The 57,105-nt window shown below is 60.0% G+C and carries 52 protein-coding genes and 1 pseudogene (1 of these 53 cut by a window edge); 27 read left to right on the top strand and 26 right to left on the bottom strand.

Annotation, left to right across the window (positions count from 1 at the left end):
• Nucleotides 1-40: 40 nt before the first annotated feature.
• The 8 genes from BLL42_RS08950 to BLL42_RS08915 form a co-directional block, all read right to left on the bottom strand.
• On the bottom strand, nucleotides 41-661 hold the full coding sequence (locus BLL42_RS08950; RefSeq protein WP_071551733.1) for a DUF1120 domain-containing protein: 621 nt from the start codon (nucleotides 659-661) through the stop codon (nucleotides 41-43).
• A 95-nt stretch (nucleotides 662-756) separates the two neighbouring features.
• The gene (locus BLL42_RS08945) at nucleotides 757-1,374 is read right to left on the bottom strand and encodes a DUF1120 domain-containing protein (RefSeq protein WP_071551732.1); all 618 of its coding nucleotides are present in this window, start codon (nucleotides 1,372-1,374) and stop codon (nucleotides 757-759) included.
• Nucleotides 1,375-1,457: 83 nt separating this feature from the next.
• Complete coding sequence (locus tag BLL42_RS08940) at nucleotides 1,458-2,600, bottom strand: DUF1120 domain-containing protein (RefSeq protein ID WP_071551731.1); 1,143 nt, start codon at nucleotides 2,598-2,600, stop codon at nucleotides 1,458-1,460.
• Nucleotides 2,601-2,610: 10 nt separating this feature from the next.
• Complete coding sequence (locus BLL42_RS08935) at nucleotides 2,611-5,076, bottom strand: fimbria/pilus outer membrane usher protein (RefSeq protein ID WP_071551730.1); 2,466 nt, start codon at nucleotides 5,074-5,076, stop codon at nucleotides 2,611-2,613.
• A gap of 132 nt (nucleotides 5,077-5,208) precedes the next feature.
• Nucleotides 5,209-5,919, bottom strand: coding sequence for a fimbria/pilus chaperone family protein (locus tag BLL42_RS08930; protein ID WP_071551729.1), 711 nt, complete (start codon nucleotides 5,917-5,919; stop codon nucleotides 5,209-5,211).
• Nucleotides 5,920-5,966: 47 nt separating this feature from the next.
• Entirely contained in the window at nucleotides 5,967-6,596 is a 630-nt protein-coding gene (locus BLL42_RS08925; protein ID WP_071551728.1) for a DUF1120 domain-containing protein, read from the bottom strand.
• Nucleotides 6,597-6,693: 97 nt separating this feature from the next.
• A complete protein-coding gene (locus BLL42_RS08920) occupies nucleotides 6,694-7,317 on the bottom strand; it encodes a DUF1120 domain-containing protein (protein WP_071551727.1) in 624 nt (207 codons plus the stop codon).
• Nucleotides 7,318-7,355: 38 nt separating this feature from the next.
• The gene (locus BLL42_RS08915) at nucleotides 7,356-7,979 is read right to left on the bottom strand and encodes a DUF1120 domain-containing protein (protein ID WP_071551726.1); all 624 of its coding nucleotides are present in this window, start codon (nucleotides 7,977-7,979) and stop codon (nucleotides 7,356-7,358) included.
• 383 nt (nucleotides 7,980-8,362) lie between these two features.
• On the opposite strand from BLL42_RS08915, the gene BLL42_RS08910 reads away from it, so the two are divergent.
• The 4 genes from BLL42_RS08910 (at nucleotide 8,363) to BLL42_RS08895 (ending at nucleotide 10,977) form a co-directional block, all read left to right on the top strand.
• Complete coding sequence (locus BLL42_RS08910; RefSeq protein WP_071551725.1) at nucleotides 8,363-8,995, top strand: response regulator; 633 nt, start codon at nucleotides 8,363-8,365, stop codon at nucleotides 8,993-8,995.
• 127 nt (nucleotides 8,996-9,122) lie between these two features.
• Nucleotides 9,123-9,593, top strand: a complete 471-nt coding sequence (locus BLL42_RS08905) for a nuclear transport factor 2 family protein (protein ID WP_071551724.1) — start codon at nucleotides 9,123-9,125, stop codon at nucleotides 9,591-9,593.
• Between the two features lie 39 nt (nucleotides 9,594-9,632).
• Nucleotides 9,633-9,953: a GIY-YIG nuclease family protein gene (locus tag BLL42_RS08900; protein WP_071551723.1), complete on the top strand. Its 321-nt coding sequence runs from the start codon at nucleotides 9,633-9,635 to the stop codon at nucleotides 9,951-9,953.
• Between the two features lie 88 nt (nucleotides 9,954-10,041).
• Entirely contained in the window at nucleotides 10,042-10,977 is a 936-nt protein-coding gene (locus BLL42_RS08895; protein WP_071551722.1) for a glutathione S-transferase family protein, read from the top strand.
• Nucleotides 10,978-11,099: 122 nt separating this feature from the next.
• On the opposite strand, the gene BLL42_RS08890 is transcribed toward BLL42_RS08895, so the two are convergent.
• Both BLL42_RS08890 and yejK read right to left on the bottom strand, forming a co-directional pair.
• A complete protein-coding gene (locus tag BLL42_RS08890) occupies nucleotides 11,100-11,450 on the bottom strand; it encodes a glutaredoxin family protein (RefSeq protein ID WP_071551721.1) in 351 nt (116 codons plus the stop codon).
• Nucleotides 11,450-12,454, bottom strand: a complete 1,005-nt coding sequence (gene yejK, locus BLL42_RS08885; protein WP_071551720.1) for a nucleoid-associated protein YejK — start codon at nucleotides 12,452-12,454, stop codon at nucleotides 11,450-11,452. Before yejK ends, BLL42_RS08890 begins: the two co-directional genes overlap by 1 nt.
• Before the next feature lie 395 nt (nucleotides 12,455-12,849).
• Between yejK and BLL42_RS08880 the strand changes: the two genes are divergently transcribed.
• Entirely contained in the window at nucleotides 12,850-13,131 is a 282-nt protein-coding gene (locus BLL42_RS08880) for an HU family DNA-binding protein (protein WP_007905514.1), read from the top strand.
• A 101-nt stretch (nucleotides 13,132-13,232) separates the two neighbouring features.
• Here the strand turns inward: BLL42_RS08880 and rlmF are convergent, their stop codons facing one another.
• From rlmF to BLL42_RS08855, 5 genes are all read right to left on the bottom strand, one after another.
• Nucleotides 13,233-14,255 (bottom strand): 23S rRNA (adenine(1618)-N(6))-methyltransferase RlmF, encoded by a 1,023-nt coding sequence (gene rlmF, locus BLL42_RS08875; protein WP_071551719.1) that lies wholly within the window; start codon nucleotides 14,253-14,255, stop codon nucleotides 13,233-13,235.
• A gap of 266 nt (nucleotides 14,256-14,521) precedes the next feature.
• A complete protein-coding gene (locus tag BLL42_RS08870; protein WP_071551718.1) occupies nucleotides 14,522-17,368 on the bottom strand; it encodes a valine--tRNA ligase in 2,847 nt (948 codons plus the stop codon).
• A gap of 220 nt (nucleotides 17,369-17,588) precedes the next feature.
• Nucleotides 17,589-18,008: a DNA polymerase III subunit chi gene (locus tag BLL42_RS08865; protein ID WP_071551717.1), complete on the bottom strand. Its 420-nt coding sequence runs from the start codon at nucleotides 18,006-18,008 to the stop codon at nucleotides 17,589-17,591.
• A gap of 7 nt (nucleotides 18,009-18,015) precedes the next feature.
• Nucleotides 18,016-18,444, bottom strand: coding sequence for a DNA polymerase III subunit chi (locus tag BLL42_RS08860; protein WP_071551716.1), 429 nt, complete (start codon nucleotides 18,442-18,444; stop codon nucleotides 18,016-18,018).
• A gap of 60 nt (nucleotides 18,445-18,504) precedes the next feature.
• Nucleotides 18,505-19,995, bottom strand: coding sequence for a leucyl aminopeptidase (locus BLL42_RS08855; protein WP_071551715.1), 1,491 nt, complete (start codon nucleotides 19,993-19,995; stop codon nucleotides 18,505-18,507).
• Between the two features lie 307 nt (nucleotides 19,996-20,302).
• Here BLL42_RS08855 and lptF point away from each other — a divergent pair, with 307 nt between their 5' ends.
• The 8 genes from lptF to pdxJ all read left to right on the top strand — a co-directional run bounded on the left by lptF (nucleotide 20,303) and on the right by pdxJ (nucleotide 28,676).
• Nucleotides 20,303-21,421 (top strand): LPS export ABC transporter permease LptF, encoded by a 1,119-nt coding sequence (gene lptF / locus BLL42_RS08850; protein WP_071551714.1) that lies wholly within the window; start codon nucleotides 20,303-20,305, stop codon nucleotides 21,419-21,421.
• A complete protein-coding gene (lptG, locus tag BLL42_RS08845) occupies nucleotides 21,414-22,475 on the top strand; it encodes an LPS export ABC transporter permease LptG (RefSeq protein ID WP_071551713.1) in 1,062 nt (353 codons plus the stop codon). The genes lptF and lptG overlap by 8 nt, the downstream gene beginning before the upstream one ends.
• A 171-nt stretch (nucleotides 22,476-22,646) precedes the next feature.
• Nucleotides 22,647-24,446, top strand: coding sequence for a translation elongation factor 4 (gene lepA, locus BLL42_RS08840; RefSeq protein WP_071551712.1), 1,800 nt, complete (start codon nucleotides 22,647-22,649; stop codon nucleotides 24,444-24,446).
• Nucleotides 24,447-24,451: 5 nt separating this feature from the next.
• Nucleotides 24,452-25,306 (top strand): signal peptidase I, encoded by an 855-nt coding sequence (gene lepB / locus BLL42_RS08835; protein WP_071551711.1) that lies wholly within the window; start codon nucleotides 24,452-24,454, stop codon nucleotides 25,304-25,306.
• Between the two features lie 179 nt (nucleotides 25,307-25,485).
• A complete protein-coding gene (gene rnc / locus BLL42_RS08830) occupies nucleotides 25,486-26,175 on the top strand; it encodes a ribonuclease III (protein ID WP_019691997.1) in 690 nt (229 codons plus the stop codon).
• On the top strand, nucleotides 26,168-27,070 hold the full coding sequence (gene era, locus BLL42_RS08825) for a GTPase Era (RefSeq protein WP_071551710.1): 903 nt from the start codon (nucleotides 26,168-26,170) through the stop codon (nucleotides 27,068-27,070). The genes rnc and era overlap by 8 nt, the downstream gene beginning before the upstream one ends.
• Before the next feature lie 120 nt (nucleotides 27,071-27,190).
• Nucleotides 27,191-27,880, top strand: a complete 690-nt coding sequence (gene recO, locus BLL42_RS08820; RefSeq protein ID WP_019691999.1) for a DNA repair protein RecO — start codon at nucleotides 27,191-27,193, stop codon at nucleotides 27,878-27,880.
• A gap of 49 nt (nucleotides 27,881-27,929) precedes the next feature.
• Nucleotides 27,930-28,676, top strand: a complete 747-nt coding sequence (gene pdxJ / locus BLL42_RS08815) for a pyridoxine 5'-phosphate synthase (protein ID WP_071551709.1) — start codon at nucleotides 27,930-27,932, stop codon at nucleotides 28,674-28,676.
• A 95-nt stretch (nucleotides 28,677-28,771) separates the two neighbouring features.
• Here pdxJ and mltF read toward each other — a convergent pair whose 3' ends face one another.
• Complete coding sequence (gene mltF / locus BLL42_RS08810) at nucleotides 28,772-30,232, bottom strand: membrane-bound lytic murein transglycosylase MltF (RefSeq protein ID WP_071551708.1); 1,461 nt, start codon at nucleotides 30,230-30,232, stop codon at nucleotides 28,772-28,774.
• A gap of 287 nt (nucleotides 30,233-30,519) precedes the next feature.
• Between mltF and purL the strand changes: the two genes are divergently transcribed.
• Both purL and BLL42_RS08800 read left to right on the top strand, forming a co-directional pair.
• A complete protein-coding gene (gene purL / locus BLL42_RS08805; protein WP_071551707.1) occupies nucleotides 30,520-34,416 on the top strand; it encodes a phosphoribosylformylglycinamidine synthase in 3,897 nt (1,298 codons plus the stop codon).
• 5 nt (nucleotides 34,417-34,421) lie between these two features.
• Nucleotides 34,422-34,733: a YqfO family protein gene (locus tag BLL42_RS08800; protein WP_071551706.1), complete on the top strand. Its 312-nt coding sequence runs from the start codon at nucleotides 34,422-34,424 to the stop codon at nucleotides 34,731-34,733.
• Between the two features lie 699 nt (nucleotides 34,734-35,432).
• Here BLL42_RS08800 and nagE read toward each other — a convergent pair.
• From nagE to BLL42_RS08765, 7 genes are all read right to left on the bottom strand, one after another.
• On the bottom strand, nucleotides 35,433-37,148 hold the full coding sequence (gene nagE, locus BLL42_RS08795; RefSeq protein ID WP_071551705.1) for an N-acetylglucosamine-specific PTS transporter subunit IIBC: 1,716 nt from the start codon (nucleotides 37,146-37,148) through the stop codon (nucleotides 35,433-35,435).
• 44 nt (nucleotides 37,149-37,192) lie between these two features.
• A complete protein-coding gene (gene ptsP / locus BLL42_RS08790; RefSeq protein WP_071551704.1) occupies nucleotides 37,193-39,709 on the bottom strand; it encodes a phosphoenolpyruvate--protein phosphotransferase in 2,517 nt (838 codons plus the stop codon).
• Between the two features lie 201 nt (nucleotides 39,710-39,910).
• A complete protein-coding gene (locus BLL42_RS08785; protein WP_071551703.1) occupies nucleotides 39,911-40,921 on the bottom strand; it encodes an SIS domain-containing protein in 1,011 nt (336 codons plus the stop codon).
• Nucleotides 40,914-42,020: an N-acetylglucosamine-6-phosphate deacetylase gene (gene nagA / locus BLL42_RS08780; RefSeq protein ID WP_071551702.1), complete on the bottom strand. Its 1,107-nt coding sequence runs from the start codon at nucleotides 42,018-42,020 to the stop codon at nucleotides 40,914-40,916. Before nagA ends, BLL42_RS08785 begins: the two co-directional genes overlap by 8 nt.
• A gap of 45 nt (nucleotides 42,021-42,065) precedes the next feature.
• Entirely contained in the window at nucleotides 42,066-42,797 is a 732-nt protein-coding gene (locus tag BLL42_RS08775) for a GntR family transcriptional regulator (protein ID WP_071551701.1), read from the bottom strand.
• 283 nt (nucleotides 42,798-43,080) lie between these two features.
• Nucleotides 43,081-43,584 (bottom strand): L,D-transpeptidase family protein, encoded by a 504-nt coding sequence (locus tag BLL42_RS08770; protein WP_071551700.1) that lies wholly within the window; start codon nucleotides 43,582-43,584, stop codon nucleotides 43,081-43,083.
• Between the two features lie 39 nt (nucleotides 43,585-43,623).
• Entirely contained in the window at nucleotides 43,624-44,175 is a 552-nt protein-coding gene (locus BLL42_RS08765) for an NUDIX hydrolase (protein WP_071551699.1), read from the bottom strand.
• 148 nt (nucleotides 44,176-44,323) lie between these two features.
• Between BLL42_RS08765 and BLL42_RS08760 the strand changes: the two genes are divergently transcribed.
• The 5 genes and pseudogenes from BLL42_RS08760 (at nucleotide 44,324) to purT (ending at nucleotide 47,634) form a co-directional block, all read left to right on the top strand.
• The gene (locus BLL42_RS08760) at nucleotides 44,324-44,923 is read left to right on the top strand and encodes a CoA pyrophosphatase (RefSeq protein ID WP_071551698.1); all 600 of its coding nucleotides are present in this window, start codon (nucleotides 44,324-44,326) and stop codon (nucleotides 44,921-44,923) included.
• A 69-nt stretch (nucleotides 44,924-44,992) separates the two neighbouring features.
• A complete protein-coding gene (locus BLL42_RS08755; protein WP_071555722.1) occupies nucleotides 44,993-45,517 on the top strand; it encodes a gamma carbonic anhydrase family protein in 525 nt (174 codons plus the stop codon).
• A complete protein-coding gene (locus BLL42_RS08750; protein ID WP_071551697.1) occupies nucleotides 45,514-45,729 on the top strand; it encodes a DUF1289 domain-containing protein in 216 nt (71 codons plus the stop codon). Before BLL42_RS08755 ends, BLL42_RS08750 begins: the two co-directional genes overlap by 4 nt.
• Nucleotides 45,730-45,868: 139 nt before the next feature.
• Nucleotides 45,869-46,335, top strand: a pseudogene (locus BLL42_RS08745) (preQ0 transporter).
• A gap of 117 nt (nucleotides 46,336-46,452) precedes the next feature.
• A complete protein-coding gene (gene purT, locus BLL42_RS08740; RefSeq protein WP_071551696.1) occupies nucleotides 46,453-47,634 on the top strand; it encodes a formate-dependent phosphoribosylglycinamide formyltransferase in 1,182 nt (393 codons plus the stop codon).
• Nucleotides 47,635-47,677: 43 nt separating this feature from the next.
• On the opposite strand, the gene BLL42_RS08735 is transcribed toward purT, so the two are convergent.
• From BLL42_RS08735 to BLL42_RS08725, 3 genes are all read right to left on the bottom strand, one after another.
• Nucleotides 47,678-48,991 carry an MFS transporter gene (locus BLL42_RS08735; protein ID WP_071551695.1) on the bottom strand — a complete coding sequence of 438 codons (1,314 nt, stop codon included), beginning with the start codon at nucleotides 48,989-48,991 and terminating at the stop codon, nucleotides 47,678-47,680.
• Nucleotides 48,992-49,062: 71 nt separating this feature from the next.
• A complete protein-coding gene (locus BLL42_RS08730; RefSeq protein WP_071551694.1) occupies nucleotides 49,063-50,328 on the bottom strand; it encodes a transporter associated domain-containing protein in 1,266 nt (421 codons plus the stop codon).
• Between the two features lie 12 nt (nucleotides 50,329-50,340).
• Nucleotides 50,341-51,153, bottom strand: a complete 813-nt coding sequence (locus BLL42_RS08725; RefSeq protein WP_071551693.1) for a cytochrome C assembly family protein — start codon at nucleotides 51,151-51,153, stop codon at nucleotides 50,341-50,343.
• A gap of 208 nt (nucleotides 51,154-51,361) precedes the next feature.
• Between BLL42_RS08725 and ffh the strand changes: the two genes are divergently transcribed.
• The 7 genes from ffh to BLL42_RS08690 all read left to right on the top strand — a co-directional run.
• Nucleotides 51,362-52,738, top strand: a complete 1,377-nt coding sequence (gene ffh / locus BLL42_RS08720; RefSeq protein WP_019692014.1) for a signal recognition particle protein — start codon at nucleotides 51,362-51,364, stop codon at nucleotides 52,736-52,738.
• A gap of 249 nt (nucleotides 52,739-52,987) precedes the next feature.
• On the top strand, nucleotides 52,988-53,239 hold the full coding sequence (rpsP, locus tag BLL42_RS08715; RefSeq protein ID WP_003209587.1) for a 30S ribosomal protein S16: 252 nt from the start codon (nucleotides 52,988-52,990) through the stop codon (nucleotides 53,237-53,239).
• A 5-nt stretch (nucleotides 53,240-53,244) separates the two neighbouring features.
• Nucleotides 53,245-53,781, top strand: a complete 537-nt coding sequence (gene rimM, locus BLL42_RS08710; protein WP_071551692.1) for a ribosome maturation factor RimM — start codon at nucleotides 53,245-53,247, stop codon at nucleotides 53,779-53,781.
• Nucleotides 53,763-54,536: a tRNA (guanosine(37)-N1)-methyltransferase TrmD gene (gene trmD / locus BLL42_RS08705; RefSeq protein WP_174553328.1), complete on the top strand. Its 774-nt coding sequence runs from the start codon at nucleotides 53,763-53,765 to the stop codon at nucleotides 54,534-54,536. Before rimM ends, trmD begins: the two co-directional genes overlap by 19 nt.
• A gap of 45 nt (nucleotides 54,537-54,581) precedes the next feature.
• Complete coding sequence (gene rplS, locus BLL42_RS08700; protein ID WP_003175895.1) at nucleotides 54,582-54,932, top strand: 50S ribosomal protein L19; 351 nt, start codon at nucleotides 54,582-54,584, stop codon at nucleotides 54,930-54,932.
• Between the two features lie 296 nt (nucleotides 54,933-55,228).
• Complete coding sequence (gene xerD / locus BLL42_RS08695) at nucleotides 55,229-56,125, top strand: site-specific tyrosine recombinase XerD (protein WP_071551690.1); 897 nt, start codon at nucleotides 55,229-55,231, stop codon at nucleotides 56,123-56,125.
• Between the two features lie 323 nt (nucleotides 56,126-56,448).
• Nucleotides 56,449-57,105, top strand: the 5' portion of a protein-coding gene (locus BLL42_RS08690; protein ID WP_071551689.1) for a DsbC family protein. Its footprint extends 75 nt past the window's final position; only the first 657 of its 732 coding nucleotides appear in the window; the start codon lies at nucleotides 56,449-56,451; the stop codon falls past the right edge of the window.

Genomic DNA, 57,105 nt, shown 5'->3' with positions numbered 1-57,105 from the left:
CTCGCGCGAGTGGAGTGGCGAGCAGTTCAGCGGCATGGCTTTACATGTACTTCACTTCAATCGTTGCGGAGCCGTCGAGGGTGGCTTCGTCGGTCAAGGTCAGGCTGTCGGCACGGGCTATAAACGTTGAAACCTCCAGATCCATAACAAGCTCTTTTACGGGGATCGGGGTGTTGTGATCAGCGGTAGCGCCAACCGACGAAAGCTTGTTTTTGTCTATAACGTTTTGCCTGTCCCACGTTACGCCTCCATCAGACGAACCAATGGCCTGTGCTACCTGTGCATCTGCCAAGGTTTGTTTGACCTGTAAATGAACAAAGCCGATTTTTTCGTCAGCGTTGGTCAATCCCAAACCAAAGTGCCCGTTTGTTGACTCTGTTCCCGATTTGTTATCAATGGGTTTCAACGCGAATAACGTCGCTGCATCACAGGACACGGTTAATTGCATCGGATGCTGGCCTACAACCGTGCTTTGGGTCGGATTCAGGTCTTTTGCCGAGACTTTGCCGTGGTCGACTATCCCGCCGCTGGACAAGCTCGGCGTACACGCACTCGGTGTGATGGTGCCGGTGACAGTCAGGTCGGTGCTTGAAGCCGCCAGGGCAAAAGGTGCGATGCTGATCAGGGCGGTGGCGGAAAGTGCTGCAACGTACTTTTTCATTGTTAATTGCTCATTTATTTGATGTCAGGAGGTTCTTGCGGGCGACACTAAACCGCTCGCGCGAGTGGAGTGGCGAGCAGTTCAACGTCATGGCGTTACAGGTACTTCATTTCAAAAGTCGCGGAGCCATTGAAATTGACTTCGTCGGTCAAGGTCAGGCCGTCGGCGCGGGCGATCCACGCATAAACATCAACGTTCATCAGGACGTTTTCTGCGGCAATCGGGACAAGCCCGCCAACTGTGCCCACTGATGTGAGCCTGTCAGGAAAAATCCAGGTAGCGGCTGCCCAAGTCGTCCCATTGTCGATCGAGTCAATGGCTCTTGCTTGCACGCCGTCAGCTTCAACGGTCAGGACCTTTGGCGTGAACGCGCCCAACCTCTCGTTGGCATCGGTCATCCCCAAGCCGAAACCTCTGTCGTTGAACGATGTGCCAGGCTGGTTATCGAGGGCGTTCAGCGCAAATGAAACCGGCGCGTCACAAACTACGGTTAACTCCATACGCGTCGTTGCTAGTGTCGTGTGTGTGGTCAGCTTGAGGTCCTTCGCTTGTATTTTTCCAAGGTCGATCACGCCTCCATTGGAAAAGCTCGGCATGCAAGCCGCCGGCGTGATGGTGCCGGTGACGGTCAGGTCAGTGCTTGAAGCCGCCAGGGCATAAGGCGCAATGCTGATCAGGGCGGTGGCGGAAATTGCTGCAAAGTACTTCTTCATTTTTTACTCACTTCTATGGTTGTTTTCCCGACTGGCCCAGGGCGCTTGAGTGCGCCCCGGGTTCGGCAGGGTTGGTTCAGGTGTTACAGATAAATAATCTCGATCGTCCCCGCGCCATCGAGGTCGATGGCCGTGCTCAGGTCGAGGCTGTTGGTGGGCGCGATAACGGCGTCGACGGTGACGCGAGTGCTGAGGTTCTGGATCATCACCGGGCCCGCGTTGCTGCCGGCGCTGTCGGTAAAGGCCAGGTAACTGTTTTGACCGATGGGAATCGGGCTGGCGCTGGCCGTGCTCCAGGCCACGCCACCGGTGGTGGAATCGGTTCGGTAGAGGCGCGCGAAGCTGTCGGCGCTGGCATTCGCCGGGTCGACGTTCAGCGAATACAGGCCGATCTTGTTGTTGCGGCTGTCGGTGCCGAGGCCGTAGTAAATCTCGCTGTTGACCGTCGCCGAGCCCGAGCGGTTGTCGTGCATGATCAAGGCGAAAGCCGTGGGTGCGTCGCAGCCCACCCTTAATGTCAAGGATCGGGGCGGTAGGCGCGTGCTCTTGTCAGGGTTCAGATCGTTTTTGGACAGCTTGCCGAAGTCGACCACGCCGCCGTTGGACAGCACCGGTTCGCAGGCCGCCGGGGCGAAACGGGCGCGCAGTGTCGCCTCGCGGGTACGCCCGGCAGCGACGGCGTCGAACACGCCGCTGGCCTCCCAGCTCACCGCGTCACGCACCTGCATGCCGTGCTCCTGGACCCACGCCGTCACCTCAAGCTGCGCCGAGAAACTGCGGCCTTGCAGCGGCACGCCGGCCTTTATGGGAACCACCCCGTGGTCCGGTCGCCAGATCAGGTTCGAGCCCGTTTCCGCGGGCGGCTGACCGACACCAGCAATCAATCCAATCTCTACCGCCTGACCATCGAGCACCGCATCGCGAATCCGCATCTGATAGCTGCCGAGTTCGGCAAAGTGGAAGCGCTTGGCCGTCGCGGCCATGGCTCGATAAAACACACTCAGGTCGACGGGTGTTGAGCAACTCAGGTTCAGACTCAGCTGACGCTCGCCGAGGTTTCGTTCCGGTGCTGAATCGGAGCGTATCGCCCGGTTCATCAGTCCGTAATCGAGTACGGGCTGGCTCAGGTTGAACTGACAGTCGTCGGCAGACGCCCAGGCGAACGGCGTGAATCCGCTCAGTGCCAAAGGCGCGAGGGTCACCAGCAAGCAGCGGTACAGGTTCATGAAATCATCCTCAAAGGGCTCGGCACTTGGCGGGGGCGGTTTCGTAGTACGCGTTGGGGTCGGCGTCCGCCGGCAGCTCGAAACGCAATTCGCAACGTTCCAGTCCTGGCGCTTTGATAAACAGCGCACGGGTGTCGAGGACGTTGGGCAAAAACACCAGTCCGCCTTCCTGAACCAGGGTGACGAACTCGCCATCCTCGGTATTCACGGCGGCGCCGCGGGGCAGCGGCGCGCCGTTGGCGGTGGTGACTTTGAGCAAGGCACGGCGGGTCATGGAGACACCGAACTCGACCTTGTCGACGGCACCGCGTCCGGCGGAAATCACGGCCAGGCCGTTGCTGATATCGGCGTTACGCGGCAGGGTTTTGGTGTCGACTTCCACCGGGCTGCGACCGTAAGCCGCCACCTGCGGGATGACCGCCTGACCTTGCCAGTCGGTCCAGACCGGGCCGCTCGGGGTCGTGACCTTGATGGCGCCCATGTCGCCCACCGAGAGCAGGGCAAAGGTGTCGGCCACGGGATAAGGCGACAGTGTCAAGCCACCGCCATGCAGCACGGCGCCGCCACGGGCACTGGCCTGATAGCTGGAGCGATCGGCATCGGCGCGGGTGTAGTTCAGGTCCAGTTGGGTGTAGCGCGGCAGCAGTGAAACGCCGGCCGTGGATTGCACCTGCCTGTCGCGGGTGTCGTGTTCAACGCCGACCCGGTAAGCCAGTTGATCGTTGATCTGCTCACTCAAGCCCACGCCGCTGCGGTATTCGCCATCGGAACTGCGCACCCACGTACGCGCCCGACGGTTCTCACCCAAAGGAATGCTGAGATTTACATAGACGCTGTCATCGTTGCGGTTCGCTCCGCTGACTTGCCATTCGGCGGTCGCCGAGACCGACACACCACCGATGTTGGTGCCCCAGGAGGCGAGGGCGCGGCTGCTGTTTTGGCCATCGAATGAGTTTGACTGACTGATGCCGCCGCTGAAGGCACCGAGCCACGGATGGGACCACGACAGCGCGGCGCTTTGTTGGTCGCGATAACGGGACTTGTTGTCGTCGGTGGTGTTGTCGAACACCGCGTCTTCCAGTTCGCGGTAACCCAGGGTCCGGTAGGAACTGCCGGCATTGAGCGCCCATTGATCGCTTAAACGGTGCGAGATGCTCAGGTCAGCCTGATACCCTTGACTGGATTGCCTGCCACTGGCGTCGGCGCCCGTCAGTGTGGTTTGCACCTGGGTAACGGGCGACGGCAACAGACCCACGCCCGCACCTATCGCACGATAGTCGGCGGCACCGGTCACGCCGGCACTCAACAACACCTGCGGGTGGATCGCACCGCTCCAGCCGCCGCTGATCACCCACGGATCGCTGCCCTGTTCATCGCCAATACTGCGCACCCGACCGGCCGCCAGCGAATAGCCGGGCGCCGGCAAACCGATGCCGAGCATCGCCGCCGGCACGGTAAAGCGGCGTTCGCTGCCATCGGCTTCCTTGACGGTGACTTCCACGTCGGAGCGGGTGTTGAGGCGCCGCACATTGGTCAGCGCAAACGGACCGGCGGGCACCACCGTGGAGTGGATCAACGAACCGTTCTGCCGGACTTCGACCTGTGCCTGACTGTTGGCGATGCCTTCGATGACCGCGCTTTGTCCTTCGACTTGCAGTGCCTGCTCATTCAGCACTTGCACGCCGGTGATCTGCGCGCCGGCCAGCACCGGGTTGTAGAGGTTGATCTGACCCGCCTGCAGCACCGCTTCGTGACTGGCGAAGGTACGTTGGGCATAGGCCGCGATATGCGTTGTGCGGGAGACGTCGTCCTGCCAGGTTTGCACCTGACGACTGCGCACGATCCAGTCGCCGGCATTGAACCCAACCTCGGTGTTGGCCGAGGCGTATTGACTGGACTGATCGCCATAACGGCTGTGCGAGCCGGTGACATCGTAATTGAGCATGCCGGCGAAGCCACCGGTTTGATAGCCGGTAAAATCACGGGCAGTCGGGCGTATCGCGTCAGTGGGTACGATCAGCGACAGGGCCAGGTTGGCCGGGTCCGATTCGATGACGGTCTGCGGCGAGCTGGCAAGAAAGTCGTTACACGGGCCATCGTCCAGCAGGCGATCGGGCACATTCAGGTTGGCCGCATCGAGCAGGGGACGATCGAAGCACAACGCTCCTTCGCGATTGAACGTGACGTCCACGCGACCCTGGCGCTGACCGTTGACGGACAGCGTCACCGGGTGCCGTCCAGCGGTGAAGCGCGGCGCTTGCATCAGCGAAGTCGCCAGCGCCGGATCGATGCCTCGCTGCAACAGCGTGTGGGTGTCGAACGCCGCCAGCAACAAAGGATCGCCCTGGGCGTCGAGCACTATCAGTGCATTGGTCAGCAGCAAAGCCATTGTGGCGCGCCGCCGTAGCAAATGAGGGCGAGCGGGCCGAATGACGGGCACGGCTTCGCCATCACGGTAAATCGATACTGTGTTCATTAGGTTCACTTGGTTATGCCGGCGTGCTGGCCGATTCGCTAGGGCTCAGTCACGCCTGGGGCAACGGCCGAAGGGGCGTCACCTGGAAACATCGGCGCTCTCCGTTCCTTCATGGCGCTGTCGTGGGTGGTTTCAGGATTCGATCGGCGCCTCGAAATGCGGTACCGCAAAGCCATAGACCGTGGCCGGTTGCATTCGCACGGTGGTTGCAGTGGAACCGGTGGCGGTCACCGTCAGCGTCTCCCCCGGCAGCACGTAAGTGCGCGGCAACAGCGCCGAGCCGGTACCGGGCAGCAGTTGCAGTTCCTGGGCCAGGCGCACGACATAAGGCGTCGGGTTGTGCACATTCAGCTGATCGTTTTTCAGGCTCCAGGTCAGCCCCGTCCAGGGCGTGCGGTTGGGCGCCAGGCCTTTGGGATGCACAATCACCGGCAGGTTCTGGCGCACGGTCACACCGACCCGCGCATGCCCGGCCTCGGCGGCCACGCGGTCCTGGGGCATGCCTTCGAAAATCACCCGTTTCAGGCGCTGTGTGGTCAAGGGCGTGGACGACTGCAGGATGAACCGCACCAGTTGGCTCTTACCCGACTCAACACGGGCCAGCGGCGGCGTGACGAACAGCAGCGGCTCCTTGTCCTCGGGAATGTCTTCGAGGGTGACGTGCAGCAAGGCCAGACTCGCGTCGGTGTTGGTCACGGACACCGAGGCTTCGCCGTCGGCTTCGTTGACAATCACCACCGAGGTGTCTGGCACCATGCCGTCGGCCAGAACGCGGCCGCAAAGCAGAAAGGCCAGCGTGCCCAGGCAGAGACTCAGGCATCGAGCGCGATTGGAAGGGTTCATGGTCAGAGCCTGTATGAAAGAAGGAACACAAGGGAAAGTCGGCATGGCTACAGGTATCTCAGGTCGAGCACGATGGCGCCGTCCAGAGGCACCTCCTGATTCAGGGTCAGGAAGGTCGCGGCGTTGATCGAGGTGTTGATTTGCAGCGTGGCAATCAACAGGCGATGGGGTTCCGGCACCAGAGTGCCGGGCTTTGCAAAGCCCATGTAGTTGTTCGGATAGGCATTGGATTCAGGGAACCAGGTCAGGCCCTCGTTGCTTGAGGCCAGAACCAGCGCGGGCTGACCGTCGGCCACCGCATTGCGGTAGGCCAGGCTCACCGTACCCAGGCGCTCAGCGGGGGCATGGACGTTCCAGCCCAGACCGTAATAAAACCCCGGCCCGAGCGACGAATCCGCCCGACTGTCCACGCCCACGAGAACAAACAGCAGCGGTTCGTTGCAACTCACGCTCAGTTCCAGTTGCCGGCCGGGCAAGGGGCTCAGCTCGTATTGATTGAGGCTGCGAGCCGGCACCTTGCCGTGGTCGACCATGCCGTTGTCTGACAAAAGAACATCGCAGGCGTGGGGGGTAATCCGGCCCAGGACATTCAGCTCCACGTGGGAAGCCGCCAACGCCACTGGTCTGACGCTGAGCAGGCAGAGGAGTGCGAGCAAGTGTGGGGTCGCATTTTTCATTTCGGTCTGAAGTCCTTGTCAGCACGGTTTAATTGGGGGGCAGCAAGGGGGCACGGTTGTTGCCGGACACCCTGCCGCTCCCCGGTTTATTGGTGAATTAGAGGTAGCGCATGGTCAGGGTCACGGACCCGTCGATGGACACTTCGTTGTTCAGAGTCAACTGGTTGGTTGGTGCGATACGCGGACTGATACGTAGATCGGAGGTAAACGACTGAACCGGTATCGGTGCCACAGTGCTGGTATCGGCTACCGAGATGATGTTGCTGCGCATCAGTTGACGCTCGGTGTACCAGGTCGAACCGCCGTCTTCGGAACCGATGGTTCTGACCGGTACGCCGTCGGCCACCGGTGATGACAGTCTCAATTCCATGGCGCCGAGTTTCTCGGTGCCGTTGATCAGCCCCAGGCCAAACTCCAGCATGTCGTTTTCGAAGTCCGAGCCTTCACGATTGTCCTTGGCTTCAAGGGCCATCAGGGTTGCTGCGTCGCAATTGACGTTCAGTTGCACCTCTTGTGTTGGGAGGGAGGTCGGCTGGTCGGGCTTCAGATCCCTGACAGATATCTTGCCGTAGTCCACCGTCCCGCCATTGGACAGGGTAGGGCTACAGGCGCTCGGGGTGATCAGCCCGGTGACGGTCAGGTCGACGCTGGAAGCGGCGAAAGCGCTGGCACTGCTGGCCAGCAACATCGCGCCGAGCAGGGTGTTGAGTGTCTTGTTCATGGTGTAGCTCCTGAGTAGGGAATTGGAAAAGGATTGGCTTACAAGTACTTGAGCTGCAGCGTGACGTGACCGTCGATGGGCAGTTCGTCGAGCAGGGTCAGATCGCTGGCCGGAGCAATGATGGTGAAGGCGCGCAGACGAGCGCTCAGGTCTTGAATGGCGATAGGGCTGCGCGGATTGCCGGGGGCGGCAAACGACGTCAATCCGGCGTGACCCAGGTAGGAAGAAGCTCCCCAAGTGGTGCCGCCGTCGTGGGACATGATGGTTTGCACCGGCTGGCTGTCGGCCTGCGGCTCGAACACCCCGAACGCCACACTGCCCAGTTTCTGGTCGCCGTTGACCATCCCCAGACCGTGGAAAGCCGGATTGATGGCCGAGGTGCCGGCGCGGTTATCCACCGTGGTCAGGGTGAAATAGGTGGCGCCTTCGCAGTGAACCTCCAGTTGCATGTCGCCGGCCGGCAGCCGGGTGGGCAGCAGCGGATCGAGATCCTTGGCCGTCAACTTGCCGTGATCGACAATGCCGCCGTTCGACAGCGTCGGGGCGCAGGCGCTGGGGGTAATGGTTCCGGTGACGCTCAAGTCGGTGCTGCTGGCGGCAAAGGCCACGGGGGCGCAGGCAATCAACAGGGGGGCCAATAGAGCAACGGAGTATCTGTCCATGATGGGTCGTCCTTTGAGTCAGTGGGCAACACCGTGTGTTGGCGTTGATAACGCAGGGTTACAGGTAGTCCTGAGCGGGCAGGGCGCAATCTATCCATCGAGGTCGCCCAGTGAAATGCAACTAATACGAAAACGGTCGGCTGGGTATATGAAAGAGTGTTGTGGGCTACAAATCGACTGCTTTCGTAGCGATGTCTGTAGTCCTTCTGTGTGGTCTGTGTAGCTTCAAAACGTCGGGCGATTCTTTTTGTTTTATAGGAGAAAGAACAGCACCCCGAATGCACTGGTCGGAGCGGTTTTGTGTTCGAGATTGGTCATTGTGATGAGATCGGGACGGCGCTATTTTTCGCGTATTTCAGTCACCAAACAGGATAAATCCGACAATGCGCGTAATCATCGCTGACGACCATCCTGTCGTTCGTATCGGCTTGCGGATGCTCATCGATCTGAACCGAACCTGTGTGGTCGTGGGGGAAGCCGACGGCCCGGACAGCCTGTTGAGCCTGCTTTCCACCACGCCTTGCGATCTGTTGATCACGGACTTTTCCATGCCAGGCAATCTGCAGTCCGATGGATTGCAGATGCTGAACAGGGTGCGACGTGGCTACCCGGCGATGCCGATTATTCTGGTCACGATGTTCGCCAACGTCACGACACTGAGGGCGGTGTTCGCTCAAGGCGTGATGGCGATCATCGCCAAAGGCGCGTCGGCGACGGAGTTGCCCATGGCGATCAAGTCGGTGGGCGAAGGGCGGCGTTTCATCAGCGAGTCCTTGCGTGCGGCGCTGGTACAGGCAGACGCCGAGGTTCAGACGACGTCCCCTTCGCTGTCGGCCAAGGAGCTTGAAGTGGTGAGAATGCTCGCCAGCGGCATGACCGTCAGTGAAATCGCCGGCTACTTCAAACGTAGCGTATCGACAATCAGTAAACAGAAAGGCATGGCCATGCAAAGGCTGGGCATTTCCACGGACGTGGAGCTCTTTGCCTATGCCCGTGAGAGCGGCATGGTGCATTAGGCTTCGGCACACCTGAAGGTATTCCCGCCACGAATGCCGGTAGTGTTCCGTGCGTTTGTTGACTATCGTGCAGTCAATCTGACGAAATCATTCTTTTGAAAAAAGTGTGCAAACCCAGGGAGCTTGTATGAGCGATACCCACACCGCATTGATCACCCGGTTCTACGAGGCCTTCCAGCGGCTGGATGCCGAAGCCATGAGCGCCTGCTACACCGAGGACGTGGTGTTCAGTGATCCGGCGTTCGGCGAACTGCGTGGGCGCGATGCCGGCGACATGTGGCGGATGCTCACCACGAAGGCCAAAAACTTTTCCCTCACGTTCGACAACGTCCGTGCCGACGAGCGCACGGGCGGCGCCCATTGGGTGGCGACCTACCTGTTCAGCCAGACGGGTAATACGGTGGTCAACGATATCCAGGCGCGTTTTGTTTTCCGTGATGGCAAGATCTGCGAGCACCACGATCATTTCGATCTGTGGCGCTGGTCGCGTCAGGCGTTGGGTTTCAAAGGTCTGTTGCTGGGTTGGACACCGTTGGTCAGCAATGCCGTTCGCGCACAGGCCTTGAAGGGGCTGAAGGCATTCCAGGCCAGTCGCTGATAAGATCGCGGCTTGTTCCTTTCAAGCCTTGATCGTCACGTGAACACCCTGAGTGAATCCTCTGTCAGCAGCGCCGAACCAACCAGTCCGGTCACTAAGCCGTGGTTCGTCTATCTGGTTCGCGCGGCCAACGGTTCGTTGTACTGCGGGATCAGCGATGACCCCGTCCGCCGTTTTGCCACCCATCAAAGCGGCAAAGGTGCGCGTTTCTTCCTCTCCAGCCCGGCTGTTGCATTGGTGTATACCGAAGCCTGCCGCGACAAAAGCGAAGCGTTGCGTCAGGAGCGCCTGATCAAAAAACTCAAGAAAAGCGCCAAGGAATGCCTGGTGGCGAGCGCCGTTGCGGGCTTATCAATCTGACTGATAAGTGCCCATCAGGTGGATGGGTAGGCCGCTATCCGATTGCGCGCTAAGCTGCTGACTCCTAACACCAGCAGCGGGTTACAGCATGTCAGAGTTGATTCTTCACCATTACTCGACTTCCCCTTTCGCGGAAAAAGTCCGGCTGTTGCTCGGTTTCAAAGGCTTGTCCTGGCGTTCCGTGACAATCCCGCGAGTGATGCCAAAACCTGACCTGACCGCGCTGACCGGTGGCTACCGCAAGACCCCGGTGTTGCAGATCGGCGCCGATATCTACTGCGACACGGCGTTGATTGCTCGGCGTCTGGAACAGGAAAAGGCTTCGCCAGCATTGTTCCCCGAAGGCCAGGAGATGATCGCTGCAAGCTTGGCCGCCTGGGCTGATTCGGTGGTGTTTCAGCACGCGGTCAGCCTGGTGTTCCAGCCCGAATCGGTGGCGGCGCGCTTTGCCAGGTTGTCTCCAGAGGCGATCAACGCGTTTGTTGCTGACCGCGCCGGGCTGTTCGGCGGTGGGAGCACCACGCGATTGTCGGCCGAGCAAGCCAGGCATCAATGGCCGACGATCATGGCGCGACTTGAGCAGCAATTAGAGCGCGAGGACGGTGACTATTTATTCGGCGAGCCTTCGATTGCCGACTTCGCCATGGCCCACCCGTTGTGGTTTCTCAAGGGCACACCGGTGACTGCGCCGTTGGTCGATGTTTATCCGGCGGTGTCGGCCTGGCTGGCTCGGGTCATGGGCTTCGGGCATGGCGCGTTTAGCGAGATGACCGCTGAAGAGGCGCTGGAGGTTGCGCGTCATTCAACACCTGCGGCCTTGCCGGACGAACAATTCGATGAGCCCAACGGCTTCAAGGTTGGTCAGCAAGTGGTCATTGCGGCAATTGACTATGGCGTTGATCCGGTCGCGGGCGAGTTGCTGTTTGCAGGAAGCGAAGAGCTGATCCTGCGCCGCAAAGATGAACGTGGCGGGCGGGTGCATGTGCACTTCCCGCGGTTTGGCTTTCGGATTGAAGCTCGCTGAGCGTCAGACAGATTTTTGGTGAGAGGAAAATTGCCAAGATTGCAGCCTGCGGCAGTTCCTACGGGTATACACCGTCCCAATGTAGGAGCTGCCGCAGGCTGCGATCTTTTGATCTTCGGGGGTTACTTAAGCGCTGTAAGGATCGCTTCAGGCTCATAACCACGAATCAATGTGCCGTTCACGTCCAGCATCGGAATTCCGCGTCCGCCGAGCGCTTCATAAGTCTTGCGCGCTTCGGCATCTTTTTCGATGTTGAACTCGCGGTAAGGAATGCCTTTCTGGTCGAGAAAGCGCCGGGTCAGTTTGCAGTAGCCACACCAGTCGGTGGCGTAGAGCACGACCTTGGCGTTGGCCTGGGTCTGCTCGGACACCCCTTGCGATGGATTGAATACCCGCTCGATCTTGCCCCAGTTCTGGTAGACCACGACCACCAGCAGGATCAGCAGGAATTTCTTCAGTACGCCGTTAAGCATCAGTTGCGGCGCTTCAGTTGATCGGTCAACTGGGTCGGCAGGCCCTTGATGATCAGCGTGCCGGCTTCTTCGTCGTATTCGATCTTCGAGCCCAGCAAGTGCGCTTCGAAGCTGATGGACAGGCCTTCGGCGCGGCCGGTGAAGCGGCGGAACTGGTTCAGGGTGCGTTTGTCCGCCGGGATCTCTGGCGACAGGCCGTAGTCCTTGTTGCGGATGTGATCGTAGAAGGCTTTCGGGCGTTCTTCGTCGATCAGCTCCGACAACTCTTCGAGGCCCATCGGTTCGCCGAGCTTGGCCTGGCTGCTGGCGTAGTCGACCAGGGTCTTGGTCTTCTCGCGGGCGGACTCTTCCGGCAGGTCTTCGCTTTCGACGAAATCACTGAACGCCTTGAGCAGGGTGCGGGTTTCGCCCGGGCCGTCGACGCCTTCCTGGCAGCCGATGAAGTCGCGGAAATATTCCGAAACCTTCTTGCCGTTCTTGCCCTTGATGAAGGAAATGTACTGCTTGGACTGCTTGTTGTTCTGCCACTCGGAAACGTTGATCCGCGCTGCCAGGTGCAACTGGCCCAGATCCAGGTGCCGCGATGGGGTCACGTCGAGCTGATCGGTCACCGCCACGCCCTCGCTGTGGTGCAGCAGGGCGATGGCCAGGTAGTCGGTCATGCCTTGCTGGTAGTGCGCGAACAGCACGTGGCCGCCGGTCGACAGGTTGGACTCTTCCATCAGCTTTTGCAGGTGTTCCACGGCAATGCGGCTGAACGCCGTGAAGTCCTTGCCGCCGTCGAGGTATTCCTTCAGCCAGCCGCTGAACGGATGCGCGCCGGACTCGGCATGGAATAAACCCCAGGCCTTGCCTTGCTTGGCGTTATAGCTCTCGTTGAGGTCGGCGAGCATGTTCTCGATGGCCGTGGACTCTGCCAGTTCCGAGTCGCGGGCGTGGAGAACTGCGGGTGTGCCGTCGGGTTTTTTGTCGATCAGGTGGACGATGCAATGACGGATCGGCATGGGCTTCTCGGCTGATTGAATGGGGGAGGGCGTGCTCCCCGAAAAAGTGCCCAGTGTACCGCACCTGCTGGTTTTGGCGGTGCTTGAAGGGTGTTCGAGGCGTGTCTGACCGGGCTTATGCGCTTTTTTCCGGATTTAGAGCAATAAAGCTGACCAAATGGGTAGGTAGAGGCGGATATTTCCCCGTCTCTGTGCTAGTTTTGCCCCGTCTTACGCGAAGTCACTGCGTTAAGCGTGCATTCAGCATTTGTCAGGTCGAACCAAACCCTGATTTCGGCATCTATAACCCCGACCCGTCGGTGTTGTAGCCGAGGGTGCCAGATCCAGAAGATCGGGCTCGATGGCTGACACTGCACTCTGCAAACCATATGAATTTGATAGGGAAGGAACACCACATGGCTCTTACTAAAGACCAACTGATCGCCGATATCGCTGAAGCTATCGACGCGCCAAAAACCACCGCGCGTAACGCTCTGGACCAACTGGGCCAAATCGTTGCTGATCAACTGGAAAACGGCGGCGAAATCACTCTGCCAGGTATCGGTAAGCTGAAAGTGACCGAGCGTCCTGCCCGTACCGGCCGCAACCCTTCGACTGGCGCTGCCATCGAAATCGCCGCCAAGAAAGTTATCAAGCTGGTCGTGGCTAAAGGCCTGACTGACGCTGTTAACAAGTAAGACGCATAAAAAAAACCGTGCTCCGGAGCAATCCGGGCACGGTTTTTTTGCGTCTGCGATTCAGCGATTGACCCAGGGCCAACCGCTGTTTCCGCCGCGACTCAGGCTTTACGAACCCAGCGTTCGCGCCAGACCTGCTGCTCGGATTTAGTCTGGAAGGTCCAGGCGACAAAACGGCTTTGCTTCTGCCCCTGAGACATTTCCACGACCTGGCTTTCCAGTACGCCGGCCTTTTTCAGTGCCGTCTGGATGGCAGGCAGGTTTGAGGCTTTCGAGACCAGGGTGCTGAACCAAAGCACTTTGTGTTGAAAGTGCGCGCTCTCGGCGATCAGTTGCGTCACAAACCGTGCTTCGCCGCCTTCACACCACAGTTCGGCCGATTGGCCGCCAAAATTCAGCACCGGCAGTTTGCGCTTCGGGTCGGCGCGGCCCAGTGCGCGCCATTTACGCTCGCTGCCCCGGGTAGCCTCGTCCATTGATGCGTGGAACGGCGGGTTGCACATGGTCAGGTCAAAGCGTTCGCCGGGTTCGAGCAGGCCCAGCAAAATGTGCTTGGGATTGCTTTGCTGGCGCAACTGAATGGCTTTGTTCAGTCCGTTGGACTGCACGATGGCTTTGGCGGCGGCCACGGCCGTCGGGTCGATTTCCGAGCCGAGGAAGTGCCAGCGATAGTCGCTGTAGCCGATCAACGGATAGACGCAGTTGGCGCCCATGCCGATATCGAGCACCTTGACCGGCGCGCCCCGAGGAATCTCGCCATCGTTGACGCTGGCCAGCAGGTCCGCCAGAAAGTGCACATAGTCGGCACGCCCCGGCACCGGTGGGCACAGGTAATCGGCCGGAATGTCCCAATGGGCAATGCCGTAGAACGACTTGAGCAGCGCCCGGTTGAACACCCGCACCGCGTCGGGGCTGGCGAAATCGATGCTCTCTTTGCCATAAGGATTGATGATCACGAACTTCGCCAGCTCAGGCGTGGTCTTGATCAGCGCCGGGAAGTCGTAACGGCCCTGGTGGCGGTTGCGTGGGTGCAGGCTGGCCTTCTCGCGCGGCTCGACGGCTTTGGCCGGGGTCGAAGGTTTTGGCTTTTGGCGCGGGGCTTTGGGTTTGCTAGGGGCGGTCATGGGAAGTCGATTCAGGATTTTGGCTCAAAGTGGTGGGCATTGTCCCACATCTCTCGTCGCCAGAGATCGCCAAGATCGCAGGCTTCGCCCGCTACAAAAACACGTCGTACACCGTAGGAGCTGCCGCAGGCTGCGATCTTTTGACTCTGCTTTTACAACAAGATCAAAAGATCGCAGCCTGCGGCAGCCCCTACGGGGGATTTGTGGTGTTTGGGAGCGTAAAAAAGGGAGACCACTCGGGCCTCCCTTCTTATAGCGATTTGCCGTTAGAGGCTGGCAATCCGCGCATGCTGCTCGGCCAATCTGCCCAGAGCCTGTTCGGCTTCGGCCAGTTTGGCGCGTTCTTTCTCGATAACTTCGGCCGGGGCCTTGTCAACGAAGCCAGCGTTGGACAGCTTGCCACCCACGCGCTGCACTTCGCCTTGCAGACGCTGGATTTCCTTGTCCAGACGCGCCAGTTCGGCGTCTTTGTCGATCAGGCCGGCCATCGGCACCAGCACTTCCATCTCGCCAACCAATGCGGTAGCAGACAGGGGGGCTTCTTCGCCTGCGGCCAATACGGTGATCGACTCGAGCTTGGCCAGCTTCTTCAGCAGGACTTCGTTCTCGGTGAGACGACGCTGATCTTCGGCGCTGACGTTCTTCAGGAACAGCGGCAGTGGCTTGCCGGGGCCGATGTTCATCTCGCCACGGATGTTCCGCGTGCCGAGCATCAGGCCCTTGAGCCATTCGATGTCGTCTTCGGCGGCCTGGTCGATGCGTGCTTCATTGGCCACTGGCCAAGCTTGCAGCATGATCGTCTTGCCTTCGATACCGGCCAGCGGCGCGATGCGCTGCCAGATTTCTTCGGTGATGAACGGCATGAACGGGTGAGCCAGACGCAAGGCGACTTCCAGCACGCGAACCAAGGTGCGGCGGGTGCCGCGCTGGCGTTCGATCGGACTGTTTTCGTCCCACAGCACAGGCTTGGAGAGTTCCAGGTACCAGTCGCAATACTGGTTCCAGATGAACTCGTACAAGGCTTGTGCGGCCAGGTCGAAACGGAACTGGTCGAGTTGGCGGGTCACTTCGGCTTCGGTGCGTTGCAGCTGCGAAATGATCCAGCGATCTGCCAGCGACAGCTCGTAGGCTTCGCCGTTCTGGCCGCAGTCTTCACCCTTGTCCAGCACGTAGCGCGCGGCGTTCCAGATCTTGTTGCAGAAGTTGCGATAGCCTTCGACGCGGCCCATGTCGAACTTGATGTCGCGGCCGGTCGAGGCCAGCGAGCAGAAGGTGAAGCGCAGGGCGTCGGTGCCGTAGCTGGCGATACCGTCGGCGAACTCGTCGCGGGTCTGCTTCTCGATCTTCTTCGCCAGTTTCGGCTGCATCATGCCCGAGGTGCGTTTCTCCACCAGCGCTTCCAGCTCGATACCGTCGATGATGTCCAGCGGGTCCAGGACGTTGCCCTTGGACTTGGACATCTTCTGGCCCAGGCCATCGCGTACCAGACCGTGCACATAGACGGTCTTGAACGGAACCTGCGGCGTGCCGTCTTCGTTTTTCACCAAATGCATGGTGAGCATGATCATCCGGGCAACCCAGAAGAAAATGATGTCGAAGCCGGTCACCAGCACGTCGGTGGAGTGGAACTTCTTCAGGAATTCAGTCTGCTGCGGCCAGCCGAGGGTGGAGAAAGTCCACAGGCCCGAGCTGAACCAGGTGTCGAGAACGTCGTTGTCCTGTTGCAGCGCAACGTCGGAACCCAAGTTGTGCTTGGCACGCACTTCGGCTTCGTCGCGACCGACGTAGACCTTGCCCGACTCGTCGTACCAGGCCGGAATCCGGTGGCCCCACCACAGCTGACGGCTGATGCACCAGTCCTGGATGTCGCGCATCCACGAGAAGTACATGTTTTCGTACTGCTTGGGCACGAACGCAATACGGCCGTCTTCAACGGCAGCAATCGCAGGCTCGGCCAGTGGTTTGGTGGAAACGTACCACTGGTCGGTCAGCCACGGCTCGATGATGGTGCCGGAGCGGTCGCCTTTCGGCACTTTCAGGGCGTGATCGTCGACGCTGACCAGCAGGCCAGCCGCTTCGAACGCGGCAACGATTTCCTTGCGGGCCTGGAAACGGTTGAGGCCGGCGTATTCGGCGGGCAGTGTGCCGTCAATTTCTTCGTTGACGCTGCCATCGAGGTTGAATACCTGGGCGGCTGCCAGCACCTCGGCGTTCTTGTCGAAGATGTTCAGCAGTGGCAGGTTGTGGCGCTTGCCGACTTCGTAGTCGTTGAAATCGTGCGCCGGGGTGATTTTCACGCAGCCGGTGCCGAACTCAGGGTCGCAGTAATCGTCAGCGATGATCGGGATGCGGCGGCCCACCAGTGGCAGCTCGACACATTTGCCGATCAGGGCTTTGTAGCGTTCATCGTTCGGGTTAACGGCCACGGCGGAGTCGCCGAGCATGGTTTCCGGACGAGTGGTCGCGACGATCAGGTAATCCAGACCTTCAGCGGTCTTGGCGCCGTCGGCCAGTGGGTACTTCAGGTTCCACAGGAAGCCTTTCTCGTCGTGGTTTTCCACTTCGAGATCGGAAATCGCCGTGTGCAGTTTGGTGTCCCAGTTGACCAGACGCTTGCCGCGGTAGATCAGACCGTCTTCGTGCAGGCGGACGAAGGCTTCCTTGACCGCTTCCGAGAGACCGTCGTCCATGGTGAAGCGCTCGCGGCTCCAGTCGACGGACGAGCCGAGGCGGCGGATTTGACGGCTGATGTTGCCGCCGGACTCATCTTTCCACTCCCAGACTTTCTCGAGGAATTTTTCGCGGCCCAGATCGTGGCGATTCTGGCCCTTGGCTTCGAGTTGACGCTCCACCAGCATTTGCGTGGCGATACCGGCGTGGTCGGTGCCCGGCTGCCACAGGGTGTTGCGACCCTGCATGCGACGGAAACGGATCAGCGCGTCCATGATCGCGTTGTTGAAGCCATGGCCCATGTGCAGGCTGCCAGTGACGTTCGGCGGCGGGATCATGATGGTGTAGGAATCGCCCGCGCCTTGCGGGGCGAAATAATTCTCGGACTCCCAGGTGTTGTACCAGGAAGTTTCAATGGCGTGCGGCTGGTAGGTCTTATCCATGCGCGGCGGGACCCTATTGGCATTTATTCAGGAAAAGCCGGCAAGTATAGCGGGGCATGGGGCGAAGGGCGAGCAGGGGCGGACCGGGCGCAGATCAAATGTGGAGGCGATCCCTTGTAGGAGCTGCCGCAGGCTGCGATCTTTTGACTTTGATTTTCAGCGTGCTTGAAGACGCCAAAAGATCGCAGCCTGCGGCAGCTCCTACATTGGGAGATGGAGGTTACTCGTAATGGCTGAGAAGCCGTTCCATCCGCGCATCCAGGCGGCGTTTGATTTCGGTTTCGATGTGTGGGGCGAAGTCGTCGATCACGTCTTGCATGATCAATTGCGCAGCGGCGCGCAGTTCGTCGTTCAGGTGCAGCATGACATCGGCGCCTTGCTGGACGGATGATGCCGGAGCCGGAGCCGCGACAGGTGCGGGCGCGGGTGTCGGTGTGGGAGCCGGTGGTTCGATGATTTCAGCCCGCGGTTTGCCGCCGACCTGATCGAACAACATCGGAATCTGGCCTTCATCACTGCCTTGCTCGACCGTGTCGGTCAGCAGCGGTGGTTGCAGGTTGTCATCGCCGAGCAACTGGCGGATCGACTCGAGGTCGTCCAGCAGGTGTACGGACTTTTGCAGCGGGTTTGACGTGTCCATCGTGTGCTCAGAGTCGCTGTAAACGGTGATCTTGCAGAGGATAGCCCTGTTCGCGGTAGAAACGGAAACTCTCCCGCGCGGCCTGACGAATAGTCGGGTCTTCAACCACCACTTCAGCCACACGGGCAAAGCGCTGGGCAAAAGACGGGACTTTGAGGTCAAGATTGACCAGCAAGTCCTGGTGTTGTCCTGGATCGTCTCCCAGGCCGAGCACAATCAAACCGTCCGGTTCGCTTTCGGCGGGGCCGTGAGGCACGAAGCTTTCACCTTTGAACGCCCACAGGCGCGCATCGAGATCGTCACGCTGGGCGGCATCGCTGCAATGCAGGTAGATGCGGTGACCCATGCGCCAGGCTTTTTCGGTGAGCTTGCAGGCAAAATCCAGTCGCGCGGAGGGATCGGCGCTGGGCAGGATATAGAAATCGACTTTAGTCATTGCAGTTCCTGACGCCTGCGCCGCGTCATCCATGGACGATGCGGCGCAGGGGTTTCAGTTTCAGGCTTTGGCGCGGTCCAGCAGGTATTGGGTCAGCAGTGGAACCGGACGGCCAGTGGCGCCCTTGTCCTTGCCGCCGCTGGTCCAGGCCGTGCCGGCGATGTCCAGGTGTGCCCACTTCAGGTTTTTGGTGAAGCGCGACAGGAAGCAGGCCGCCGTGATGGTGCCGGCTTTCGGGCCACCAATGTTGGCGATGTCGGCGAACGGGCTGTCCAGCTGTTCCTGATACTCATCGAACAACGGCAGTTGCCAGGCGCGGTCGTCAGCCTGTTGACCAGCGCTCAGCAGTTGGCCGATCAGCTCGTCGTTGTTGCCCAGCAGGCCTGAAGTGTGAGCGCCCAGAGCGACCACGCAAGCGCCCGTCAGGGTGGCGATGTCGATCACCGCTTGTGGCTTGAAGCGTTCGGAGTAGGTCAGGGCGTCGCACAGCACCAGACGGCCTTCGGCGTCGGTGTTGAGGATTTCCACGGTCTGGCCGCTCATGGTGGTGACGATATCGCCAGGACGCGAAGCCTTGCCGCTTGGCATGTTCTCGGCACAGGCCAGGATGCACACCAGGTTGATCGACAGTTTCAGTTCGAGCACGGCACGCAAGGTGCCAAACACGCTGGCTGCGCCGCCCATGTCGTACTTCATCTCGTCCATGCCGGCGCCAGGCTTGAGGCTGATGCCGCCGGTGTCAAAGGTGATGCCCTTGCCGACCAGTGCGTATGGCTTCTCGGATTTCTTGCCGCCGTTGTATTGCATGACGATCAGGCGCGGTGGCTGGGCGCTGCCCTGGCCAACGGCGTAGAACGAACCCATGCCCAGCTCCTTGATTTGCTTCTCATCAAGGATTTCGACTTTCAGGCCCTTGAACTCCTTGCCCAGGTTCTTCGCCTGCTCGGCGAGGAAGCTTGGGTGGCAGATGTTCGGTGGCAGGTTGCCCAGGTCGCGGGTGAAGGACATGCCGTTGGCGATTGCGGTGGCGTGAGTCACGGCGCGCTCGACTTCAGCCTGGGCGGCCTTGATCGTCAGCAGGGTGATTTTCTTCAGGGCGCGCGGGTCGGACTTATGGCTCTTGAACTGCTCGAAGGTGTATTCGCCGTCCACCAGGGTTTCGGCCAGCAGACGGGTCTTGCCGTAGCTGTCACGCCCTTTGACCACAATTTCGTCCAGCGCCAGTGCGGCATCGCTGCCACCCAGGCCTTTGAGGGTGTTCAATGCGCCGGCGATGATTTTGCGGAACGGCCGGTCGCCCAGTTCGGCGTCTTTACCCACGCCAACCAGCAACACGCGTTCGGCTTTGAGGTTTGGCAGGCTGTGCAGCAACAGGCTCTGACCCACTTTGCCAGCCAGGTCGCCACGCTTGAGGACAGCGCTGATCGCGCCGCCGCTGAGCTCGTCGAGCTGTTTGGCGACGTTGCCGAGTGTGCGGTCTTCGCCGACGGCGACCACCAGAGTGGCGGTTTTCAACGTTTCTGGGCTAACGCTTTTTACAACCAGTTCCATGTCCGGGTCCCTGAATAAATGGTCAAAGTGCAGCGTGTTACGCAGTGCGCGCACACGTTTGCCTGTCTATAGAAAGACGCTGGTTCATGCCAGCGACAAGGGCCGCAGTTTGAACCTCGCTCGCGGCAACTGACAACCCTCGCGCAGGTGATCTTTACGCCATTGCGCGGCTGCTTGAGCGTGCGCAGTGACAGGCGCGTTCAATCACAGGATAATGCGCCATCTTTTTCGGCGGCTCAGCCCTGCGGGCCGCCCGATATGTTTGCTTGTTTGGCCGCCTTAGCCTGACAACCCTGGAGTGTCTGGTTTGATCGTCTTCCGTTATCTATCCCGCGAAGTCCTGTTGACCTTGAGCGCCGTCAGCGCTGTGCTGCTGGTCATCATCATGAGTGGGCGCTTCATCAAGTTCCTGGCCCAGGCCGCCTCGGGCGCTCTGGACCCAGGCTCGCTGTTCCTGATCATGGGCTTTCGTCTGCCGGGTTTCCTGCAACTGATCCTGCCTTTGGGGCTGTTTCTCGGGATCCTGCTGGCCTACGGTCGCCTGTACCTTGAAAGCGAAATGACCGTGCTCTCCGCGACCGGCATGAGCCAGCAGCGTCTGCTGGGCATGACCCTGTTTCCGGCTACGCTGGTGGCCGTAATTGTCGCCTGGCTGAGCCTGAGCCTGGCACCGCAAGGCGCCAATCAGTTTCAGTTGCTGCTGAACAAGCAGGATGCCATGACCGAGTTCGACACGCTGGTGCCGGGCCGTTTTCAGGCTTTGCGCGATGGTTCGCGGGTGACGTACACCGAGCAGTTGTCCGATGACCGGATCAACCTGGGCGGTGTGTTCATCTCGGAAAAACGCCTTTCCGCCGACCAGAAGGATCGCGGCATTTCCGTACTGGTCGCGGAAAAGGGCCGTCAGGAGATCAAGGAGGACGGCAACCGTTACCTGATTCTCGACAATGGCTACCGTTACGACGGTAATCCGGGGCTGGCTGACTACCGTGCCATCAAGTACGACACCTACGGCGTGTTGCTGCCCAAACCGGATGTCAGCGACGAGGTGACCGATCGCGATGCGATGACGACCCGTACCCTGCTGGATAATCCGGATATTCGTGCACGCGCCGAGCTCGAGTGGCGTCTGTCGCTACCGTTGCTGGTGTTTATCGTGACGTTGATGGCGGTGCCGCTGTCGCGGGTCAATCCGCGCCAGGGACGTTTCCTCAAATTGCTGCCGGCGATTCTTCTTTATATGGCTTATCTGACCATCCTGATTGCCGCGCGCGGTGCTCTGGAGAAAGGCAAGATCCCCCCGGCACTGGGTCTGTGGTGGGTTCACGCAATATTCCTGGCCATTGGCCTGGGACTGCTCTACTGGGAACCGTTGCGTTTGAAAATGGCGAGTCGCCGCAGTGCGCTGGAGGTGACCCGTGGTTAAGCTCGATCGCTACATAGGTGGCAGTGTTTTCATGGCGATCCTGGCGGTACTGGGGATCATTCTGGGCCTGGCGACCTTGTTTGCCTTCATTGATGAGATGAGTGACATCAGTGAAACCTACACCCTCACTGACGTCTTGAGCTATGTAGTGCTGACAGCGCCGCGTCGGGTCTATGACATGCTGCCGATGGCGGCACTGATCGGCTGCCTGATCGGGCTGGGCAGTCTGGCCAGCAGCAGTGAACTGACCATCATGCGCGCCGCTGGCGTGTCCATCGGCCGGATCGTCTGGGCGGTGATGAAGCCGATGCTGGTGTTGATGCTGGCAGGCGTACTGGTCGGTGAATACGTTGCGCCCGTTGCGGAAAACGTGGCTCAGGCCAATCGCTCCCTGGCTCAGGGTATTGGCGATGCGCAGAGTGCCAAGCACGGTATGTGGCACCGTCAGGGTGATGAGTTCATTCACATCAACTCGGTGCAGCCGGATGGCATTCTGTATGGTGTGACCCGCTATCGTTTTGACAGCGAGCGTCACATGCTGACCTCGAGCTTCTCCAAGCGTGCGCAGTTTGAAACAGATCATTGGCAGTTGAACGACGTCACCACCACGGTGTTCCATGACGGCAGTACCGAAGTAGTCACTGCGCCGCAAGAGCGCTGGGATGTGCCGTTGAGCCCGCAACTGCTGAACACGGTGATCATGGCGCCGGAGTCGTTGTCGATCAGCGGTTTGTGGGGTTATATCCACTATCTGGCGGATCAGGGCCTGAACAATGGCCGTTACTGGCTGGCATTTTGGGTCAAGGTATTGCAGCCACTGGTCACCGTTGCCCTGGTGTTGATGGCGATTTCCTTTATCTTCGGTCCGCTGCGCTCGGTGACGCTGGGGCAGCGCGTATTCACCGGTGTACTGGTCGGCTTTACCTTCCGTATCGCTCAGGATTTGCTCGGGCCTTCAAGCCTGGTCTTCGGCTTCTCGCCGTTGTTCGCGGTGCTGGTTCCGGCCGGTATCTGCGCGGTGGCGGGTCTTTGGTTGTTGCGCCGAGCCGGTTGATCGCAGGTATTTCCTGCCCTGACTCACACTCAAACGCCCCGTTCGCAAGAGCGGGGCGTTTTTGTATCCAATACCGTTGGCCTGTGAACGTGACGCTTGCGTCGTGTATCAGGTACAATTCCCGGCTATTTTTCGGCGGGCTATGCCTGCAGCCTTTTTGAGTGTTGATCCGTGAGTGATTTGAGTCATATCCGCAATTTCTCCATCATCGCCCACATTGACCATGGCAAGTCGACTCTGGCCGATCGCTTTATCCAGATGTGCGGCGGCCTGGCCGAGCGCGAAATGGAAGCCCAGGTACTGGACTCCATGGACCTTGAGCGTGAGCGCGGGATCACCATCAAGGCTCACAGCGTTACCCTGTATTACACTGCCCGTGATGGTATCAAGTACCAGCTGAACTTCATTGACACCCCCGGCCACGTTGACTTCACCTATGAAGTCAGCCGGTCGCTGGCGGCCTGTGAAGGTGCCTTGTTGGTGGTCGATGCCGGTCAGGGTGTCGAGGCGCAATCGGTTGCCAACTGCTACACGGCGATCGAGCAGGGCCTGGAAGTGATGCCGGTCCTGAACAAGATCGACCTGCCACAGGCCGATCCGGACCGCGTCAAAGAAGAAATCGAAAAAATCATCGGCATCGATGCCACCGACGCGGTCGAGTGCAGTGCCAAGACCGGTCTGGGCGTCGATGAAGTGCTCGAGCGTCTGGTGCACACCATTCCCGCGCCGACCGGCAACATTGAAGATCCGCTGCAAGCACTGATCATCGACTCCTGGTTCGACAACTACCTGGGCGTTGTTTCCCTGGTTCGCGTGCGCCATGGCTGCGTGAAGAAGGGCGACAAGATTCTGGTCAAATCCACCGGCAAGATCCACCTGGTGGACAGCGTGGGTGTGTTCAACCCGAAACACACTGCCACCGTCGACCTGAAAGCCGGTGAAGTAGGCTTCATCATCGCCGGCATCAAGGACATTCACGGTGCGCCAGTCGGTGACACCCTGACCTTGAGCTCGACGCCGGACGTCGACGTGCTGCCAGGTTTCAAACGCATTCAGCCGCAGGTCTATGCCGGTCTGTTCCCGGTCAGCTCCGACGACTTCGAAGACTTCCGCGAAGCGCTGCAAAAGCTCACCCTGAACGACTCGTCGTTGCAATACACCCCGGAAAGCTCCGACGCCCTGGGCTTCGGCTTCCGTTGCGGGTTCCTCGGCATGCTGCACATGGAGATCATTCAGGAGCGCCTGGAGCGCGAGTACGACCTGGACCTGATCACCACTGCGCCGACGGTTATTTTCGAGTTGTTGCTGAAAACCGGTGAAACGATTTACGTCGACAACCCGTCCAAGCTGCCGGATCTGTCGGCCATCGAAGACATGCGCGAACCCATCGTGCGGGCCAACATTCTTGTGCCGCAAGAACACCTGGGCAACGTCATTACCCTGTGCATCGAGAAGCGTGGCATACAGCATGACATGCTGTTCCTCGGTAGCCAGGTCCAGGTGACCTACGATTTGCCGATGAACGAAGTGGTTCTGGACTTCTTCGACCGTCTCAAATCCACCAGTCGCGGCTATGCTTCGCTGGATTACCATTTCGATCGTTATCAATCAGCTAATCTGGTGAAGCTGGATGTATTGATCAACGGTGAAAAAGTCGACGCCCTGGCGTTGATCGTGCACCGTGACAACGCGCACTACAAAGGTCGCGCGTTGACCGAGAAGATGAAAGAACTGATTCCGCGGCAGATGTTCGACGTGGCAATCCAGGCCGCCATTGGCGGGCAGATTGTGGCGCGGACAACCGTCAAGGCACTCAGAAAGAACGTATTGGCCAAATGCTACGGCGGTGACGTTAGCCGTAAGCGCAAGCTGTTGGAAAAGCAGAAGGCCGGTAAAAAACGCATGAAGCAGGTCGGTAATGTGGAAATTCCACAAGAAGCCTTCCTCGCTGTGCTCAGGTTGGATAGTTAGGTCCTATGTCACTAAATTTCCCGCTGTTGCTGGTCATCGCCGTCTTCGTTTGCGGCCTGTTGGGGTTGCTCGATCTGGTTTTCCTGGCGCCGCGTCGGCGTGCTGCCATTACCTCCTATGAGGGTAGCGTTGGCGAGCCGGATAGGGTGGTGGTCGAGAAACTGAACAAAGAACCGATGCTGGTTGAATACGGCAAATCGTTCTTTCCGGTGCTGTTCATCGTGCTGGTGCTGCGTTCGTTCCTGGTGGAGCCGTTCCAGATTCCGTCTGGCTCGATGAAGCCGACCCTGGACGTTGGCGACTTCATTCTGGTGAACAAATTTTCTTACGGGATCCGCTTGCCGGTGCTCGATACGAAAGTCATCCAGGTCGGTGACCCGCAGCGTGGCGATGTGATGGTGTTCCGCTACCCAAGCGACCCGAACGTCAACTACATCAAGCGTGTCGTGGGCCTGCCGGGTGATCAGATTCGTTACACCGCCGACAAGCGTCTGTTCGTCAACGGTGAGTCGATCGCAGAGCTGTTGGTTGGCTCCGAGCCGGGTACGTTGGGCAGTGCCGAGCTCTACAAGGAAAAACTCGGCGCCGCCGAGCACCTGATCCGCAAGGAAATGAGCCGCTACCGCGCAACCCCCGACCATCAGTGGACCGTGCCTGCCGGGCACTACTTCATGATGGGCGACAACCGCGACAACTCAAACGACAGTCGCTACTGGGATGATCCAAGTATTCCCAAGGATCTGCTGGGCATGGTTCCCGACAAGAATATCGTCGGCAAGGCCTTCGCGGTCTGGATGAGCTGGCCGGAACCGAAACTCAGTCACCTGCCGAATTTCTCGCGGGTTGGCCTGATCAAGTAATCACACACGGCGCTGTTGAACACAGCGCCGAATGCATTTCTGGAGCCAGCAGAAGGCCACCGCAGATGCATGAAGCCAACGATATTCAGGAAGTAATTTTTGAACACAGCGTTAATTGTCCAAAAACCTAGCAGCGTTGCTGTGATGGACGTCGACCACGAACTTAGCGTGGGTCAACCGTGAGCGTCTCTTTAAGCCGTCTCGAGCGTCAGCTCGGTTATACCTTCAAGGACCAGGAACTGATGGTTCTGGCCCTGACACACCGCAGCTTTGCCGGGCGCAACAACGAACGCCTGGAATTCCTCGGTGATGCCATTCTCAACTTCGTTGCCGGTGAAGCGCTGTTCGACCGCTTTCCGCTGGCTCGCGAAGGCCAGTTGTCGCGTTTGCGCGCACGTCTGGTCAAAGGTGAGACGCTGGCAGTATTGGCGCGTGGTTTCGACCTGGGCGAGTACCTGCGCCTGGGGTCCGGTGAGTTGAAGAGCGGCGGTTTCCGCCGTGAATCGATCCTTGCCGATGCCCTCGAAGCGTTGATCGGTGCGATCTACCTGGATGCCGGCATGGACATGGCGCGCGAACGCGTGCTGGCCTGGCTGACGTCCGAGTTCGATAGCCTGACGCTGGTCGACACCAACAAAGATCCAAAGACCCGGCTGCAAGAGTTCTTGCAGTCGCGTGCCTGTGAACTGCCGCGTTACGAAGTGGTGGATATCCAGGGTGAGCCGCATTGCCGGACGTTCTTCGTCGAATGCGAAATCACCTTACTGAACGAAAAAAGCCGAGGTCAGGGTGTGAGTCGTCGTATTGCCGAACAGGTAGCGGCCGCCGCAGCACTGATTGCCCTGGGCGTGGAGAATGGCCATGACTGATTCAATTGCAACTCGCTGTGGCTATGTCGCCATCGTCGGCCGCCCGAACGTGGGCAAATCCACGCTGCTGAACCACATCCTGGGTCAGAAGCTGGCGATCACTTCGCGCAAACCGCAAACCACCCGTCACAACATGCTCGGGATCAAGACCGAAGGCGCCGTGCAGACGATCTACGTCGACACCCCCGGCATGCACAAAGGTGGCGAGAAGGCCCTCAACCGCTACATGAACAAGACCGCTTCGGCCGCGTTGAAAGACGTCGACGTGGTGATCTTCGTGGTTGACCGCACCCGCTGGACCGAAGAAGACCAGATGGTTCTCGAGCGCGTTCAGTACGTGACAGGCCCGTTGATCGTGGCGCTGAACAAGACTGACCGCATCGAAGACAAAGCCGAGTTGATGCCGCACCTGAGCTGGTTGCAGGAGCAGTTGCCGAACGCGCAGATCATTCCGATTTCGGCTCAGCACGGGCATAACCTCGATGCGCTGGAGCGGGTGATCGCCGATCAACTGCCGGAAAACGATCACTTCTTCCCGGAAGACCAGATCACCGACCGCAGCAGCCGTTTCCTGGCCGCCGAACTGGTACGCGAGAAAATCATGCGCCAGATGGGCGCCGAGCTGCCGTACCAGATCACCGTGGAAATCGAAGAGTTCAAGCAGCAGGGGAAAACCCTGCACATTCATGCGTTGATCCTCGTCGAACGTGACGGTCAGAAGAAAATTATCATTGGCGACAAGGGCGAGCGGATCAAGCGCATCGGCACCGAAGCGCGCAAGGACATGGAGCTGCTGTTCGACTCCAAGATCATGCTCAACCTTTGGGTCAAGGTGAAAGGCGGCTGGTCCGACGACGAACGCGCCCTGCGTTCGCTGGGCTACGGCGACCTGTAAAAGATACACAATCAAAAGATCGCAGCCTGCGGCAGCTCCTACGGTGTACACAAAACCCATGTAGGAGCAGCCAAAGGCTGCGATCTTTTTTGCAATCCCTGACCGGGAAACACAAACACCATGTCGACCACCGCGCCAACCGGCCAACCCGCCTACGTGCTTCACAGTCGTGCCTACCGCGAAAACAGCGCATTGGTGGATTTCCTCACGCCGCAAGGTCGGCTGCGGGCGGTGTTGCGCAGTGCGCGGGGCAAGGCTGGAACGCTGGCGCGGCCATTCGTGCCGCTGGAAGTCGAGTTCCGTGGTCGAGGTGAGCTGAAGAACGTCGGGCGCATGGAAAGCGCCGGCGTCTCCACCTGGCTCAATGGTGAGGCGCTGTTCAGCGGTCTTTACCTCAATGAACTGCTGATCCGCCTGCTGCCGTCCGAAGATCCCCATCCGGCTGTATTCGATCATTACGCTGCGACCTTGCTGGCCCTCGCCGAAGGGCGTCCGCTGGAGCCGTTGTTGCGTTCGTTCGAATGGCGGCTGCTCGATGATCTGGGTTACGGCTTTGCGCTGAACGCGGATATCCATGGCGAACCTGTCGCGCCCGACGGCCTGTATCGCTTGCAGGTCGATGCGGGTCTGGAGCGGGTCTACCTGCTGCAGCCCGGTCTGTTCAACGGCACCGAACTGTTGGCCATGGCCGACGCAGACTGGAGCGCGCCGGGTGCCTTGTCCGCCGCCAAGCGTCTGATGCGCCAGGCATTGGCGGTTCACCTGGGCGGTCGCCCACTGGTCAGTCGCGAGTTGTTTCGCAAGCCCTGATCAACCCGTATGCTGTGCACCGAACTTTCTCTACTTCTGGAGCGCTTCCGTGACCACCAGCAATCGCATTCTTCTTGGCGTGAACATTGACCACGTTGCCACCCTGCGTCAGGCCCGGGGGACTCGTTACCCTGATCCCGTGAAAGCGGCGCTGGACGCGGAAGAGGCGGGCGCTGATGGCATCACCGTGCATCTGCGTGAGGACCGTCGGCACATCCAGGAGCGCGACGTGTTGTTGCTCAAGGACGTGCTGCAAACCCGCATGAACTTCGAGATGGGCGTGACCGAGGAGATGATGGCGTTCGCTGAACGCATACGTCCGGCGCACATTTGCCTGGTGCCGGAAACCCGTCAGGAACTGACCACCGAAGGCGGTCTGGATGTGGCGGGGCAGGAAGCGCGGATCAAGGCAGCGGTGGATCGTCTGGCGAAAATCGGCTGCGAAGTGTCGCTGTTCATCGACGCCGACGAGCGCCAGATCGAAGCATCGAAACGCGTTGGCGCGCCGGCCATCGAATTGCACACGGGCCGTTATGCGGACGCCGAGACGCCGGCTTCGGTGGCTGAAGAACTGAAACGTGTGGCGGATGGCGTAGCGTTTGGCCTGACTCAAGGCCTGATCGTCAACGCCGGTCATGGCTTGCACTACCACAACGTTGAAGCGGTTGCGGCGATCAAAGGTATCAACGAACTGAACATCGGCCACGCGCTGGTGGCTCATGCGCTGTTCGTCGGGTTCAAGTCGGCTGTTGCGGAGATGAAAGCGCTGATTCTGGCGGCTGCTGCAAAAGCCTAAGATCAAAAGATCGCAGGCTGCGCCAGCTCCTACAGGTGTACACAAAACCCCGTAGGAGCTGGCGAAGGCTGCGATCTTTTTGCAGGTGGCGCGATTTAAAGCGGTGGGTTTTCTTCAGGCGGCTTGGTCTTGTCGATGCCCGGCACGTGCAGATTGCCTTGGGCGACCTGATCGCCCTCAAGCTGCGGCTGAGTGACCCATGTCAGGATGTCGTAGTAACGCCGGATGTTCGCCACAAAATGCACCGGCTCACCGCCACGGGCGTAGCCATAGCGGGTTTTGCTGTACCACTGTTTTTGCGACAGGCGCGGCAGGATCTTTTTCACATCCAGCCACTTGTCCGGATTCAGCCCTTCCTTGGCGGCGAGCTTGCGTGCGTCATCCAGGTGACCGCTGCCGACGTTGTAGGCCGCCAGCGCAAACCATGTGCGATCCGGCTCCTGGATCGAGTCGTCCAGTTGATCTTTCATGTAAGCCAGGTATTTCGCGCCGCCCATAATGCTTTGCTTGGCGTCCAGGCGATTGGACACGCCCATGGCCTGCGCGGTGTTCTGGGTCAGCATCATCAGGCCGCGAACGCCGGTTTTTGAGGTGACCGCCGGTTGCCACAGCGATTCTTGATAACCGATCGCCGCGAGCAGTCGCCAGTCGACTTTTTCTTCCTTGGCGTACGCCTTGAAGTGTTTCTCGTACTTGGGCAGTCGTTGCTGCAAATGCTGGGCGAAGGTGTAGGCGCCCATGTAACCCAGTACATCGACGTGCCCGTAGTAGCGGTCTTTCAGGCGTTGCAGGGTGCCGTTCTTCTGCGACTTGTCGAGGAAGTCGTTGATCTCGTTGAGCAGGCTGTTGTCATCCCCGGCGGCGACCGCCCAGCTCTGGTTGCTGGCGTCGCCCAGGTCGAAGGCAACCCGCGCATTAGTGAAGTACACCTGGTTCATCGCGACTTCGTTGGAGTCGACCAGTGTCAGATCGATCTGACCTTCATCAACCATGCGCAGCAGGTCAACGACCTCAACCGCGTCGGACTCTTCGTATTGAATGCCGGGGTATTTCTTTTTCAGCGCTGCCAGTTGATCGGCGTGGGTGCTGCCCTTGAGCACCATGATGGTCTTGCCGACCAGATCCGCCGCATTGGTAGGCCGCGATTGGCCGTTGCGGTAGATGATCTGTGGGGTGACTTCCAGATACGAGTGGGAAAACCGGACTTGCTGTTTGCGTTTCTCGCTGCTGACCAGGCCGGCAGCAGCCAGCACCGGGCCGCCAGGTTTGCCTAACTGACCGTACAGGTCGTCGAGGTTGTCCGCGGTTTCGATTTTCAGCTTAACACCCAGATCGTCGGCGAAGCGCTTCACCAGCTCGTATTCGAAGCCGGTTTCACCGTTGCGATCCTGAAAGTAGGTGGCGGGGCTGTTGCGGGTAACCACACGCAGCACGCCATCCTCCTTTACGCGCTCCAGTGTGTTGGGTTTATCAACACAGCCACTGAGCATCAGGAAGAGTCCGGTTGCGATGAGCCATTTGGCGAATCGCGGACGCAAAGCCGTTGGGGAAAACATCTGCGCAGTATACGCAAAGGACCACGACCGCCATATCTCGACAGCAAGAGGCTTGTCTGCTAGAGCGTCCAGAACCTGGCGCGAGCCCGCAAGAACAGGCGCTCAGGCTGGAATGTGACAACCAAAATAACCCCCCGGGAGCACCTTAATGAGCATTGGTTATAGGCTTGGAGCCCCGGGCCGACGTTCGGACAATACCGGGTGTAGCGTTTCGGGTGCTGTCGCGGGCGGTTTAGGCTAGAATGCACGGCCTCAAAGCACACCCCCTTCCCGAGGCTGTCCCGAAGATGTTGATCCTGCGCGGCGCTCCTGCCCTTTCTGCCTTTCGCCACAGCAAACTCCTTGAGCAACTGAGCCAAAAGGTCCCGGCTGTCAGTGGCCTGTATGCTGAATTCGCTCACTTCGCCGAAGTTACCGGCGTCCTGACCGGCGACGAACAGCAGGTGCTAGCGCGCCTTCTGAAGTACGGTCCTAGCGTTCCGGTACAAGAGCCGACCGGCCGTCTGTTCCTGGTGTTGCCACGTTTTGGCACCATCTCGCCATGGTCGAGCAAGGCCAGCGACATCGCCCGCAACTGTGGCCTGGCGAAAATCCAGCGCCTGGAACGCGGTATCGCTTTCTACGTGACCGGCGAATTCACCGAGGCACAAGCACAGCTTGTTGTTGATGCGCTGCACGATCGCATGACCCAGATCGTGCTGGAAAACCTCGAACAGGCTGCTGGCCTGTTCAGTCACTCCGAACCGAAGCCGCTGACGGCGATCGACGTTCTGGGTGGCGGTCGTGCCGCACTGGAAAAAGCCAACGTCGAACTGGGCCTGGCCCTGGCCGAAGACGAGATCGACTACCTGGTCAACGCCTTCGTTGGTTTGAAGCGCAACCCGCACGACATCGAACTGATGATGTTCGCCCAGGCGAACTCCGAGCATTGCCGTCACAAGATCTTCAACGCCAGTTGGGACATCGACGGCGAGAGCCAGGAAAAAAGCCTGTTCGGCATGATCAAGAACACCTACGTGATGCACAGCGAAGGCGTTCTGTCGGCTTACAAGGACAACGCTTCGGTGATCGTCGGCAACGTGGCCGGCCGTTTCTTCCCGGACCCTGAAACCCGCCAGTACGGCGCGGTGCAGGAGCCGGTGCACATCCTGATGAAAGTCGAAACGCACAACCACCCGACCGCGATTGCCCCGTTCCCGGGCGCATCCACCGGCTCCGGTGGCGAGATTCGCGACGAAGGTGCCACCGGTCGCGGTGCCAAGCCAAAGGCTGGCCTGACCGGTTTCACCGTGTCCAACCTGCAAATCCCGGGCTTCGAACAGCCGTGGGAAGTGCCGTACGGCAAGCCCGAGCGCATCGTTACTGCGCTGGACATCATGATCGAAGGTCCATTGGGCGGCGCTGCATTCAACAACGAATTTGGCCGTCCGGCGCTGACCGGTTATTTCCGTACCTTCGAACAATCCATCACCACCCCGCGTGGCGATGAAGTGCGTGGCTACCACAAGCCGATCATGTTGGCCGGCGGCATGGGTAACATTCGCGCCGAACACGTGCAGAAAGGTGAAATTCTCGTTGGTTCCAAGCTGATCGTGCTCGGCGGCCCGGCGATGCTGATCGGTCTGGGCGGTGGCGCGGCTTCCTCCATGGCCACCGGCACCAGCTCGGCCGACCTGGACTTTGCTTCGGTACAACGCGAAAACCCGGAAATGGAACGCCGTTGCCAGGAAGTCATCGACCGTTGCTGGCAGTTGGGTGAACACAACCCGATCAGCTTCATCCACGACGTCGGCGCGGGCGGTTTGTCCAACGCCTTCCCGGAACTGGTCAACGATGGCGACCGTGGCGGGCGCTTCGAACTGCGCAACATTCCAAACGACGAGCCGGGCATGGCCCCGCACGAAATCTGGAGTAACGAATCCCAGGAACGCTACGTTCTGGCGGTCGGCCCGGCCGACTTCGAACGTTTCAAGGCGATCTGCGAGCGCGAGCGTTGCCCGTTTGCGGTCGTCGGCGAAGCCACTGCCGAGCCGCAGCTTACTGTCACGGATAGCCACTTCGGCAACAGCCCGGTCGACATGCCACTCGAAGTGCTGTTGGGCAAAGCCCCGCGCATGCACCGTTCGGCTGTTCGTGAAGCCGAGCTGGGCGACGACTTCGATCCGTCGACCCTGTCCATTGCCGACTGCGTCGAGCGCGTTCTGCATCACCCGGCCGTGGCCAGCAAAAGCTTCCTGATCACCATCGGCGACCGCACCATCACCGGCCTCGTGGCCCGTGATCAGATGGTCGGCCCGTGGCAGGTTCCGGTGGCTGACGTTGCCGTCACCGCCACCAGCTTCGACGTTTACACCGGTGAAGCCATGGCCATGGGCGAGCGCACTCCGCTGGCACTGCTGGACGCTCCGGCGTCGGGCCGCATGGCCATCGGCGAAACCTTGACCAACATTGCCGCGTCGCGCATTGCCAAAATCTCCGACATCAAGCTGTCGGCGAACTGGATGTCGGCTGCCGGTCACCCGGGCGAAGACGCACGTCTGTACGACACCGTCAAAGCAGTCGGTATGGAACTGTGTCCAGAGCTGGGCATCACCATTCCGGTGGGCAAGGACTCGATGTCCATGGCCACGCGCTGGAACGACGAAGGCGTCGACAAGACCGTCACCTCGCCGATGTCCCTGATCGTGACCGGTTTCGCGCCAGTGACTGACATCCGTCAGACCCTGACCCCACAACTGCGCATGGACAAAGGCACCACCGACCTGATCCTGATCGACCTGGGCCGTGGCCAGAACCGCATGGGCGCTTCGATCCTCGCACAGGTTCACGGCAAGCTTGGCAAGCAGGCTCCGGACGTCGACGACGCCGAAGACCTGAAAGCGTTCTTCGCGGTGATCCAGGGCCTCAACGCCGACGGTCACCTGCTGGCTTACCACGACCGTTCCGATGGCGGTCTGCTGACCAGCGTGGTGGAAATGTCTTTTGCCGGTCACTGCGGTCTGAGCCTGAACCTCGACGGTCTGGCGGAAACCTCGGCCGACATCGCCGCGATCCTGTTCAACGAAGAGCTGGGTGCGGTGATCCAGGTTCGCCAGGACGCCACGCCAGACATCCTTGCGCAGTTCAGCGCGGCGGGTCTGGACGATTGCGTGTCGGTGATCGGTCAGCCGATGAACAACAGCGAGATCAGCATCACCTTCAACGGCGACACTGTGTTCGAAGGTCAGCGTGGTCTGCTGCAACGTCAGTGGGCTGAAACCAGCTACCAGATCCAGCGTCTGCGTGACAACGCCGACTGCGCCGAACAAGAGTTCGACGTGCTGCTGGAAGAAGACAACCCGGGCTTGAGCGTCAAGCTGAGCTACGACGTCAACCAGGACGTCGCCGCGCCTTACATCAAAAAAGGCATTCGCCCACAGGTTGCCGTACTGCGTGAGCAGGGCGTCAACGGTCAGGTGGAAATGGCGGCAGCGTTCGACCGTGCCGGTTTCAACGCAATCGACGTGCACATGAGCGACATTCTGGCCGGCCGTGTCGACCTGAACGAGTTCAAAGGTCTGGTGGCGTGCGGTGGCTTCTCCTACGGTGACGTACTGGGTGCCGGTGAAGGCTGGGCGAAATCGGCGCTGTTCAACAGCCGTGCTCGCGATGCGTTCCAGGGCTTCTTCGAACGTACCGACAGCTTCACCCTCGGCGTGTGCAACGGTTGCCAGATGATGTCCAACCTGCACGAGCTGATCCCGGGCAGCGAGTTCTGGCCGCACTTCGTGCGTAACCGTTCCGAGCAGTTCGAAGCCCGTGTGGCGATGGTTCAGGTTCAGGAGTCGAATTCGATCTTCCTGCAAGGCATGGCCGGTTCGCGCATGCCAATCGCCATCGCTCACGGTGAAGGTCATGCCGAGTTCGCCAGCGAAGAAGCGTTGCTGGAAGCGGATGTGTCGGGTTGCGTGGCGATGCGTTTCGTCGACAACCATGGCAAGGTCACTGAAAGCTACCCGGCCAACCCGAACGGCTCGCCGCGCGGGATCACCGGTTTGACCAGCCGTGACGGTCGCGTGACCATCATGATGCCGCACCCGGAGCGGGTGTTCCGCGCCGTGCAGAACTCGTGGCGCTCGGAAGAGTGGAGCGAAGACGCACCGTGGATGCGTATGTTCCGTAACGCTCGTGTGTGGGTGAACTAAGCGCTGTGTATAAGCTCAGCTTTTTTGTTCCTCAGAGCCATGTAGACGTGGTCAAGGGGGCTGTGTTCGCTGCGGGTGGTGGGCGGATCGGTCTGTATGACCACTGTGCGTGGCAGGTGCTGGGTTTGGGCCAGTTTCGTCCGTTGGATGGCAGTCAGCCGTTTATGGGTGAAGCGGGGCAGGTCGAGCAGGTTGAGGAGTGGAAGGTTGAGCTGGTGGTCAGCGATGAGTTGATTCGTTCTGTGGTGGAGGCTCTGAAGCAGAGCCATCCCTATGAGACGCCGGCTTACGAGGTGTGGCGGTTGGAAGATTTCTGATCTTCCTGGCTGCTGAAATGAGAAACCCGCAGAACCGTTATTGGTTCTGCGGGTTTTTTATTGAGCGCCACAAAACAAATGTGGGAGAGGGCTTGCTCGCGAAGGCGGCCTGACAGCCGACCAATCTCTTGCAGGTGTACATATCCATTTCTGCGGTAACGGCCACTTAGGGTTTCGCCCTTACGGCGCCTCACTTTTCCAGACGCCGAAAAGTAAGCAAAAGGCTTCGCCCCAAGCGTACGGCACCTCGCCTAGGCTCGGCGTACCCTCGCTCCGGTGTTCATCAGGGGGCATCGCCTACGGTCTGCTGCGCGACGACCTCCTCTCGATGTGTCCGGCTGCGCCGTACGGCGCTGCGCGCCCACCCCCTGATGAACCCCTGCACTCGGCCTCCCGAAGGGGCGGGTAGATCAAGATCAACAGCGGCAGGCGAGCTAACGCTCGGCCTGTTGAGTGGTGGGGCGGGCGCGTCACTTCATTGTGGGTAGGTGATATCCGTAGGAGCTGCCGCAGGCTGCGATCTTTTGATCTTGCTTTTGCTGTTTCGGCCTGTGGATAACCGGCCACCGCCAAAAGATCGCAGCCTGCGGCAGCCCCTACAGAATGCGCGTCGCGACCATAAGAAGGACATACCTGTGTTTATGCGGTGCGTTAGAAGACAGAGCATTCCCACGCATCTTTCGACGATCTTTTAAGGTGCTAAACCTTCGCACTCACCTCACTACGATTCACCAACCCCTCCAGCGCCTCACTCAAACTCAACGCTTTATCGCCAATCAACAAGTGCCACACACCACCGTCCAACGCGCTCACACCCTGGCAACCCAAGTCCTTGAGCTGACACTCCGACAGTGCTTTACCGTCCGCCAGTTGCAGGCGAATCCGCGTCATCGCCACGCAGTCGAGTTGCAGCACGTTGTCGCTGCCGCCCAGCGCGTTCAGCCATTTCTGCGCTTCCGGTGTCGCCACGGGCGCTGCTTTCGGTGCTTCTTGGGCAACCACGACAGTGGCTATCACGGTTGTACCGGCGTACGGCATCGCTTGGCGAATTTCATCGGCAATGCTGTCGGCCAGCGGCCCGACCACCACCTGCAAGCTGCCACCCTTGCCGGGGCGAACCACGGCCATGGCGCCGAGGGCTTTCAATTCGCTGTCGGAGGCCTTGTTGCGGTCGACCATTTCCAGGCGCAGCCGGGTGGTACAGGCGCCGACGGTGATCAGGTTGTCAGCGCCGCCCAAGGCTTGAAGGTAGGCCCCGGCCCGCTGGTTGTCGTTCAGCTCGGCTTTTTCAGCGACAGCGGTGCCTTCGCGCCCCGGCGTCTTCAGGTTGAAGCGGCGGATGCAGAAGTCGAACACGACGTAGTAGATCACCGCGTACGCCAGGCCCACCGGGAACACCCGCCAGCCGTTGGTGGACTTGCCCCAGCCCAGCGCCATGTCGATGGCGCCGCCGGAGAAGGTGAACCCCAAATGGATGTTCAGCGCGTTGGTGATGGCCATCGCCATGCCGGTCAGCAGTGCGTGCAGCAAATACAGCAGCGGCGCAAGGAACATGAAGGCGAATTCGATCGGCTCGGTGACGCCGGTCAGAAATGAGGTCAAGGCCATCGACAGGAAGATCCCGCCCATGACTTTGCGGCGTTCCGGCAGGGCGTTGCGGTACATCGCCAGGCAGGCGGCGGGCAGGCCGAAGATCATCATCGGGAACATCCCGGTCATGAACTGGCCGCCCTTCGGGTCGCCGGCAAAGTAGCGCGCCAGGTCGCCGGTCACGATCGCGCCGGTGGTCGGGTCGGTGAAGCTGCCGAAGATGAACCACGCCATGTTGTTGAGGATGTGGTGCAGGCCGGTGATGATCAGCAAGCGGTTGAACACGCCGAAGACGAAGGCGCCGATGCTGCCGCTTTCCAGCAGCAATTGGCCGAAGCTGTTGATGCCTTGCTGGATTATCGGCCAGATCAGGCCGAACACCACGCCCAGGCCAACCGCGGTGAACCCGGTGGCAATCGGCACGAAGCGCCGGCCGCCGAAGAACGCCAGGTATTCCGGCAGCTTGATGTCCTTGAAGCGGTTGTACAGTGCACCGGCCATCAGGCCGCTGATGATCCCGGCGAGCATGCCCATGTTGATGCTCGCATCCAGCACCTTGAGCGTGGAGACCATCACCAGGTAACCAATCGCCCCGGCCAGCCCGGCGGTGCCGTTGTTGTCCTTGGCGAACCCGACGGCGATGCCGATGGCGAAGATCAGCGCGAGGTTGGCGAAGATCACCTGCCCGGCGTCGTGGATGATCGCGATGTTCAAAAGGTCGGTGTCGCCCAGGCGCAGCAACAGGCCGGCAATCGGCAGGATTGCGATGGGCAGCATCAGCGCCCGTCCGAGGCGCTGCAAGCCTTCGATGAAGAGTTGGTACATGGCGTATCTCCCTGGGTTCTTGTTGTTCTGGTAGCTGTTGTTGTTCAGCTCAGAGGCCACTGTTGATGGCAGGCGTGACGCACCGCAGCAGCGCTGCTCAGGTTGAGCAAGGTGGCGCTGAAGCGCCGGCAGTCGGCGGCGTCCAGTTGGCGAACCCGTTCCTTGATTTCACCGACCTGCGGCGGGCTGACGGACAGCTCGCTGATGCCCAGGCCAATCAGCACCGGGGTCGCCAGCGGATCGGAGGCCAGCGCACCGCAAACGCCGACCCAACGCTGATGCTTGGCCGCGCCGGCGCAGGTGTGTGCAATCAGTCGCAACAGCGCCGGGTGCAAGGCATCGACTCGAGCGGCGAGACCGGCGTGGTCGCGGTCCATGGCCAGGGTGTATTGGGACAAGTCGTTGGTGCCGATGGACAGGAAGTCCGCGTGTTCGGCCAGTTGCTCGGCGAGCAAGGCGGCGGCCGGGACTTCGATCATTACGCCCAGTTCCGGGCGCTGCGTTAGCGCAAGCTCGGCGCACAACGCATCCAGGCGTTGACGGATGTGCAGCAATTCGTCGACCTCGCTGACCATCGGCAGCAGAATCCTGCAGCGCTGCAATGGGCTGACCTGTAGCAGTGCGCGCAATTGTTGGTCGAGCAGTTCCGGGCGTACCTGCGCCATGCGGATTCCGCGCAGGCCGAGCACCGGGTTGGCTTCGGCTGGCAGTGGCAGGTAGTCGAGTTGCTTGTCGCCACCGACGTCGATGGTGCGGATGATCACCGACTTGTCGCCCATGGCATCCAGCACCGCTTGATAGGCCTGGCGCTGCTCTTGTTCGTCTGGCGCGGTCTGGCGATCGACAAACAGAAACTCGGTGCGCAACAGGCCAACGCCATCGGCTCCGCCTTTCAACGCGTCAGCGGCTTCGGCGCTGGAGGCCACGTTGGCCGCGACTTCGATACGCAGGCCATCGCGGGTGTGCGCCGGGTTATGCGCCTGAGCGTGTTGGCGTTCGCGGCGTTGCAGATGTTCACGCTGGGCCTGAGCGACTTGCTCCAGGCGTTGGCTATTGGGGGTCAGCTCCAGGCGCCCGCCGTCGGCATTCAGTACCACCGACTGGCCTTGCGGTTGATTGAGCAGTGACGAACCGAGGGCAACCAGACACGGCAGGCCTTTGCCACGGGCGAGAATTGCCACATGGGAGGTCGCGCCACCTTCGGCCATGCACAGTCCGGCAACGCCTTGTTGGCTCAGTTGCAGCAAATCGGAAGGGGTCAGTTCATGCGCGGCGACGATAGCGCCGGCCGGCACGTCGTAGTGCCAGTCTTGACCGAGCAAGGCGCGCAGCACGCGTTGCTTGAGGTCGCGCAGGTCGTTGGCCCGTTCGGCCAGCAGCGGGTTGCCGAGATTTTGCAGCACTTCGCACTGCACCTCGATTGACTGGCTCCAGGCGTGGGTTGCGGCGCTGCCCTGATCGATCGACTGGAGGGCCGCTTCAAGCAGCGCCGGGTCTTCGAGCAGCGCCAGGTGGGCGGCGAAAATCTGCTCTTCTTCGGTGTACTTGTGCTTTTTGGCGTGGGACAGCGTTTCGCGGATTTCGCTGCGAACCCGTTCCAGCGCACGGTCGAGGGCTTGCAGTTGTTCTTCGGCGTTAGCGTTGCCGGTGTCTTCCGGCAGGTGGATGGCCGCCAGTTGGAACAGCGGGCCACCGACCAGTCCAGGCGCTGCACAGACACCATTGAGCATGCCGGCTTCGGCGGTGCGGGTACGTTGGGCAATCGGTGTCGGTGCGGCCGCGAGGCTGTGGTCGTTGACCGCGCTGGACAAGGCGTTCAGCAACGCTTGCAGCGCCGCCTTGGCATCGACGCCCTTGCAGCTGACTTGAACCTCGTCCTGCTCGCCGATACCCAGGCCCATGAGCCCGATCAGGCTGTCACACGACGCCGATTTACCGGCGAAATGCAGCTGCGATTTGCTGTTGAACTGGTGCGCGGTCTGGCGGATCAGCGCTGCCGGGCGTGCATGCAAACCACCGCGATGGCTGATCCGAATGTGCCCGTGGACTTCGGCGCCAGAGCTGTCGACTTCGGCCTGCGCGTTGTGGATGGTTTTCGGCACGATGTGCAGCAGCGGCTCGCCGACCTTGACCGATTTCAGGGTGATCGGCAGCACCTGAAAGTCCTCGCTGTTGGTCAGGATCAACAGGCTGACCAGGCTTTTGCAGCCTTGCGCGACCTGGTCCAGATCAAAGCGCAGCAACGCCTGGCCATTGCTGACGCGGGTGCCTTCCTTGACCAGTATGGAGAACCCTTCGCCCTGCAACTCGACGGTGTCCAGGCCCAGGTGCAGCAGCAGTTCGGCGCCATTGTCGGCGCGCAGGGTGACGGCGTGGCCGGTGCGGGCAACATGCACCACCACCCCGGCACACGGTGCGTGCAGGGTGTTGTTCAGCGGGTCGATGGCGATTCCGTCACCCATGGCGCCGCTGGCGAACACCGGGTCCGGAACCTTGGCGAGCGTGAGCACCGGGCCGCTGAGCGGGGCGCTGAGGGTCAGGTCTTTATTGTTGTTATGCATGGCTCGGTCTCATCAGTAAAAACTACGGTTCGGTACATCGCCTGGCTGGCCCTCTGTAGGAGCTGCCGAAGGCTGCGATCTTTTGATCTTGTCCATGGTGGCTCGTTGTTTGAACCGACCTGAAAGTCAAAAGATCGCAGCCTTCGGCAGCTCCTACGGGGGTATTCACCCGCCATCACAGATGTGTAGATATCTACGGATTTAATGGGTGCGGGTCACTTTGCTCAGGTGACGCGGCTGGTCCGGGTCCATGCCACGGGCGACCGCAAGGCCGGCCGCCATGACGTAGAAACTCTGGATGGCGAGAATCGGGTCCAGTGCCGGGTGTTCGGCGCGGCTCAGCGTCAGGTCGCGTTCGCTGACGTCATCCGGGGCGGCCAGCAATACGCGGGCACCGCGCTGACGCATCTCGGCAGCGAGGCTCAACAGCCCCGCCTGTTCGGCACCGCGCGGGGCGAACACCAGCAGCGGGTAGTTGTCGTCGATCAGTGCCATTGGCCCGTGCTTCACTTCGGCGCTGCTGAAGGCTTCGGCCTGAATTGCCGAAGTTTCCTTGAGTTTCAAAGCCGCTTCCTGGGCGATGGCAAACCCGGCTCCACGGCCGATCACCATCAAGCGTTGGCAATCACGCAATACGTCGACGGCCAGGCTCCAGTCCTGAGTCGCGGCTTCGCGCAAAGCTGCTGGCAGCGCGAGGCCGGCTTGCAGCAACTCGGCGTCCTGCTTCCAGTGGGCAATCAAGCGCGCGCTGGCGCTGAGGGTGGCGATAAAACTTTTGGTTGCGGCGACGCTGCACTCAAGGCCCGCACACAGCGGCAGACTGAACTCGCACGCGGCTTCCAGTGGCGAGTTCTCGACATTGACCATCGAAATGCTCAGGGCGCCACGCTTGCGCAACAGGCGCAGGCTGTTGACCAGATCCGGACTCTGCCCGGACTGCGAGAATCCAAACGCCACTTGGCCGCTGACCTTAAGCGGCGCTTGCTGCATGGTCACCACCGACATCGGCAGCGACGCCACTGGAATGCCCACATGCTGCATGGTCAGGTAGGCGAAGTAGCTCGCGGCGTGATCGGAACTGCCGCGTGCGACTGTCATCGCCACTTGCGGCGGCTGACGGTTCAAACGCCCGGCAATCTCGATCATCTGCGGATCCAGTTGCTGCAACTGAGCGTCGACGGCCATGTACGAGGACAGCGCCTCTTCAAGCATTTTTGAAGTCAATGTCTTCTCCTTCGACCATTACCGCGGTCAGTGTGAGTGAGCGATCCAGACGCACGCAGTCAGCCCAGGCGCCGGGTTGCAGGCGGCCGCGCTCTTGCAGGCCGAGGTAGTCGGCGGGGAATTGCGAAAGACGTTGTGAAGCTTCGGCCAATGGCAGGCCGATTTTCACCAGGTTGCGCAGCGCCTGATCCATGGTCAGGGTGCTGCCGGCCAGCGTGCCGTCGGGCAGGCGCACACCGCCCAGGCATTTGGTCACGGTGTGGCTACCGAGCTTGTATTCGCCGTCCGGCATGCCGGCGGCAGCGGTGGAGTCGGTGACGCAATACAGGCAAGGGATCGAGCGCAGGGCCACGCGGATCGCGCCGGGATGGACGTGCAGCAGGTCTGGAATCAGTTCGGCGTATTTGGCATGAGCCAGTGCCGCGCCGACGATTCCCGGCTCGCGGTGATGCAGCGGGCTCATGGCGTTGTAAAGGTGGGTGAAACTGCTGGCGCCGGCCTCCAGCGCCGCGACGCCTTCTTCGTAGCTGCCCAGGGTGTGGCCGATTTGCATGCGCACACCACGGTCGCTGAGCGCGCGAATCAGTTTGTCGTGACCGGCGATTTCCGGGGCAATGGTAATCACCCGAATCGGCGCCAGCGCCAGATAGGCTTCGACTTCGGCCATCAACGCGGTATGGGCGAAGTTCGGTTGTGCTCCGAGTTTTCCGGGGTTGATGTAGGGGCCTTCCAAATGCACGCCGAGTACTCGGGCGCTGCCTTTCGGGCGTTGTTCGCAGAACTCGCCGACCTCTGCCAGCACGCGGGAAATTTCTTCCGGTGGCGCGGTCATGGTGGTGGCCAGCAGCGATGTGGTACCGAAACGCACGTGGGTTTTGGTGATGGTGTCGAAGGCCGGCGTGCCTTCCATGATGTCCTTGCCGCCACCGCCGTGAACGTGCAGGTCGATGAAACCCGGCAGCAGGTAAGGCAGGTCGTTGTCCGCCGGGTCGCACAGCTGACCTTCGATGCGCACGATCTTGCCGTGTTCATGGATCAACCGGCCGCGAATCCAGCCTTGGGCGGTGAGGATGTTGTCTTCGGACATCAGTAGTTCTCCGGCGTCGTGGCGCAGGGCTTCGCGTCGAAGCGCTTAGCGACGAAGCTCTGCGACAAAGTCGTAGTAGTCGTTGCGGCAATAGGTGTCGGTGACTTCGATCGGGGTGTTGTCTTCGAGGTAGCCGACCCGGGTCATCAGCAGCATGGCGGTGCCGGGGGCGATGCCGACCAGCGCGGCGAATTCGTCCGAGGCGTTGATTGCCTGGATGTGTTGCAGGGCGCGCACGACCGGTTTGCCGATACCGTCGAGGTATTCGTAAAGCGAATCACCGACGGCTTGCGGCTGGGCAATGATCGAGGCGGGCAGGGTGCTCATTTCGATGGCCATCACGGTGTCGTCGGCTTTGCGCAGACGCTTGAGGCGCGCGACTTTGTCGTAGGGCGAGAGCGCGAGGCGGATCAGTTCTTCGTGGGTCGGCTGGGTGATTTCCCGCTCCAGCCATTGCGAACTCGGCACGAAACCTTTGAGGCGGAGCATTTCACTGAACCCGGACAGCCGGGACAGCGGTTGTTCGAGGCGCGGGGTGATGAAGGTGCCGGAGCCTTGGCTGCGACGGATCAGGCCTTGTTCGAACAGCACTTCCAGTGCCTTGCGGGCGGTCACGCGGGAGATGTTCAGCATTTCGCTGAGATTGCGTTCCGACGGCAATGCTTGCTCGGCTTTCCATTGGCCTGCATGGATCGCCGCTTCCAGGTTGCGCGCCAGTTGCAGGTACAACGGCGTTGGCTGGGTGTCGTCAGGGCGCAGGGCCAGAATGTGGTTCATTGGCTTGGGTTCCGATGCGGATATTGGAGTGTTGTCGCCCCGGTAATGGCGCAAAAGTAATACCACTTAAATACCATGTCAACGCCAGTGCGCTGCTCGAGGCGAGCGAATGCACACCACGCTGGAGGGCGCAGCGGCCTTGGGTTTTAAGTGGTATTAGGGGAGGGCGTTACACGCGCAAAGATCGCAGCCTGCGGCAGCTCCTACGGGATGAAATGGTATCAACGCTGTAGGAGCTGCCGCAGGCTGCGATCTTTTGATTTATTTTTTTGAAGAGGCCGAGTCAGGGGCGGATTTCGATCATCGTGCCGTCTTTGACCAAGCCCCAGACTTCGCGCATGTCGACGTTGCGCATGCCAATGCAGCCGTCGGTCCAGTCCAGGGTGTGGAACAGCTCTTCAGGATTTTCTTCGGTATCCGGGGTGCCGTGAATCATGATCATGCCACCAGGATCCACGCCTTCACGGCGCGAGCGGACGGAGTCGCTGATGTTCGGGTAGGAAATGTGCATGGCCAGGTTGAAGCGGTCGCTGACCTTACGCCAATCCAGCCAATACAAGCCTTCAGGCGTGCGCCGGTCGCCCGCCATCAGCTTCGGGCCTCTGGGATTTTTGCCCAATGAGATGCGATAGGTCCGCAGTGGCTTGCCGTCATTGATCAGTTGCAACTGATGGGCAGATTTGAGCACCAACACTTTTTCGATGAGTTTGCCGTCCAGAGTCTCCGTGGTAGCAGCTTGGGAAACCATGACAAACGACAGGCAGAAGAGGGCAAGCAACCAGCGCATTAAAACGATATCCCTGAGAGTACGGCGTACTGTTGTTGTTTAAGTGATCGCAGGCAGAGCAAGCGGAGGAATGGATTCGCAGCGTACAGGGAAATTCTCTACCCGACGGTCTGCATAGAAACATTCTAGGGTACGGCCGACCGTGCGAAAAGCCAGATCCGACCATGGAATGTCGGCTTCTTCGAAAAGCTTCACTTCCAGGCTTTCTTCGCCCGCGGCAAAGTCCAGGTCCACCAGTTCAGCGCGAAAGAACACGTGCACCTGGCTGATGTGCGGCACATCGATCAGCGTATAGATGTTCAGGTTGCGCACCCGCGCACAGGCTTCTTCGGCGGTTTCACGAATGGCCGCCTGTTCGATGGTTTCACCGTTTTCCATGAAGCCGGCCGGCAAGGTCCAGTAACCGCGGCGCGGCTCGATGGCGCGTCGGCATAACAGCACCTGAGTGCCCCAGATTGGCAGGCAGCCGGCGACAATATTCGGGTTCTGGTAATGGATGGTCTGGCACTGGTCGCACACGTAGCGCAGGCGCGAATCGCCTTCGGGAATGCGTTGGGTGACCGGGTTACCGCACTGGCTGCAGAATTTCATGCTGGGGTTCCGAAAATGCTGTGCCTATCTTGGCGTGCGGCGGTGTCTGTCGGCAAGTTGTCGTTTAGCGACATGCCACGGTTTCAGGGGTTGGGCGGTCGATGCGATTGGTGCATGATGCAAAGTAGCGAATAAATCGAGAAGTCTCATGCTGGACGAGCTACTGCATCGAGTAAGCAACCACACCCCGCGAACCCTGGAAACCGACCGGCGTTTCCCCGAAGCCGCGGTGTTGGTGCCCATCACTCGTAGTGACGAGCCGGAACTGGTTTTAACCTTGCGCGCCAGCGGGCTCTCGACCCACGGCGGTGAAGTGGCCTTCCCCGGCGGGCGACGCGATCCGGAAGACCCGGACCTGATGTTCACCGCGTTGCGTGAAGCTGAAGAAGAAATCGGTCTGCCACCCGGTCTGGTGGAGGTCATCGGTCCGCTGAGTCCGTTGATTTCCCTGCACGGGATCAAGGTCACGCCTTATGTCGGGGTGATTCCGGACTTCGTCGAGTACCGCGCCAACGACGCTGAAATTGCCGCGGTGTTCAGCGTGCCGCTGGAGTTCTTCCGCAAGGACCCGCGTGAACACACGCACCGCATCGATTATCAGGGGCGCAGCTGGTATGTGCCGAGCTACCGTTACGGCGAATACAAAATCTGGGGGCTGACCGCGATCATGATCGTCGAGTTGATCAACCTGCTCTATGACGCGCAGATCAGCCTGCACCAACCCCCGAATAGCTTTATCAATATTTGAAGCCATCGCGCGTATGGCGTGAACCTGTTGTTGCAAGTGAACGCCTGCCTGAGCCTTGAGGATAAAAAGATGAAATACCGCCTGGGCGACGCCCGTGTCGAAACCCACCCGCAGAGCTGGGTCGCACCTAATGCCGTGCTGGTGGGCAGGGTCAAACTGGAAGAGGGCGCCAACGTCTGGTTCAACGCGGTATTGCGCGGTGACAACGAGCTGATCCTGATCGGCAAGAACAGTAACGTGCAGGACGGCACGGTGATGCACACCGACATGGGCTACCCGCTGACCATCGGCACCGGCGTGACCATCGGTCATAACGCGATGTTGCACGGCTGCACGGTGGGCGATTACAGCCTGATCGGTATTAACGCGGTCATTCTCAACGGCGCGAAAATCGGCAAAAATTGCATCATCGGCGCCAACTCACTGATCGGCGAAGGCAAGGAAATCCCTGACGGTTCGCTGGTCATGGGTTCGCCGGGCAAAGTGGTGCGTGAGCTGACCGAACCCCAGAAGAAAATGCTCGAAGCCAGTGCCGCCCACTATGTGCATAACTCGCTGCGTTATGCCCGCGATCTGGTCGAGCAGGAGGAATGAACGCCACCGAAAGACCCGTACCCTCGCCGTGTGTGAGCATTTGTGCGCTGGATGAGGACGATATCTGCACCGGGTGTCAGCGCTCGGTAGATGAGATCACCCGCTGGAGCCGGATGGACAACGACGAACGCCGCAAGGTGTTGGGGGTGTGTCATGAAAGGGCGAAGTCGAGCGGGTTGGTTTGGATGCTGGGTAAAACATCCGATCGGTAGCCGTTAGATCAAAAGATCGCAGCCTGCGCCGATCCCTGTAGGAGCTGCCGCAGGCTGCGATCTTTTGATCTTAAGCCTTTGGCGACTCTGCATGGCTGAAGTACCCTGTGCGCAAATCTGACAGGTATCCCTGCGCCCCATGCTCTTCCTGATCGCTTACATCAGCAGTGTCGTGCTGATCAACTACGCCTTTTCCACCGCCCCGCACCTGGACATCATCTGGTCGGCCTGGGGGGGCTGGTATTCGTGCTGCGCGACATGGTGCAAACCCGGTTCGGTCACGGCGCGATAGCCGCGATGCTGGCGGCGCTGGTGCTGTCCTACATCACCTCTGATCCCTCCATCGCCCTGGCCAGCGCCATTGCCTTCGCTGTTTCGGAGTGCATTGACTGGCTGGTGTTCAGCATCACCAAGCGTCCGTTGCACGACCGCCTGTGGATAAGTTCGGCATTGAGCATTCCGCTGGATACCTTCATCTTCTTCGGCATGATCGATGCCCTGACGCCGGGCGTGATCCTCACCGCTCTGGGTTCGAAATTCGCCGGTGTGACCATCGTCTGGCTGGCGATGGCCTGGCGTTTGCGCAAGAACGCGCTGGCAAGCTGAGCCAAACCCTCAGGTTCATGTAAAATGCCGCGTTTTCTCCCTAAGGGAAGCGCGCGGGTGGCCACACAGGCCACTCATGCAGCAACCCTCGATGATCCGCTCCTTTGAGGACCTGAGATGACCCGTATCGGAACTCCATTGTCGCCAACCGCGACCCGCGTTTTGCTGTGTGGCTGTGGTGAGTTGGGCAAGGAAGTGGTGATCGAGCTGCAACGCCTGGGCGTTGAAGTGATTGCCGTGGATCGTTACGCCAACGCGCCGGCGATGCAGGTGGCGCATCGCAGCCATGTGATCAACATGCTTGATGGCGCCGCCCTGCGAGCGGTGATCGAAGCCGAGAAGCCGCACTTCATCGTGCCGGAAATCGAAGCCATCGCCACGGCCACGCTGGTCGAACTGGAAGCCGAAGGCTTCACCGTAATTCCGACCGCGCGCGCTGCGCAGCTGACCATGAACCGTGAAGGCATCCGTCGTCTGGCCGCTGAAGAGCTGGACCTGCCGACCTCGCCGTACCACTTCGCCGATACCTTCGAAGACTACCGCAAGGCGGTCGACGACCTGGGCTTCCCGTGCGTGGTCAAGCCAGTCATGAGCTCTTCGGGCAAAGGCCAGAGCCTGCTGCGCAGCGTCGATGACGTGCAGAAGGCCTGGGATTATGCACAGGAAGGCGGTCGTGCCGGTAAAGGCCGGGTGATCATCGAAGGCTTCATCGACTTCGACTACGAAATCACCTTGCTCACCGTTCGCCACGTCGGCGGCACCACGTTCTGCGCGCCCGTCGGCCATCGTCAGGAGAAGGGCGACTACCAGGAGTCCTGGCAGCCGCAAGCCATGAGCCCGATTGCGCTGGCGGAATCCGAGCGCGTGGCCAAATCCGTGACCGAAGCCCTCGGGGGCCGTGGTCTATTCGGCGTTGAGCTGTTCATCAAGGGTGATCAGGTGTGGTTCAGCGAAGTGTCGCCGCGCCCGCACGACACCGGTCTGGTGACCCTGATTTCTCAGGACCTGTCGCAGTTTGCCTTGCATGCACGGGCGATTCTCGGCTTGCCGATCCCGTTGATCCGTCAGTTCGGCCCATCGGCATCGGCGGTGATTCTGGTGGAAGGTCAGTCGACCCAGACCGCTTTTGCCAACCTGGGTGCCGCACTGGCCGAGCCGGATACTGCGCTGCGTCTGTTTGGCAAGCCGGAAGTCAATGGTCAGCGCCGCATGGGCGTTGCCTTGGCTCGTGACGAGTCGATCGAGGCCGCCCGCGCCAAAGCGACCCGTGCTTCCCAGGCTGTTGTTGTAGAGCTGTAAGGTCTGATGAACGTTCCCACGCTGCCGCGTGGGAACGATCTGACTAGATCTGATTCAGGTCGTTATTGCGTGTTTCTTTCAGGCACAGCACAGCGATCAAGCTGATCACCGCTGCCGCTGACACATACCCGCCAACCCAACTCAAGCCGCCCATCGCCACCAGCTTCTGTGCGAAGAATGGTGCAGCCGAAGCGCCAACAATGCCACCCAGGTTGTAGGCCGCCGATGCGCCGGTGTAGCGCACATGGGTGGGGAACAGCTCTGGCAGCAACGCACCCATTGGGGCGAACGTCACGCCCATCAGAAACAGCTCGATGCACAGGAACAGTGCCACGCCCCACGTCGTGCCGTGGGTCAGCAGTGGTTCCATGGTGAAGCCCGAGAGAATCGCCAGTACACCACCGATGATCAGCACCGGTTTGCGCCCGAAACGGTCACTGGCCCAAGCCGACAGCGGTGTGGCTGCGGCCATGAACAGCACGGCGAAGCACAGCAGGCCGAGGAAGGTTTCGCGGCTGTAACCCAGGGTCGAAACACCGTAACTCAGGGAAAACACCGTCGAGATGTAAAACAGCGCGTAGCAGACCACCATCGCCGCTGCACCCAACAGCATCGGTGCCCAGTATTGGCTGAGCAGCTCGACCAGCGGGATCTTCACCCGTTCCTGACGTGCTATCGCGTTGGCGAAGACCGGCGTTTCATGCAGTTTCAGGCGCACATACAGGCCGACCATCACCAGCACGGCGCTGAGCAGGAACGGAATCCGCCAGCCCCAGGAGCGAAATTGCTCCTCGTTCAGGGTCATCGCCAGGGTCAGAAACAGCCCGTTAGCGGCGAGAAAGCCGATTGACGGGCCGAGTTGCGGGAACATGCCGAACCAGGCGCGTTTGCCCTTTGGTGCATTTTCGGTGGCGAGCAAGGCCGCACCGCCCCATTCGCCGCCCAGTCCAAGGCCTTGGCCGAAGCGCAACACACAGAGCAGGATCGGTGCCCAGGCGCCAATGCTCTCGTAACCCGGCAGCACGCCGATTAGCGTGGTGCAGACGCCCATTAGCAGCAAGGAGGCGACCAGGGTTGATTTACGCCCGATGCGGTCGCCGAAGTGGCCGAATAGCGCCGAACCTATGGGGCGAGCGAGGAAGGCGATGCCGAAGGTCAGGAAGGCCGAGAGCATCTGGGCGGTGCCGGACGTCTGCGGAAAGAACACCGGGCCGATCACCAGTGCGGCGGCCGTGGCGTAGACATAGAAGTCGTAGAACTCGATGGCGGTGCCGATGAAGCTGGCCGTCGCGACCCGCGTGGCGGAATTCGTCGGTTGGGCAGGCGCAGCGTCGCTGTAAGTCGTGCTGGTCGTCATGCGGTAATCCCTGACAGTCATGTGCTCCGGTGGAGCGAATTATTATGGTCGAACACCCAGGGATGTGGGTTTTACGACGGCCTCACCGCCGAACGCAGGCTTGTGGCCTCGCTGGCGGCTACGTGCCAGATCAACACCCGGCTGACGCGGTTGTCTTCGGTTTCGAGGATTTCCAGCCGATAACGGCCGATTTTCAGGCACACCGCGCTGTCAGGAATGGTTTCCAATGCCTCGGTGACCAGCCCGTTGAGGGTTTTCGGGCCGTCGCTCGGCAGGTGCCAGCCCAGGCTTTTGTTCAGCTCGCGAATGGAGGCTGCCCCCTCGATCACCAGTCGGCCATCGGCCTGTGGGTGAATGTGCGGGTTGTCGAGGCTGTGCTGGCTTTCGAATTCGCCGACGATCTCCTCAAGAATGTCTTCCAGGGTGACGATGCCTTCTACTTCGCCGTATTCGTCGACCACCATCCCCAGGCGACGCTGCTGTTTGTGGAAGTTCAGCAGTTGCAGTTGCAACGGGGTGCTTTCGGGAACGAAGTAAGGTTCGCGACACGCCGCCAGCAAGGCTTCCTTGGTCAGGCTGGCGTCGGGCAGCAAATGGAAGATTTGCCGGGTATTGAGCACCGCTTCGACCTGGTTGATGTCACTGTGAAACACTGGCAGACGCGTGCGCTTGTTGGTGCGCAGTTGTTCGATGATTTCCTCGATCGAGTCATCCAGATTGATCCCGTCGACTTCACTGCGTGGTACCAGAATGTCGTTGACGGTAATGTTGTCCAGCGCATGAATGCCCGACAGCGCGTGCGGTCGGCAAGCCGCGTGTTCGTGGTCGGTGTCGTTATTCTGCAGTGCAGGTGGCTCGTCTTCGCTTTGCTGGACGATCTTGACCTTGCGTGCGAACGGCTTGAGCAGCCATTGGCTGATGCCGTTGAGCAGCCACGCGGCCGGGTAAATCATTTTCAGCGGCACGCCGAGCAGGGTATTGCCCAGTGCCAGGATCGCGTCCGGATAACGGCTGGCGAGCGTGCGTGGCAGGTAATCGGCAAGCACCAGCAGTGCAGCGGCGGCGCTCAGGCAGGCGAGCCATGGACCTTTTTCAGCCCAGCCGAAAATCGCCAGCAGCGTACTGATGACCACCACCAGCGCGCGGCACAGGGTATTGCAGAAGATCAGGCTGTTGAGCGGGAAGCCGAGTTTCGCGACCGGCTTGTCGCCGGAACGCGAGGCGGTGCGCTGGGCCAATAGATGCTGCTGTGCGGCTTCGATGGCGGTGAACAGCCCTGACCATAAGATCAGCAGGGCCAGCACGGCGAGCAGTGGCCCTATGGGCAGGTTATCCATGGCGAATACCCGTCAGATGTGCAGGATGAATTCGCGGACCAGCTTGCTGCCGAAATAGGCCAGCATCAGCAGGCAGAAACCGGCGAGGGTCCAGCGAATAGCCTTGTGGCCGCGCCAGCCAAGACGATTGCGCCCCCACAGCAACACGCTGAACACGATCCAGGCCAGGCACGCCAGCAGGGTTTTGTGCACCAGATGCTGGGCGAACAGGTTTTCGACGAACAGCCAGCCGGAGATCAGCGACAGCGAAAGCAGGGTCCAGCCGGCCCAAAGGAAACCGAACAGCAGGCTTTCCATGGTTTGCAGTGGCGGGAAGTTCTTGATCAGGCCGGACGGGTGCTTGTGCTTGAGCTGATGGTCCTGGACCAACAGCAGCAACGCCTGGAACACCGCGATGGTGAACATGCCGTAGGCGAGGATCGACAGCAGGATATGCGCCAGAATTCCCGGCTCTTCGTCGATCACCTGCACGGTGCCCGAGGGCGCGAACTGCGCCAGCAGCACCGTGGCCATCCCCAGCGGGAACAGCAACACCAGCAGGTTTTCCACCGGGATCCGAGCGCAGGCCAGCAGTGTCAGTGCGATGACGGCAGCGGCGATCAGGCTGGCGGCACTGAAAAAGTCCAGACCCAGGCCGATCGGCGTCATCAGATGGGTGAAGAGGCTCGCGCCGTGGGCCAGCACGGCAAGGATGCCGAGCGAGACCAGCAGGCGTTTGTTCGCCTTGGCGCCTTGGGCCAGACGAGTGCCTTGATAGAGAGTCGCAGCGGCGTACAAGCAAGCGGCGGCGAGGGTGCTGAGCAAACTGGGTGACAAAGGGAGCATAAATCCTGTTAGGCAAGCCCGAAAGGGGATGAGTTTGGCATACAACCGACATCACACGAAAGACCACTCAACCAGACAGCGGGTGTGCGCCAGACGCAGTCTTCGCTATAATCCGCGACCTGCCCACGCCGCAGGCTCGCCGAGCACATGTTTTTCACGGTCTGGGCCGCCATTACCTCGGTCTCCATAGGGCCTGAAAGGATCGCGCATGTTTGAAAACTTAACCGACCGTCTCTCGCAGACGCTGCGCCATGTCACCGGCAAGGCCAAGCTGACCGAGGACAATATCAAAGACACCCTGCGCGAAGTGCGCATGGCGTTGCTCGAAGCCGACGTCGCCTTGCCGGTGGTCAAAGACTTCGTCAATTCGGTGAAGGAGCGCGCTGTCGGCACCGAGGTGTCGCGCAGCCTGACGCCGGGCCAGGCCTTCGTGAAGATCGTCCAGGCCGAACTCGAAAGCCTGATGGGCGCCGCCAACGAAGATTTGAACCTGAGCGCCGTGCCGCCAGCCGTCATTTTGATGGCCGGTTTGCAAGGTGCCGGTAAAACCACCACCGCTGGCAAGCTGGCGCGCTTCCTTAAAGAGCGCAAGAAAAAGTCGGTGATGGTGGTGTCGGCGGACGTTTACCGTCCGGCCGCGATCAAACAGTTGGAAACCCTGGCCAACGATATCGGTGTGACGTTCTTCCCGTCCGACCTGAGCCAGAAGCCGGTCGACATCGCCGAAGCGGCCATTAAAGAAGCAAGACTGAAATTCATCGACGTGGTCATCGTCGATACCGCCGGTCGTCTGCACATCGACGAAGAGATGATGGGCGAGATCAAGGCCCTGCACGCGGCGATCAAACCGGTCGAAACGCTGTTCGTGGTCGACGCCATGACCGGCCAGGACGCCGCCATCACGGCCAAGGCCTTTGGCGACGCGCTGCCGCTGACCGGTGTGATCCTGACCAAGGTCGACGGTGACGCCCGTGGCGGTGCCGCGCTGTCGGTGCGAGCGATCACTGGCAAGCCGATCAAGTTCATCGGTATGGGCGAGAAGACCGAAGCCCTCGAGCCGTTCCACCCGGAGCGGATCGCATCGCGCATCCTCGGCATGGGCGACGTGCTCAGCCTGATCGAGCAGGCCGAGGCGACCCTCGACAAGGACAAGGCCGACAAGCTGGCCAAAAAGCTGAAGAAAGGCAAAGGCTTCGACCTCGAAGACTTCCGCGATCAGCTGCAACAGATGAAGAACATGGGCGGCCTCGGCGGGCTCATGGACAAGCTGCCGAACATCGGCGGGGTGAATCTGGCGCAAATGGGCAATGCCCAGGGTGCGGCAGAGAAGCAATTCAAACAGATGGAAGCCATCATCAATTCCATGACCCCGGCCGAGCGCCGCGACCCTGAGCTGATCAGCGGTTCTCGCAAACGTCGGATCGCCATGGGTTCCGGCACCCAGGTGCAGGACATCGGTCGCTTGATCAAGCAGCACAAGCAGATGCAGAAGATGATGAAGAAGTTCTCCGCCAAAGGCGGAATGGCCAAAATGATGCGCGGCATGGGCGGTATGTTGCCTGGCGGTGGTATGCCGAAAATGTAAAAAATTCGCGCAAGGGCTTGCTCTTGCGCTGCCCACAGCGATGTGGGATCTCCAGCAAACCCGCGCTTGGCGGGAGCTGACTCGCCGTTGTTCGCAACGGCTCTATAGCAAATCTTGATGGCGGCCGAAAGACCGCCGGAAAAAGACATTTGCAAAAGTCCGGATATTCCTTAGAATATGCGGCCTTTCGGGCACCTATGCCCGCTGTGCCTTTAGATTTGCAGCACCGACTACAGGAACGATGTTCACATGCTAACAATCCGTCTTGCCCTTGGCGGCTCCAAAAAGCGCCCGTTTTACCACTTGACCGTAACCGACAGCCGCAACCCGCGCGACGGTTCGCACAAGGAACAGGTTGGTTTCTTCAACCCGATCGCTCGTGGTCAAGAAGTCCGTCTGTCCGTGAACCAAGAGCGCGTAGCCTACTGGCTGAGCGTTGGTGCACAACCTTCTGAGCGTGTTGCTCAGTTGTTGAAGGATGCATCTAAGGCTGCGGCCTGAGCAATATGAACGCGACGCCTGCCATTGCTGATGATTTGATCGTTATCGGCAAGATTTATTCTGTTCATGGCGTTCGCGGCGAAGTGAAGGTTTACTCCTTTACTGATCCGACTGAAAACCTGTTGCAATACAAAACCTGGACGCTCAAGCGCGAAGGCAGCGTTAAACAGGTTGAGCTGGTCAGCGGACGTGGGAACGACAAGTTCCTGGTCGCAAAGCTCAAAGGTCTTGATGATCGTGAAGAAGCTCGTCTTCTGGCCGGTTATGAGATCTGCGTGCCGCGCAACCTGTTCCCTGAATTGACCGACGGCGAGTACTACTGGTACCAACTGGAAGGTCTGAAGGTTATTGACCAACTCGGGCAATTGCTCGGGAAGATCGATCATCTTCTGGAAACCGGCGCCAATGATGTAATGGTGGTCAAGCCTTGCGCTGGCAGCCTGGACGATCGCGAACGCCTGTTGCCCTATACGGAGCAATGCGTGTTGGTAGTCGACCTTGCCGCAGGCGAGATGAAGGTGGAATGGGATGCGGACTTCTAAGCGTGGCTAATTTGCGCGTAGAAGTGATCAGTTTGTTTCCCGAGATGTTCTCCGCCATCAGCGAGTACGGCATCACCAGTCGTGCGGTGAAACAGGGGCTGTTGCAGCTCACCTGTTGGAATCCGCGAGACTACACGACGGATCGACATCACACTGTGGACGATCGCCCATTTGGCGGTGGTCCGGGCATGGTGATGAAGATCAAGCCCCTGGAAGATGCTCTGGTTCAGGCCAAGGCAGCAGCCGGGGAGGCGGCGAAGGTAATTTATCTGTCGCCCCAAGGCCGTCAACTGACTCAGTCGGCGGTACGCGAGTTGGCGAATGAGGAAGCATTAATCCTGATTGCCGGCCGCTATGAAGGCATTGACGAGCGTTTTATTGATGCTCATGTCGATGAAGAGTGGTCGATTGGCGACTATGTACTGTCTGGCGGCGAGCTGCCGGCGATGGTCCTGATCGATGCGGTTACACGACTGCTGCCTGGAGCTTTAGGGCATGCGGACTCCGCCGAGGAAGATTCCTTTACGGATGGTCTGCTGGATTGCCCGCACTACACCCGACCTGAGGTGTATGCGGATCAGCGTGTTCCCGACGTGTTGCTAAGTGGCAATCACGCGCATATCCGGCGTTGGCGTTTACAGCAGTCCCTTGGTAGGACCTTTGAACGACGCGCCGATCTTCTGGAAAGCCGCTCGCTTTCTGGAGAAGAGAAGAAGCTGCTCGAGGAATATATCCGCGAGCGGGACGATAGTTAACAACGTATCGATGGTAGATCCGACGATTTACCTTAGGAGCACAGCATGACTAACAAAATCATCCTTGCACTCGAAGCAGAGCAGATGACCAAAGAGATCCCTACCTTTGCCCCGGGCGACACCATTGTCGTTCAGGTGAAAGTGAAGGAAGGCGACCGTTCGCGTCTGCAAGCGTTCGAAGGCGTCGTTATCGCCAAGCGTAACCGTGGTGTGAACAGTGCTTTCACTGTTCGTAAAATCTCCAACGGTGTTGGCGTAGAGCGTACTTTCCAGACCTACAGCCCGCAAATCGACAGCATGGCCGTTAAACGTCGCGGTGACGTACGTAAAGCCAAGCTGTACTACCTGCGTGACCTGTCGGGTAAAGCAGCTCGCATCAAGGAAAAACTGGCTTAAGTCCAGCTTCCGATGCAGAAAAAAGCAGCCTACGGGCTGCTTTTTTGTTGCCTGCGATTTATTCCCAATCCCCCCGCGCACTAGACGTCGAACACCGCACCGAACAGATCGCAGCCTGCGGCAGCTCCTACAGAGGAGTGCGTCCGGCGTAGGAGCTGCCGCAGGCTGCGATCTTTGATGGTTTCAACTCGTTATCTCCCTGTTCCTTGAGATAGCGGGTTATGAAAGACTATTGGTCATTTTCAATGTCCCGTAATTTTTTCGCGCAGCCTCAAGCCTGCGTGTCTTGAGTGCCCATGCCTGCCATCGATCATCCACGGATAGACCAGTTTCTCGACGCCCTGTGGCTGGAAAAAGGCCTGTCGGATAACACCCGTGACGCCTATCGCAGTGACCTGGCCCTGTTTAACGGCTGGTTGCAGGAAAAGGGCCTGGAGCTGGTCAACGCCGGGCGCGAGTTGATCCTCGATCATCTGGCCTGGCGTCTCGAACAAAACTACAAGCCCCGGTCTACGGCAAGGTTTCTTTCAGGTGTACGTGGGTTCTATCGCTATTTGCTGCGTGAAAAGCTGATTGCTGTCGACCCGACATTGCGCGTCGACATGCCGCAACTCGGCAGGCCATTGCCCAAGTCGTTGTCGGAAGCGGACGTGGAAGCCTTGCTCGCCGCACCGGATCTGAGCGAAGCGATCGGCCAACGGGATCGCGCCATGCTGGAAGTTTTGTACGCCTGTGGCCTGCGGGTCACCGAGCTGATCAGCCTGACGCTGGAGCAGATCAATCTGCGCCAGGGCGTGCTGCGCGTCATGGGCAAGGGCAGCAAGGAGCGACTGGTGCCGATGGGCGAGGAGGCGATTGTCTGGGTCGAGCGCTACCTGCGCGATGCGCGTAGCGAGTTGCTGGGCGGGCGGCCCAGCGATGTGCTGTTTCCGAGCCTGCGTGGCGAGCAGATGACCCGCCAGACCTTCTGGCATCGCATCAAGCACCAGGCCCAAGTCGCCGGGATCGGCAAGTCCCTGTCGCCGCATACCTTGCGCCATGCCTTCGCCACCCATCTGCTCAACCACGGCGCCGATTTGCGGGTAGTGCAAATGTTGCTCGGCCATAGCGACCTCTCGACCACGCAGATCTACACCCACGTCGCTCGCGCCCGCTTGCAAGACCTGCACGCCAAACACCATCCACGCGGCTGATTGGATAACTGAAACGACGCAACCCCGTAGCAGCTGGCGCAGCCTGCGTTCGGCTGCGTAGCAGTCGTGAAATCAGACACTGCGGTGTTTCAGTTAAACCCGGATACAAAACTGACGACTGCTTCGCAGCCGAACGCAGGCTGCGCCAGCTGCTACGAGGGGCGGATCTGCGTTGATCAGCAAGTAAGCGTCTTATGTCAGGCGCATTCGGCCACGCGGGCCTTATGTGGTAGGCTTTGTGGGTTTGCACGATGGGCGGTTATGACCCGGTGTTTCATTACGGGCGTTCTAGCCGACCCATTTGCCCGCCTTCAGGAGTTCTCATGCGTCTGACCCAGATTTTCGCCGCCGCAGCCATTGCGTTGGTCAGCACCTTTGCCGTCGCCGATGATGCGGCTGATAAAGCCATTCGTAAAAGCCTGGAAACCCTCCAGCTCGACACCCCGATCGAGTCCATTAGTGCCAGCCCATTGGCCGGTCTCTACGAAGTCAAACTCAAGGGCAGCCGCGTGCTGTACGCCAGCGCCGATGGCCAGTACATCGTTCAGGGCTACGTGTTCCAGCTCAAGGACGGCAAACCGGTCAACCTGACCGAGAAGGCCGAGCGTCTGGGTATCTCCAAGCTGATCAACGGTATTCCAGTTGCTGAAACCGTGGTTTACCCGGCGATTGGCGAAACCAAGACCCACATCACCGTATTCACCGACACCACCTGCCCGTACTGCCACAAATTGCACGCCGAAGTGCCTGCATTGAACAAGATGGGCATCGAAGTGCGTTATGTTGCTTTCCCGCGCCAGGGCCTCGGCTCGCCGGGTGATGAGCAATTGCAAGCCGTGTGGTGCTCCACTGACAAAAAAGCGGCGATGGACAAAATGGTCGACGGCAAGGAAATCAAGGCTGCCAAGTGTGCTAACCCGGTTTCCAGGCAGTTCGCTCTGGGCCAGTCGATCGGCGTGAACGGTACACCAGCCATCGTT

Source organism: Pseudomonas frederiksbergensis (genome assembly GCF_001874645.1).
GTDB classification, from domain to species: Bacteria; Pseudomonadota; Gammaproteobacteria; order Pseudomonadales; family Pseudomonadaceae; genus Aquipseudomonas; species Aquipseudomonas frederiksbergensis_B.
The sequence above is the reverse complement of the archived record's forward strand: the minus strand, read 5'-3'. Positions and strand labels throughout refer to the sequence as shown.

Excerpts from the sequence above, each read along its gene's own strand:
- BLL42_RS08775 (WP_071551701.1), bottom strand. The coding sequence starts at position 42,797 with ATGAACCACATTCTGGCCCTGCGCCCTGACGACACCCAGCCAACGCCG.
- BLL42_RS08945 (WP_071551732.1), bottom strand. The coding sequence starts at position 1,374 with ATGAAGAAGTACTTTGCAGCAATTTCCGCCACCGCCCTGATCAGCATT.
- yejK (WP_071551720.1), bottom strand. The coding sequence starts at position 12,454 with ATGCCGATCCGTCATTGCATCGTCCACCTGATCGACAAAAAACCCGAC.
- BLL42_RS08925 (WP_071551728.1), bottom strand. The coding sequence starts at position 6,596 with ATGAAAAATGCGACCCCACACTTGCTCGCACTCCTCTGCCTGCTCAGC.
- BLL42_RS08770 (WP_071551700.1), bottom strand. The coding sequence starts at position 43,584 with ATGCGCTGGTTGCTTGCCCTCTTCTGCCTGTCGTTTGTCATGGTTTCC.
- BLL42_RS08890 (WP_071551721.1), bottom strand. The coding sequence starts at position 11,450 with ATGCTTAACGGCGTACTGAAGAAATTCCTGCTGATCCTGCTGGTGGTC.
- purL (WP_071551707.1), top strand. The coding sequence starts at position 30,520 with ATGTTGATCCTGCGCGGCGCTCCTGCCCTTTCTGCCTTTCGCCACAGC.
- purT (WP_071551696.1), top strand. The coding sequence starts at position 46,453 with ATGACCCGTATCGGAACTCCATTGTCGCCAACCGCGACCCGCGTTTTG.
- nagA (WP_071551702.1), bottom strand. The coding sequence starts at position 42,020 with ATGTCCGAAGACAACATCCTCACCGCCCAAGGCTGGATTCGCGGCCGG.
- ptsP (WP_071551704.1), bottom strand. The coding sequence starts at position 39,709 with ATGCATAACAACAATAAAGACCTGACCCTCAGCGCCCCGCTCAGCGGC.
- BLL42_RS08785 (WP_071551703.1), bottom strand. The coding sequence starts at position 40,921 with ATGCTTGAAGAGGCGCTGTCCTCGTACATGGCCGTCGACGCTCAGTTG.
- ffh (WP_019692014.1), top strand. The coding sequence starts at position 51,362 with ATGTTTGAAAACTTAACCGACCGTCTCTCGCAGACGCTGCGCCATGTC.
- rpsP (WP_003209587.1), top strand. The coding sequence starts at position 52,988 with ATGCTAACAATCCGTCTTGCCCTTGGCGGCTCCAAAAAGCGCCCGTTT.
- mltF (WP_071551708.1), bottom strand. The coding sequence starts at position 30,232 with ATGTTTTCCCCAACGGCTTTGCGTCCGCGATTCGCCAAATGGCTCATC.
- rlmF (WP_071551719.1), bottom strand. The coding sequence starts at position 14,255 with ATGACCGCCCCTAGCAAACCCAAAGCCCCGCGCCAAAAGCCAAAACCT.
- lepB (WP_071551711.1), top strand. The coding sequence starts at position 24,452 with ATGTCACTAAATTTCCCGCTGTTGCTGGTCATCGCCGTCTTCGTTTGC.
- BLL42_RS08905 (WP_071551724.1), top strand. The coding sequence starts at position 9,123 with ATGAGCGATACCCACACCGCATTGATCACCCGGTTCTACGAGGCCTTC.
- nagE (WP_071551705.1), bottom strand. The coding sequence starts at position 37,148 with ATGTACCAACTCTTCATCGAAGGCTTGCAGCGCCTCGGACGGGCGCTG.
- BLL42_RS08725 (WP_071551693.1), bottom strand. The coding sequence starts at position 51,153 with ATGCTCCCTTTGTCACCCAGTTTGCTCAGCACCCTCGCCGCCGCTTGC.
- BLL42_RS08910 (WP_071551725.1), top strand. The coding sequence starts at position 8,363 with ATGCGCGTAATCATCGCTGACGACCATCCTGTCGTTCGTATCGGCTTG.
- BLL42_RS08920 (WP_071551727.1), bottom strand. The coding sequence starts at position 7,317 with ATGAACAAGACACTCAACACCCTGCTCGGCGCGATGTTGCTGGCCAGC.
- rimM (WP_071551692.1), top strand. The coding sequence starts at position 53,245 with ATGAACGCGACGCCTGCCATTGCTGATGATTTGATCGTTATCGGCAAG.
- BLL42_RS08735 (WP_071551695.1), bottom strand. The coding sequence starts at position 48,991 with ATGACGACCAGCACGACTTACAGCGACGCTGCGCCTGCCCAACCGACG.
- recO (WP_019691999.1), top strand. The coding sequence starts at position 27,191 with ATGTCGACCACCGCGCCAACCGGCCAACCCGCCTACGTGCTTCACAGT.
- BLL42_RS08750 (WP_071551697.1), top strand. The coding sequence starts at position 45,514 with ATGAACGCCACCGAAAGACCCGTACCCTCGCCGTGTGTGAGCATTTGT.
- xerD (WP_071551690.1), top strand. The coding sequence starts at position 55,229 with ATGCCTGCCATCGATCATCCACGGATAGACCAGTTTCTCGACGCCCTG.
- BLL42_RS08855 (WP_071551715.1), bottom strand. The coding sequence starts at position 19,995 with ATGGAACTGGTTGTAAAAAGCGTTAGCCCAGAAACGTTGAAAACCGCC.
- era (WP_071551710.1), top strand. The coding sequence starts at position 26,168 with ATGACTGATTCAATTGCAACTCGCTGTGGCTATGTCGCCATCGTCGGC.
- BLL42_RS08935 (WP_071551730.1), bottom strand. The coding sequence starts at position 5,076 with ATGAACACAGTATCGATTTACCGTGATGGCGAAGCCGTGCCCGTCATT.
- BLL42_RS08865 (WP_071551717.1), bottom strand. The coding sequence starts at position 18,008 with ATGGACACGTCAAACCCGCTGCAAAAGTCCGTACACCTGCTGGACGAC.
- BLL42_RS08930 (WP_071551729.1), bottom strand. The coding sequence starts at position 5,919 with ATGAACCCTTCCAATCGCGCTCGATGCCTGAGTCTCTGCCTGGGCACG.
- BLL42_RS08860 (WP_071551716.1), bottom strand. The coding sequence starts at position 18,444 with ATGACTAAAGTCGATTTCTATATCCTGCCCAGCGCCGATCCCTCCGCG.
- BLL42_RS08730 (WP_071551694.1), bottom strand. The coding sequence starts at position 50,328 with ATGGATAACCTGCCCATAGGGCCACTGCTCGCCGTGCTGGCCCTGCTG.
- BLL42_RS08950 (WP_071551733.1), bottom strand. The coding sequence starts at position 661 with ATGAAAAAGTACGTTGCAGCACTTTCCGCCACCGCCCTGATCAGCATC.
- rplS (WP_003175895.1), top strand. The coding sequence starts at position 54,582 with ATGACTAACAAAATCATCCTTGCACTCGAAGCAGAGCAGATGACCAAA.
- BLL42_RS08870 (WP_071551718.1), bottom strand. The coding sequence starts at position 17,368 with ATGGATAAGACCTACCAGCCGCACGCCATTGAAACTTCCTGGTACAAC.
- BLL42_RS08880 (WP_007905514.1), top strand. The coding sequence starts at position 12,850 with ATGGCTCTTACTAAAGACCAACTGATCGCCGATATCGCTGAAGCTATC.
- BLL42_RS08940 (WP_071551731.1), bottom strand. The coding sequence starts at position 2,600 with ATGAACCTGTACCGCTGCTTGCTGGTGACCCTCGCGCCTTTGGCACTG.
- BLL42_RS08755 (WP_071555722.1), top strand. The coding sequence starts at position 44,993 with ATGAAATACCGCCTGGGCGACGCCCGTGTCGAAACCCACCCGCAGAGC.
- BLL42_RS08895 (WP_071551722.1), top strand. The coding sequence starts at position 10,042 with ATGTCAGAGTTGATTCTTCACCATTACTCGACTTCCCCTTTCGCGGAA.
- BLL42_RS08765 (WP_071551699.1), bottom strand. The coding sequence starts at position 44,175 with ATGAAATTCTGCAGCCAGTGCGGTAACCCGGTCACCCAACGCATTCCC.
- trmD (WP_174553328.1), top strand. The coding sequence starts at position 53,763 with ATGGGATGCGGACTTCTAAGCGTGGCTAATTTGCGCGTAGAAGTGATC.
- BLL42_RS08760 (WP_071551698.1), top strand. The coding sequence starts at position 44,324 with ATGCTGGACGAGCTACTGCATCGAGTAAGCAACCACACCCCGCGAACC.
- BLL42_RS08915 (WP_071551726.1), bottom strand. The coding sequence starts at position 7,979 with ATGGACAGATACTCCGTTGCTCTATTGGCCCCCCTGTTGATTGCCTGC.